Source organism: Microbacterium sp. NPDC056003 (genome assembly GCF_042274785.1).
GTDB lineage: Bacteria > Actinomycetota > Actinomycetes > Actinomycetales > Microbacteriaceae > Microbacterium.
Genome location: NZ_JBHJXQ010000001.1, coordinates 1706843 through 1764513, shown reverse-complemented (window position 1 = coordinate 1764513; position 57671 = coordinate 1706843). Strand labels below are relative to the sequence as shown.

Below are 57671 nucleotides of genomic sequence, written 5' to 3'. Positions count from 1 at the left end.
CTTGTACCGCACGCAGACGATGTCCAGTAGGCGTTACTCGTGTGTCCCGAGGCCGTCGCAGTCGTATAGCTCGTTCCAATAGATCGGCACACCGCACCGCTGGTCTTCTTGAGTGCCGCGTTTGATCCGAGATAGCCGCTCGCGACTGTCTTGGCGGTGTTGTAGATGCAGGCCGTGGTGGCCCTCACATTCGTCTGCGCTCGTTCCGGCGTGTCATTGTTACTGATGGTTTGCACCTTGGCGCAGTAATCGCCGTTATAGAAGCTGACGCTGTCACTCGTTTGCGTGGCATAAGCGGCGACGCCGCCACCCACCCCACCCGCGACAATGAAGCCGACTAGCGCCGCGATCGCCAGTCGACCGCCGTGACCAAGACGCATCGAGGATCTCCGTTCAGTCGAGTGGGGTGTTTATTTGCGTCACCGCATCCACCCCTTGAGGCATCGTCGCCCGTTTGAGACAGCAAATCTCAACGGGGCCGAAAGGTAAAGCGCTTTCTCGATTGTCTTCCGGTTCTGCTACCAGGGGCGCGCACGTCGCTCGAGCTGAGCCGGCCACCGACGTGCCCCCGCGACGGGCGGTGTTCGAAACCCCCGCCGCGGCGCCGCGGACGTTCGGTGACCGTAGCGGGGGAGCTGACATCCTCGCCGTCATCGCGTCGTAGCGTCGTAGCGTCGTAGCGGGTCTCGCAGGCGGCAAGGGTCGCGACGCGGGCCGCCTAAGCGATCCCTCTGCGTGCGCACCAAGTGCGAGTTGTCACCTGATGCGGGTGCTGCGGAAGGTGCTGGTGAGTCAGGACTGATTTGGTCAAGCACGATCCACCGCGCCCCGATGACGCGGGGTGGGTGACGGCTCGGTGCCGATGACCGATGGTGGCAGGTGGACGGTTACTCGCCAAAGCCCGTGCCCGTCGGAGCCAATGGTGGCTGATCCGCCGAGTTCCTCCGCTCGGGCGTGGATTGATGCAACGCCGATTCCCGGGCGGGCGGGCGCCGATGTGCTGCCGCCGGGTGCGCGCGCGTTGTCGCCGCGCGGGGTGTCCTCCGCGAACGGGTTCTGTACGACGAGGTGGAGGGCGCCGTCGGGGGTGAGGGTGGCGCTGACGTCGGTGGGCGAGCCGTGTCCGTGGCGGTCGGCGTTGGTCAGCGCTTCGCTTACGATGCGATACACCGCGACTTGGCCCGCCGCGGTGAGAACAGGAGGCGGGTCGGGCACATCGAGGTCGGCTCCGACGCGGTCGGCGCGTCGTGCCAACGCATCCCAGAGGCCGCGGTCCTGAAGTTCGATCGGCCGCAGCCCGTCGACCACGCGCCGCACTTCCTCGAGCGCGGTACGCAGGTCGGCCTGGACGACCTCGAGTTGGGCATCGACGGCGTCGGGGTGCGAGCGGAGTAGGTTGCGCGCGGCATCCGCGCGGAACGCCGCTCCTGTGAGGAGGGGTCCGAGTCCGTCGTGGAGATCGCGGTGAAGGGTCACGCGCTCCCACTCCCGTGATTCCACTGTGGCGGCGCGGGCGTCACGGAGCTGCTCCGACAGGTCTGCCTCGCGTGCCAGCAGCGCGAGCGGTAGCGCGACGAGTTCGAGCGCGGCGCGGTCGTCGGCGTGCAGCGCCCTCTCGCCGGGGCGAAGGACGACGCGCAATGCGAGCGAACCGTCGGTCGAGATGGGGACCTCGACTTCGCGGACGTCCGCTGCTGTGCGCCGCGCGATCGCGACCACCTTGCCATCGACGACCAGGGTCAGGCCAGGGAGACGCAGCAGCTCGGCCGTTTCGGCGACGGCAGCAGCGACCCCTGCTTCGGACCCGTCATGTCGTTGCCGGACACGTCGCGCGGTCCCGGCCGGATCGTCACGCCCTCCGTACAAGGTGCGACCTACGGTGCGGCGGAGCAGTCCGACGACCGGTTGGAAGAGCAGTGCGATCCCGATCGCGGCGACGGTCTGCACGGTCCGTTCCACGCCCGGGGGTACTAGCAGGGAGACGACGGCGACGGCTCCCGCGTAGATGGCGACGACGATGATGATCGCTGCCGAGTAGACGAGTACGGTCGACTGATCGACGAGGATGAGCGCGAATGCCGTCACGTTCAGGAGCGAGCCCAGAGCAGCGAAGACGACGGCGCCGGCGGGTACGACCTCGGCGGGGGCGAAGAACGCGGGCATTGCAGTCAGGATGCCGACCAGCTGCAGCACAGCAATTGTCAGGCACGCCCGCGAACCTCCCCGCCAAGCTGGGACAAGGAGAACGAGCGTCGCGACGGAGATCCCAATCGACAAAACCGCCGCCGCAATAGGCAGAACGATCGAGCCTGAGGAATCCGGTGCGATGTCAAGAGCAGGGGCGGTGCCCAGCACACTCAGGACCGTGGCGAGCACAAGGCCCACGCGTCGGGCGATCATCGGCCGAGCCCGCCCTCGCGGGCCATCACGATCGCTTCTGCCCGTGTCGCGATGCCGAGCTTGAGGAAGATCGCTGAGATGTGATTGCCGACGGTCTTCGCCGCAATCCCGAGCCGCTCCCCGATCGCATGATTGGGTGCACCACTCGCGATGAGGTCGAGTACTTCACGTTCCCGCGTCGTCAGCTGCGGGAACGGGTCGGCCGCGGACCGTCGCAGCGATCCGCCCAGCACGCGCGAGGCGACTTGAGGTGACAGCACAGCGCCCCCGGCAGCCACAGTGCGCACCGCGCGATCGATCTCGTCGGGTTGAGCGCCTTTGAGCAGATACCCCCGTGCTCCGGCCGCGAGAGCATCCGCGATCTCCTCGTCCTCGTCGAACATCGTGAGGATGATCACGGCGACGCCGGGGAGATCAGCCGTCAGGCGTCGCGTGGTCTCCACGCCATCCAGCACCGGCATCCGAAGGTCGACGATCGCGACATCGGGGCGCATAACCAGCGCCTCCCGGCACGCGGCAGCGCCATCGCCGGCCTCCGCCACCACCTCGACACCGTCGAGGGTGCTCAGCAGCGCAGCGAGCCCACCACGGACGACGGGGTGGTCGTCCGCGACCAGGACCCGGATCGCGGCGTCTGACATGGACACATTCTGCCGCTGACCGCGCCCCGCATCTGGGGTTCAGCCCCCAGACGTCCCGGGCACGATTTCCTGGACCGTTCCCGCGTCCCAGGGTCCGGACCCCGCGCCGCCGACGACGCGGGGACGAGATCGTGAGTCTCAGCCGGACATGCCGGCGCCCATCGAGAGGAGTTCGTCATGACCTCAATCACCGCATCCCCTCCGCTGCGCCGAGCCGTGCCGCTTCGCATCGGCCTCGTGCTCGCCACGCTGCTCGCCGTCGCCGGAGCCGTTCCCGCACTGATGGTCGGATTCGACGGCAGCGCGTGGGACCCGATCGTCATCGTCATCGCCGTGGTCTCAGGTGGCGTTGCCCTCGGAACCCTCGCGATGGTCGCGTTCGCCTGGAACGGCCGGCGCGGGCCCTGCATCGCGATCATCGCCCTGCAACTCGTTTCTATCCTGCCCGCGCTGCCCGCATTCCTCCTCCCCGCCGAGGAGACCGGCGCTGGCGCGATCATCGGTGCGGTGATCGGCATCGCGCTCGCCCTCGCTGCGTGCGCACTCATCATCGTCGGGATGCGCCGCGCCGAGTAGCCGACCCTGTGGTCGGGTCGTGCGCATAGCCGACCCGGCCACCGCCGCTCGCGGCGACTGCAACGCCCCAAATCCAGACACTCGGCGCGTCACAACTGATCGTTCAGCGGTCGTCGATGTCGACCAGCCACCCGGCGAGTGATCGAGCCCTCCGGTCGCCGGGGGCATCGTTGATGCTGTTGCTTTCTGGCTGTGGCGCGGGTTCAACTTCTTGCGAAGTCAGCCCCACGCCGCGGGCGGGCTCCAGCGTGGCGGTGCCGGGCCGAGGCACGATCTCGACAACGTAACGCGACGGGCGCGAGCCAGCGAACACCCCGCCGCCAAGCTCACGGCGTACCATCGGCCACTCCTCACCCTCGGGGGGCATGACCGCGTCCGGTGGAGCGCCGTGACCAGGACGACGCAACGACCGACGCTCCTCGACCTCGTGCATGACTGCGTGTACGTCTGTCACGCGGCCGTGCACTCGATCGGTGAGTTCTTCTTCGTGGTGCGACTCGACCGCGTCCACCGTGGCGATCAGTGCCGATCCGAGCAGTTCAGCCAATGATGGATCCGGAGTTCGCGTGGCGACGCCGAAGTCGACCTCGTCGCCGACCGCGAATGCGTCACCGCAGCACGCCCACTCCCAGTCCGTCAGCCACACGCGGGTCATGCAACCCAAGATAGTGAGTGATGCCGCGTCCAATCTGTACCGGCCCGAACATCGGTCCATGAGCGAACGCGTTCGCGCGTTGTTTCGGGGGTCAATCGGCGATGTGCGGGGAAGGGCTGGGCCGGGCCGCTGGCCGACGAAACGGGCCGGGGCCGTCGGCTCAGGGTTTCGTCTGGCGCTGCAGCTCGACTTCTTGTTTGCGCCGGGCGACGGCATCGGCGATCGCCTCGACCTTGAATGACGCTGGCCATCTTGTCGCGGAATCGAACTCGTAGATGTCATAGAACTGCTCTTGCTCGCCCTGCCGCACGAACCGCAAGTCCGCTCCGTTCAGGTTTGCATCCGTGAACACTGCAGCGCCGATCTCGGTTGAACCGAAGTCGACGTTGATCAGGTACGCCTCAGTGAGGTCGGTGTTGTGCAAGTTCGCCTTTCCGAGTCGCGCTCCAGTCAGGCTCGTGTAAGCGGGCATGCGGTCCCGTAACCAGATAGCGTGTTCCGAGCTACGGTCGCTCGTCAGCCGGGCGAGCGCGCGTATCGCGGCGTCTACATCGGCCGTGGGGCGAATGGGCGATTGTCCCCGCGCATGCCCCTCAATTCGGGGAGCCTGATCGCGCAGGAACCCCGACAAGACGTCGATGATGGTCTGCCAGTCGTCCTTCGAGTCCTTCGCGAGCCGCTCGAGTGCGTAAATGCCCGCTACCCTGGCGGACACAGCGCCATCACCCAACAGTTTGGCGGAGTCGGTGTAACGGTCCGTGCGGTTGGCGTCGCGGTCGAGATCGAGCTTGTCCGCAGCCGCCGCATCTCGAGTGGCGGTCAGGTAGAGCGTTAGAACGGCGAGCAGCCCGCCAGCGGCGAACAGAACCGCGGTTCGTGCAGACGTTACCGAGGCCACACGTTCGGCGGTACCCAGCGCGGTCGGTGACGGAGCCGGAGTTGCGGCGACTGGATCGTTGACGAGCCAATCCGGCAGCCAGACTAGAGCCGCTGAGCCGACGGCAACTACAACAAGTAGGCCAGCGAACCAGACCAAGCGCGCACGTGCTGCCCGTGATGACGGCCCCCACCTGCGCTTCACAGTCACTCCCGCGCCCCTCAGCTATCCCGCGATGTTATCGTGCGTCGCCTGCCGCCCGAGCGCCCGTGACATCCCGCTATGCGTAACCGTAGGAGGGAACGCAAGCCGGTCCGCTAGCGTCCAGACGCGCCCGTCCTTGAGACACCTCACGGCGCGGGCTCAGTCCGCCCACTCGCCCCGCCCGGTGAAGTGCCCGAGTGCGGCGCCTCAAGCGAACGCACGCCTGAGCAGGCCGCGGAGTGGTGTCGCGTGGTGAGGGACGCCGCCTGGGCGGGGTGGTGCACTGTTCAGCGCGATCTGGTCGCGGAATCGCGGGGATCAGCGCTCTACACGCGGTGCACCACCTCGACCCGCACGGCTAGGGTGATGCCTCTCCGCAGGCGCATATAGGGCATTTGCCCGATGCGGCTTCGTCCTCCCAGGACCACCATCGACTATATCCGGAACGCCATGCCCGGAATGAGTTGATGGAGGGATGCCATGACAATTCAAGCAGTCGACGAAACTACAGAGCTGGACCAGCAGCTGTTCATGCGCTGGCAGAAAGGGTTCAAGCTCGGCGGCGGATACGACTTCCTCGCAGACAAGCCCATGCAGTCTGCCTTGTCGGCGGTCGACAGTTCTCCGTCGACGCTCAGCGGGCGCAAGTTGTACGTACGCTACGTGCGCTCTCAGGAAGACTTCGAGCGGGAGGTCAAAGGCTCGTTGAAGGCCTCGGGCGAGGCGGACGGGGTGCAGATGAGCGCCAGCGTGAGCTTCCTGAGCAACGCGAAGTACTCGAGCACGCAGGAGACGCTCCTGATCTCGTGGTACAGCGATCAGGACGACTTCGATGAGGTCAAGAACCTCGCGCTCTCGACCGCAGCATCACAGCTGCTTGCCGGCGGCATCGACACATTCCGAGCCCAATACGGCGACTACTTCATCAGCGGAGGACTCCGGCACGCCGAGTTCCATGCGATGTATGTTCTCAGCGCGCAGAACTCGAGCAGCCTGCTCAAGGTGGAAGCCGCAGTGCAGGCCAAAGGCGGGGACATCTTCTCCGTGGACGGCAGTGCGGCTTTCACGCAGACGGCGGCGACGTCCGGGGTGAGCATCATGGTGTTCGCCGAGCACACGTCGGCGAAGGAAAGCGCAACCGCACCGAAGACGCTCCGCGGCAAGGACGTGCAGAGCAGCCTGACCCCCACAGCGGTGGGCGAGCTCTTCGAATGGTTCAAGCAGAACGCAGCAGGAGGATACGTCGTTGCCGAGATGACTCATCTCAGTGTTCTCGCGCCGACCTTCCCTCGCGAGATCAAGGTTCCGCCGACCACGCTGGTGAACCTCTCCGACCTCACGACGACGCTCGCGAACTGCCGGCGACTGCACACGTCCTTGCCCGCGCACTATCGAGCGCAGTTCGACAAGGAGCTCAACGGTATCGAAGCGCTGGCAGGCTCGGAGCGGCAGAAGCTCTGGCGGAATCCTGGGGCCCTGACCGGTCCCCTCGACAGCGCGGAAAAGCTTGAGGCGAAGATGCAGGCGATTGTGGACTTCTTCGATAACGTCGCGCACCTGCGAGGACACACCAACCAGCTCACGGGTCGTGACGGGGGCGCAATCGGGATCGGTGAGCACGGCGACACCACAAAGGTTCCCGAGGGTGTCGAGGTGCACACGACCACCCTGTCCGCGCGTGGGACGGCTGAATCCGGAAAGATCACGAGGGGTTGCGAGTGGAGTCAGCCCAACCTTCGAATCGTCCACGTGAGCATCTCATCCGGCTGGCCGCGTGATCAGCGGGGTACCTGCAAGCACGTCAACGGCGACGTTGGCACGGGCTACCTGGCGGCCGGCTTCGAGGCGGACTTCGACAGGGGCATGAGCTGGTCGGTCGAGATCAAGTACGTGGACTTCGACTGACGGCGGGAGCATCAGGAAAGGAAGCGGACATGGGACAGTACGTGCGCGGAGTGGCCATACAACAGATGCGCAACGGGGTTTGGACTCAGGTGGCCGCCGGCTTGTCCGGCGACGACGAGCTCACGCAGCTCTCACTGCAGTCGAACGGCGGCTGGCTGCCTGGGCTGTCGGTGAATCAGCAGTACCGGATCGACTTCGGCGGTGGCGTGACGAGAGTCATGACGTTCATCGATGGCACGGGTGGAACGCTGACGTTCCGCTGATCAGTCAGCGTCAGGGCGCGTCCACGAGGCCATGGCGGATTGCGAACGCCGTGGCCTCGGTGCGCCCCCGGACGCCGAGCTTGCGGTAGATCGCGACCGAGTGGTGCATCACGGTCTTCGCAGAGACGCTCAGCCGGCTCCCGATCTCCTTGTTCCGCAGGCCCGCCGCCAGGAGCGCCAGCACCTCCCTCTCTCGCGGTGTGATCGTCGGTGCAGCCTCTGCCGGCTGCGGCGCGGTCGAGGCGACCTTGGCGCTGAGCCAGGTGGTTGCCTGATTCGCGGCATCGACCATCGAGACTGTGCTCCCTTCGGCCAACAGCCGCAGGAACGTCTCCTCGCCGAGACCGGCGCGAAGTCTGTCGAGGATGCCCCGGAAGAACTGCTCCGTCGCGGGAGTCATCGAGCGGTCGAGGCGATCCTGGTCGGCCTGGACCACGCCGAGGATCCGTGCGGCGAACGGCTCGTCGCTGAGCATCGCGGCGATGAGAGCTGCGTGCAGGAGCGAAAGGCTCATGAGAATCGTCCACCCGCGCCGGGTGGACAGCGCGAGGCGCTCCAGGCACCACCGCGCGGCTTCAGCCGGCCGACCGGTGAGAATTGCTTCCCAGCTGAGCACCGCGAGAAGGAAGGTCTCGACGGTCAGGTCGTGCGCGACACGCGCGAGGTCGAGGGCTTGCTCCAGGCTCGGCACAGGCACACCAGGATCATGAGAACCGGCAGGAAGCGTGCGAAGGAGTCCGGTGGCTCCGGCGATCGCATGCGCGTCGCCGATCCGCTTGCCACGCTGCATGCCGCTGATAGCCAAGGCCGCGGCGTCGTCGATCCCACCTCTCGAGTACGCGATGATGCCGCCCCAGACCTCGAATCGGGCCAGCCATGCCTGCGCGCCGACGGACTGCGCGATCTGCACCCCCTCCTCTGCTGCCCGTGCCGCGATCGTCGGATCCGCAGTGGTCCCGATACTGCTGACAGCAATCAATCGCGCCTGCAGGCCCAGGAACGGCCAGGATGCATCATCCACCAGCTCGATACCGCGCCGCAGCCGCTCGTCCACCAGCTCGCGCTGCGCGCTCCCCTCCGGGGAACGTGCGAGGGAATTCGCCGCCCACAGCCACACGGCCGCCTGCTGTCGGCGTTCCAGATGGTCGACAGTCCCCGACGCGATGATGCGGTCGAGAACCGCCCCGACCGTCGAGCCTTCGGCGAAGTCTCCGATGACGGCAGCGGAATCCGTCGCGAACTCCGCTGCCGCATTGAGGTCTGCCGCCGCTTCGGACCGCAACGCGTCCGCCACGTCCGAGCGAAGCGCCCGAGCGTGGTCGGTAGCGGGAGAGGCGCTCGCCGATGAGGCCGCCTCCGCCGCCTCGTGCACCAGTTCGCGAAGATACGCGAGACGTCGCGCCTCGACCGCGTCCGAATCGGCGGAAACCTCCCGACCGAATGCGCGAACCATCGGCAGCATTCGGAAGATCAGCTCTCCCGGCTCCTCGTGCATCGGCTCGACCAGCCTCAACTCGACGAGCACGTCGAGATCGTCCAAAGTCTCAAGGAGCCGCTGGCCGGACACACGCGCGGCTGCTTCGAGCGGGAACGGACCCCGGAACCGAGAAAGGGCGAGCAGCAGCGCATCCTGCGATGTCGTGAGCATCGCCCGGTTCGCAGCCAGCGCCGCACGAATACCGACGACGCCGGCCGTTGCCCGCGGGCTCAGAATGTCGAGCGCCATACCCGATGAGGAATCCTCCGCCAGTCGGCGGACGAGTTCGCGAGGTGGCAGCAGTCGAGCGCGAGCTGCGGCAAGTTCGATCGCCAACGGCAGACCGCCAAGCTGGCGACAGATCTCCGCGACCGATGCCGCTGTGGCGTCATCCAGCGCGAACTGGGGGTCCGCCTGGCCGGCACGATCGGTGAACAGGCGCACGGCAGGACTACGAAGGATCTCGGCGAGCGGGGCGCCGACAGGAGGGACGGCAAGCGACTGCAGGGCGATGCGCTCCGCGGGCGCGCTCAGGGGCAGTGTCGAAGCCACGATCAGCGTGAGCTCGGAACACAACCGCAGCAACTCCAAGAGCGACGCGTCGACGGTGCAGGCATCGGCGTGATCCACAGCGAGAACCCGTGCACCTCCGCCCATGAGGCTAGCCAGAGCGCGCGGAATGGTCCGCTCAGCGCCACTCCGCGCCGCCTCCGCAGGCACACCGAGGGCACGGGCAACCTCATCCAGCAGGCGCGACGCGGGCGGGGCCTCGCTGAGATCCACCGTCCATACGTTCGCCTGCCTCGACTCGGTGGCCATCAGCTCCACGAGCAGTGCGCTCTTGCCCACGCCACCCGTACCGGACAACGACACGATTCGAGCGCCGCTTCGCGAGATCAACCCGCGAAGCTGCAGAAGCTCGGCGTCACGACCTACAAGTGCCACCATGTCACCTCCCCGGCGACGCATCCGGCGGCGGAGCGCGATAGGTGTCCCTCTCCGGCGAGGATGACGAGCGCTCACGCCCGATGCGCATCAGCGTAAAGGAAGCGCTCGGAATGAGGGGGCTGTACAGCTGTGCGGGTTCGAGCTGAGTATGCCCGAATCTGTGATGGGAGAGTTCGGTTGCGGTCACTCGCACTCGATGGTCAAGTCCCGCGGCGTGGCAGAAATGGCGAAAGTCGTTGCAGAAGCGAAGGAAGATGCACTTTGGCCAGGACTTTTCTCTGCGGAGACGGAGGGATTTGAAATCGCGCCGATGGCAACCGAATCCAGCTGAAACCGCATGATTCCGCGGATTCTGATGTCGCCGAGGGTCTCTTCGATCAGGTCAGCGGGATTCAATTCGTGGCAGAAACGTGGCGGAAGCTCCGCCGGACTCGATACGTCCGCTCTGATGCCGTTGGAGGCGCGTCAAGTCGATCGAGCGAGTATGCCGATAGAGCAGTCGTCGTCGGTGCCCTCTCTGATCTGCACGTCCATGATCCGCTTGAGTTCCTTCTTGTACGCGGGGTTGGACACGGCACGCGTCGGCGCGTCGGATACGATCCGAAAGAGAGCTCGGCAAGCCCTGGCAAGAGCACGATGTTCGTAGTTGTAGAGACTGTCCGCCGTCCCATCTGACATCAGGATGAACCCGGTGTAGCCCTCGATGTCACCGCCAACTACCTGCGCTGAGGAAGCCGCATTCCTCGACGTGACGAATGTGGTCAGGTTCGCGAACTCGCCGTTGTCAGGGAGGCTTACCATCTCGAGTTCCCCGCGACGTTGAGCCCCGATGACCCCATCGCCGATCTGGACCGCGACGAAAAAACTGTCAGTGACGACCACGCAGAGGAAAGTTGATGCCAGGTCTCTGAGCTCACATCCCAAGCGAGCTGCGGTATCGGCCAGCCGGGCCAGGAGGTACTCGTGAAGCGAGCTTGCATCGAGACTCTGGCGCGAAGCTCGTCCTGATCCGAAATGGGCAATGGCGAAATCACATCCCGCATCGACGACGGCCTGTGCACCATGCTCTGAGAACGTCGCCGATCCGGCGCCGTCTGCAAGGCACAGGACCTTGACACCATCGCGAGACACGTACCTGAACCGATCTTGGCCTGGCTTGCCGTCTAGCACGTGGCTCTTGCCCCGTACTTGGTAGGCGAACTCGCGCCACTTACCTCCCATCCGCGTCAGCCTTGGAACATCTCTTTGTAGTTCTTGTACTTGTCGAGCTTGTCGGTGGCAACGGTTTGCTTCAGCGTGTCGACGGGCACCATCTCCTCGATGTCTTCTGGCTCGATCTCCGGCCCCGCCTCGGATCCCTCAGATGCGGAGCGGGACATGGAGTCCGAGAGCACCTTGAAGAACTCCTTGAACGACGAAAGACCTTCGAGTTGAAGAGGAGGAATCTCGGGGCTGAAGTCGACGAGGGTTTCCCAATCAAGCTCGCCGTCGTCACCAATCGCGATGGTAATTACGGTCAACTTCTTCTGCGCGGCCAGTTCCTGAACTTGCCTGATGACGCGAGGCTCATTCTCGACCCCGACGTTGGAACCGCCGTCCGTCATCAGCACCAATGTCGGGCGCGCGGCACGGCGTCCGCGTGCCGCCTGCTTGTAGTACTCCCGCCTCTTCGCGAGCAAGTCAAGGGCGAGACTCACCGCGCCGCTGATGTTCGTGCCTGTCGTCTCCAATTCGAGATGAACATCCCGATCGACTGAGTCGATACTGGTGAATGGGTGCATCACGGCAGCCTCGCCACTGAACCCGATCAAGCACAGGTCGGCGCCGTACTTGGTGCGCGGATCGGCTCCGATGTCACCATAGAACTTCTTGAGAGCCGCCTCGAGGTCAGGCTTCTTCGTGCCATCGTTCATCGACCAACTCCGATCAACGCAGATCGCGATCGGGATGAGTTTCGAGCGATTGTTCGCCATGTCCTCATCAAGAATCTTGGTGCGCGCCATCGGCGTTCCTCCTTCTCGCAGCTTCTCCTGCGTCCGTTACGAACTCTTGAACCATCGCGCAATTCTCTGCCATAGAGACTCCACCTGCGGGGCCGAGCCCGGGTATGTAGCTGTCGCCGCTTCTGGCTTTGGAGTTGGGGCTGGACTCGTCATGCTCGAGGGCGGAGTGGGACTCGCCGATGCTAGGCACGTCGGGTCGGAGCGCTTGTGCACAGGCCTGATCGCGATCCCTCGTTGGTTGAGCCACTCGATCTCGCCGATCGTGATGTACGGCTTCCCGCACCTCTCACATATTCGGGTCGGATCCAGCGAATCGCGCCTGGCCCGTTCGGCTTCCCGCTCCGCTCGCTCGGCTTCCCTCCTCGCTCGCTCGGCTTCAGCTCTGACCCGCCGAGCCAATTCCGCATCACTCTTCTGGCACTGCCAGCAGACCCCCTCATCCAGAGACTCGGGCTCTCTAGGCTCGCCGCACGCCGCACACTTCGGCAGGCAGCCATTGCAGAGCGAGGGCGTCCTGAACTCCTTCTCGAGGTCGTCGCCAACACTGTACTGAGCAATGAGCTTCTCACCGCCACACTTTGGGCAGTCAAGCAGCCTCGCGCCGCCTTCTGCCTTTCTGCGGATTGGGAAGATCTCTAGGGACTGAGGGTCTACGTCCGGATAGGCAAGATTCCTCTTGAAGCCCTCGAAGGCTCGAATCCACTCGTCAACGGTGACCCGATCGGTAGGCCGATAGTGCGAGCCATCGCGATGGAAGGAGTTCCAGAAGAGTCGCTTCAACTCCCGGGACAGATGGCTCCAGACGTACAGCCATCGCTGGGGAGGCTGAAGTTCACGCTCCGATCGTCCGTCGAATCCGTACGGAAATAGTCCGGACTGGATGTTAAGGACGGTGTCGTCCGAGCCGCTGTTCTCGTAGGGGAACGTGCCAGTCATCATGATCATGAAGAGCAGCACTGCGACAGCGAAGTTCTCGTGTTCTATTGACCGCAGACCTTGGACTCCGCCCAAGATCTCCGGAGCGGTGAATTCGTCCCAGCCCACCGGGCACGGATAGCCCTCCACCTGTACGGAATCAATGTCGATGATCCACGCGTCCTTCTGGTTGCCCAGCATGACGTTGTTCGGGTTGATGTCGCCGATGAGGATGTTGAGGTCGTGCAGAGACTTGACCCGCTTGAGGAATGAAAGGCAGACGTCCACAAGGTCGCGGCGTGTCCATCCAGGGTGCAGGCGGTCGAGTTCCTGCGGAATGAAGATGGTGTCGTTGAGCACATGCGCGCCCTGCGCGCGACGCATCGTAAACCCCACGAACTCACCGTCGTAGCTCAACATCGATTCCGGGAAGCAAACGCCAGGCAACCAGACCTTGTGTTGAACCATTAGTTCAACCTTGTCCCGTCGGTGTGTGGTGACTTTTCCACGTTTGAAGACCTTCGCGACGAGGTGAGGCTCGTCTTCAATCGCGTACACGCTGCCTTCCTTGCCCCTCGAGATGCGCTCGCCGAGCACAAGGCGGCCTGCCGCTCCCGGCCGCTTGAATTCGACGTCGTCTCCCTCGCCAGGAAAGCTACTCACCGAAAGTACTTGGTCCGGTGGCTTGAGCTCGCTGGAGTCCGCGAAAGGCTCTGACGGCTGCTGGTTACGCCGACTCGGTGCCCTCTTTCGCGGGGCTGGGGCATTTGGCCGCTCTCGCAGACCGAAGGCGTCAGGCCACTCCCTGAGCGCAGCCGACAGCCGTTCGTATTCGTCACTCTTTCCGGCCCTGTCTGCCAGCGCCTTCCTCTTGGTGAAGCCCTTCTTGAGCAGGTGGCTCGGGTCCTCAACTTCCACCAAGCCGCCGGCAGTGGCCACGCCGGCGAGATGTGCTGCGCCCGCCTTCTTTCCGAGGAGCCGGACTTCGAGCTTCACGGTGATGTCTGCGGAGAGGAACAGAACATCCCAGCCGAGTTCGGTTGCGACTCTGGCGATAGTGCTGAACTCAGGGTCGGCGGCGAAATCTGTGCTGCCGCCAAACTCTGTAGTCGCGAGACCGTCGCTCACAAGGTCCTGCACTAGCGCTTTGGCGAGGCGTGCACGTTCTGCCAACGCGGGATCTCGCGCGGATCGCCTGCTGGATGTCTGGTTGGTTAGCTCATTGAGCACCGCCCTCGGAATGACCAACGGATTGTGCGCCAGTGCATCCGCGCTGTTCATGATCAACTGCGGTACTCCGCCGGCGTATCCGTCCCTGCCCTCGAGGAGAGCTGACGTATCCACGACGATTCTTCGATTGCCCCGGAGGTACTCGTTCGGGTCTAGAAGTGCTACGTCGGTTGCGGGATGGGTACTGTTCGCCATCAGTTAAGACTCAGTTAGCGCTTCCTGGTAGTGGCGTCATCCACGGCTCATTGGAAAGACCGGCGGCGCCCGGATCCGGCTGCGTTTCGGCGACGTTCTCCACGGCAGGCTCTCGCGCGGACAGCGGCTCAACAATTGGGGCGCTCACGCTCGGACGCTGCCTGGTGTTCCTCTGCATGACGGGAGCGACCGGTTGCTCAATCAATTCGCCAGTGGCGTCCCCAATCGCAGACTTGATCTGGTCGATCAAGTCCTTCTTCTTGCTGTCAATGGCAACGCCCGTGTCTTCCCCCAGGATGTAGTCCCGGTACTCCTTGATCAGGCTGCGGATAACGAGGTGCTTGAAGTTCGCTTCGTCCTTGCGATAGAGGAAGTCGTTGAAGAAGGAGATGCTTACCGACAGGTACTCGTGGAACCTGTCGTCGTGCTGAAGGAGCGATGCCCGAATGTTGTCGTTCGCTTCGGTGGCGATCCGGGTCAAGTAGTCGTTCAGCCTCGCGAGTTGGTGGTCGTAGTTTCCGACGACGCCAAGTACCTCTCGGATGTTCTCGGTACCGTCCTTCGGCGATCCGGGCACCTTCTCGAACAGCTCGCTCGGATTGGCAAGTTCTTTAAGGTGGCTAGAGATCTGGAGGAACACGTTGTTGCGGAAGCTGAACTTCACGTCTTTGAGGAGCTCTAGAGCTGAATCCAGGTCGTCGTCCTGGATCGTGCCGCCAAGCTCGGCGGCAATCTTGTCGATCGCGTCATCCGGTTCCTCTTCCGGCGAGACGCCGAGCTTTCGCGCGAGCTCGCCTGTGTCCTCGAGGAAGATGCGGATGATGTCTCTCTTGAATTGCGTGACCTGGTCGTCGTAGAACACATCAAGACCGCTGTACTGAGCGATGATCTCGCGACGCAGGCGTTGCGCCTCGTCGCGGTACCAGTTGTAGTAGTCCTTCTTGCCACGGGCGGCGGACTCCCACCGGTGGCGGCCCATGAAGAACCCGTCCTGGATCCATGAACCAGACTCACCATGGATTCGATCGACGTCCGCGTCGAAGGCCACGTACCAGTCGCTGTGCTCATCCGCTTCGTCATCCAGCTTCTTCTGGAACGCGTTGTAATCGTGGATGAGATCGCTGGCGATCCGGTCGATCTGCTTGAGAAGAGTCTTCTCAGGGATCGGAATCAAGCGGAGGAGTTGCGTGAGGGTGCGATTCAGCGCAATAAGCGTCTCGTGGACGTCGGCTTCGTTGGCTTCGCTCGCCAGCGCGTGCGCGAGGACCTCTTGGTCCATCGTGGGCAGGCGATCACTGATTCGTCGGAGAAGCCTGTCAAATAGTTCTGCAACCGATGAGTCGTCGATGGCCGTGTACTCGAGAACCCCGATGGGGTCAGAGCTAGCGCTATTGATCTTGCGCTCAAAGTCGGCGCGGAGGGTCTCGACGGTCTCGCTGAGTCCTTCGGTCACGTTGATGCCAGCGGTGATCAGGTCGCCGCGCCGCTTGATTCCAGGCTGGATACGTCGGAGGTGGTCAATGTTGCTGGCAATTCCTTGCTTCGCGTAACCTTCGGCGTCGGTCGGACGCATGATCGGGAAGATCTGGTCGACCCCGTCCTCGAGACCGTGCAGATGCATGTCTGCCACCGAAGCACCGATCTCGCCGAGCCCGGGCAAGTCAACGAGTCCGATCTTGAGGCCCTCAAGACGTGGGAAACGACAGAAGATCTTCACTGACCTGACCGCGATATAGGAGCGGTTCGGAGGCGCACCCGTTGCCTTCTCGGAGTCGAGCTCCGCTTTCGACGGGTACGCAACGTAGCTGCGCAGGTCTTCCAGCGCAACCTGCCTTGTGCCGCCGGTGAGGAGCGACGCGTAGGTATCGACGCTTCTCTGGGCATCGAGAAGCCTGCTCAGGCTGTCAGTACTGATCGAGTCGACGTTTGAGCCGAGCGTCTCGGGGAACACCGTGCCGCGCAGACCAGCCAAACTGGTGATCGCGAGCGGGACGTCCAGGTGTTTGTTCACGATGTCAAGCAGGGGACCGATGTACTCGGCAACGAACGACTTCTCGTCACGAAACACCACCTCGGCCCGCTCGTCGGTGCTGTTGAAGATCTCCGACCGAACGGCCGTAACCGGGAGCCCTTTGCCTGTTGGGATCTGCGTGTCGGTCAGGCCCGAGAACTTCTGCAGGGTTGTCGACTTGCCGACACGAGCTTCTCCAGAAACACCAATGTTCACGGTGTCTCGACTGAACCGAACTCGGAGGGCGTTCAGAGTGGCTTCTCGATCAGCGAACGAGGCGAGGAGTCGATCAAGCTCCTGAATAGCGCCTCCGATGCGCTGGAGCGCGTCCTGGTCCTTCTCGATCTCCCCGAGTTCCTGCAGCAAGGCGACGAGTCGCTCGACCTCGCTCCTCCGCCGTACGGCGTCGTCGAACTCCCGCTGCACGCTCGGGAGGAGTCCCCTCCGGGCAGTAAGGATACTGTCGACCCGTTCCACGAGCACCCGCAACTGGTCGCCGTCGATACTCAAGAAGCCTCCCGCAAATCATCCCCGGCCGACCACGGCAGCTGGTCCGACGGAGCCGTGGTGCGCTCCGAATGTGACCGCGCAATCGCGTCAGCGCGATGGACTGCGCTCCCCATGGACGCAATCTCCGTGGAGTCTAGCCGGTGGTCCGACGCTGCCACCTCCGAGGAAGCACGCCCGAACCGAGCTCGGAGAAGTCCGTTGAGTGATTCGCGACGCGACGTGAAGCGCAAGGTCATCGGGCGTTGACGACTCAGAAGCGCGACATCGACTTGTCGCGGACGTTCTCCGCCCTGGAGAACAAACTCCACCCAGGCCAACGCAACCACGCCCGGATTTGCCTCGACCGCGTCTGACTCGAGATAGACAGTAGCCAGATGCACCCGATTCCACGCTCGCACCTCCGCGCGCTCGCCGAACACCGGCAGCTCACGTGGCCGGCGGGACGTGTTGGTCATCGAGATCGCCGCGCGCCAGACCTGCTCGATCACCCGATCCTCGACGACGCATGCCGGATGCATCTCAACGCGCACATGGTCGATCACGTACACGCGCCGAGCGCGCCGCTTCCACCACACGCCCCCGGCAGCCAGCGCGGCAAGGCCGGCGAGAACCACCCAGATCCACACATCCACCGCGACCACCTCCTCGGACTGCACCCCAGGCATACCGCCGACCGCGGACACGCGAGCTGTCAGAACTCCCCGATCGCCATCCCGAGGCGCAGGTAGAGGTCGGTGACAGCCTCGTTGTTCACGCTGTATTTGACCCAGACACCCTTTCTGGATTCCCCCGGCACGGCCGGCGGGTCGGCGATCACGAGGCCGGCGGCCTCGAGTTCGTTGAGCCGTGGCTGGACGGTCGTGGGGCCGAGATCCAGGGCGTCGCAGATCGGACCTACGGTGACGTCGGGGTTCGAGCGCAGATAGCGGAGAATCGCGGCTTTGACGAGGTTGCCGAGCAGCGCGATCGGGTCCTGGGCGTCTTCCGAGCCCGCTGGTTGCGCGAGACGAGGCATGCGGCAATTCTGTCCCAGCAGGTGCAGCGAAGTCCAGGAAAGCATCCGATTTAGTTGTTTACTTCTCTCCTACACTGATATACGGTGTGGGCATGCCGATCGGCCGTCACCAGATCCCGCCCCTCGTAGATTCTGCAGGGCTTGCGTTGTCCCCCTCATGGGGGACAGACAACGGCCTGATCCGAGGTCTAATATCCGGGCGGCAACGGGGCCTCTCCTCCACAGACTTCCACCACACGACGGTTATCCACAACCTCGGAAACTGTCCTTTTCCGCTTTGCCATTGCGTGCCTAGGATGCCGTCACGGCGACCATCGCGCGAGCCGTTCCGTCCGTGCAAGGTCGCCGTCCTGGAAGATCAGGAGGGCTGACCGGTGATGATGAGCCAGAGTTCGGGGCGACGCGGGATCGCATGGGCGATCGTCGGCGGCCTCGTGCTGATCGCGGGCATCGTCGCCATCATCGTCAGCGCGATCCTGGCCCAGCCGGCCCCAACGCCGTCAGGCACACCGACCGCGTCGAGCACGCCTGAGCCCACGGCATCCGAGCAGCCCAACGGCGCGTTCGTCGATCCCACGGCTGCCGACCGCGGCTGGACGCCGGAGCCGATCACGACGGACGCCGACACCTACATCCGCGCTGCGCTGGCTGCGGCATCCACATTCGACACAACGAAGAGCACGCGCGAAGATTGGCTCGACTACCTCGACACGTGGTTCACGCTCGACACGCGCTTCACCTCCGAAGCGGACCAACTCGCGGCGATGACGGACTCGCAGACCGAACTGCGACAGGGCGTCGTGCTCCCGCAGGAGCAGTGGGACTCGCTCGCTGGAGAGGACGGTCGCGTGGTCGCCGTCGTCACCGGGGACATCGCCAACGTCCCGGTCACCGACGACCCCTCGGGCGACATGTCCATCGGCACGGCCGACGTGACGCTGACCTTCACTCGCTCGGACGGTTCCGGCGGTGAGACGTCCTACAGCGAGCAGGTGCGCGTGAGCGTGCAGGTGCTCTGCGGCGCAGCATCCGTGCCCACCCCCGACACCGACCAGCAGGCAAGCGACTGCAAGGTCGTCCGCTACTTCACGGAGCCGTTGGAGCCCTGACATGGCAGCCCACGGGATCGCCGCAGCAGCCCTCACCACGAGGACTGGCCGGAAGATCCTGGTGGGGGTCATCGTCGTCACGCTTCTTGCAGCCGCCTTCCTGGCCACCCCTCTTGTTGCCATCCCCTTCGCGATCGCAGGTGCGGCAGCGAGCGCACCAACGAACGCAAGCGGCACGGTTCCCACGGCCAGCGGAGCCTGGGGATACCCCCTTGCCGGCGGATACTCCAAGGGCCGCGGCTTCGGCTACAACCCGGTGACCGGCTGCGGCTACTGCTCGACCAATCACCAGGGCTACGACATGGCGCAGGGCTGCGGATCGACGATCTTCGCGGCCGGCCCTGGCGTCGTCATCACCGCCGGCTCATACCAGGGCTACGGCAACACAGTTCGAATCGACCACGGCGACGAGCTCGTGACGCTCTACGGCCACATGGAGTGGAGCTCGCTCCGAGTCAGCGTGGGCGAGCAGGTGACGGCGGGCACCGCCGTCGGGGCCGAGGGAAACACCGGCAACTCCTTTGGGTGCCACCTCCACTTCGAAGTCCGTCAGTCAGGTAACCCGATACCTCCCGAGCCCTTCATGGCCGCACGCGGCCTCCCCCTGAAGTAGCAATCGCGAAGGAGAACGATCATGCCTACCTACACCGCTCCGACGGAAGTCGACATCCCCGACATTCAGCCGGACTTCTCTGCCCCGTTCTTCCAGGGCTTCCAGGTCATCGCGTCATACATCCTCGCCGGAGCGATGCTCGTCGTGCTGATCATGCTGATCATCGCCGGCGCCGCCCTCGCCTTCCGCGGGCTCGCGTCCGACCGGGTGCGGACGTGGGCCGGCGAGAACATCCTCTGGATCTTCATCGCGGCCGCGGTGCTCGGCGCAGCATCCGGTCTCTTCGCCTGGTTCGTGAACTTCGACTTCGGCTTCTGATGAACGCCATGCGCGTGCTCCGCGCGGGTCTGGGGATCGGCGTCCTGCTCATTCTCGGCACGGGAACCCCCGCTCTCGCGACGACGACGGATGCCGCAACCGCCGTTTCGATGGCGGCCGTGAGCGGCGAGCCATGGTCCTCGCCGGCGTTCGACGTCGACTGCCAGAGCGCGGCCGATCAGGTGACGTGCACCCCCAACGACCCCAACAAGGTGACCGCGCAGGAGTGCTTCATCGGCGTCTCGGTAAACGGCGCCCGCGCCACGGTCTGCACGACCTACGAGGGACACGTCCAGGCGATCCAGGCCGACGGCGGTCGCGCCCTGCTCGTGAAATACGGCTGCAGTCTCGGCGACGCCGTCTGCCTCACTTTCGAGAACGCCGGTCGTGGCATGGCGCTCGCCGCAACCGGAATGATGTTCTCCGTCGCCGACAACATGCGGTTCGACACCTCCACGCTTCTGTGGACGGCCGCGCTCGATCAATGGTCGTTCTGGCAGTGGGCGATCCTCATCATCACCTTTGGCGCGATGGTCTGGGCGATTGCCGCCGCTGTCGTCTCTGGCGACCGCGAAGAGCTCGTCGGCGCGCTCGTCCGCTCCTTCATCGCGATCCCGGCCGTACCGATCACGCTGTGGCTGACGGGTCACCTGCTCAACGCTGTCGACGACATGACCTGGTACATCCTGACCGGCGACGGGCGCGATGCGCTGTACTCCACGCTCCAGTCAGTGATGTGGGCCGGCGGTCAAGCCAACTACTTCTTCGCCTTCCTCATTCACTTCATGTTGATGCTCGGGATGCTGCTCCTCATGCTCGTCTTCGCGTTCCGCAACATCGTCCTCGCGGCGTTGATCATGGTCGGGCCAGTCGCCTGGATGCTGTTCCCTGTGCGCGGGATCGGCCCGCAGTGGGTCGTCCGCTACGTATCCGCCGTCGTCGTCTTGCTTCTCACCGGTCCGCTGACGATCGGGTTCGTCACGCTGATCATCAACGGACTGGCATCCGTGAAGACGGTCTGGAACCCACAGTCATGGCCGTTGATCATCGGCCTCGTGCTCGTCGCCTTCGCGCCCTTCGCTCTCTTCGGACTCTTCAGCTTCGCCGGCTCTGTCGCAGCCGACGGCATCGGCTCCCGAGTCGGCAGCGGCGGAGGCCGAATGGCCGCGGGGGCGGCGCGCTCGGCAGCGCGCATCCCGACGCGACTCGGAGCTCACCCGTCCGGCGTGCGCCCGCCGGGAAGCCACCCAGCCTCGACCACCACTTCGCTGAAACCGGCGACCACGCGCCCGACAGCCGCGGCGGCTCCTCGCAGCGCATCCGCAACCCCGACCCGATCGACGAAATCAACGAGTACGGCGCCTCGCGCGGCGCAGGTGCCCACTCCCCCGGCATCCGCAGCTCCGCCGTCGTCGGCTCAGCCTCCCCAAACCTCCAAGCCTGATCGGAGCTCGTCATGACTGCTACCCCCGACTACGCACGTCCGGTGCGGTTGCCGCGTCGGTCGCGGCAGGGCGTCGTCATGGGCATGGACCCGTGGCAGCTCGCCTTCGTCTCGGCCGCGGCCACGGTGCTGCTCATCTTCGTGAACCGATTCGGCCCCCTCGGCCTGCTCTACGGTGCACCGCTGTATCTGGCGTTCGGCATCACAGCGCTCACCAGCATCCACGGGGTGTCGACGCCGCGGATGGCGGGGCTCTGGCTCATGAAGCAGCTGCGGCACGCGAGTGGCGCGACGACCGACAAGTTCCGGCCCGAGCGCCCGCGGCTGACGGGATTACTGAACCTCCCGGGGACGCGCGCGTCGATCCAGCTCTGGGACGTCAACAACGTCGCGGCCACGTACAACCCGCACGACCGGTCGGTGTCAGTGATCGCCGAGCTCGAGGTGCAGGGCTTCCTCATGCACGACCTGCCGGAGCGGTTCGATCTCGCCGAGCAGTTCGACCGCGTGCTCGGCCCGTTCACCCAGCGGCCCGGCGTCAAGCGCGTCACGCTGCAGGAACGCACGCTGCCAACCACGATCCGCGCGGCACGCGAGCACTACGACACCGTGCGGCGCGTGCGGAAGCTCAACCCCTCCTCCCCCGTCGCGCACAACTACCAGGACGTCATGGACCGCTCCGAGCGGTTCGAAGTCGCCCACCGCAACTACATCGTCCTCACCCTCGACCTCGTCTCGCTCGGCGGGCAACTGAAGGCCCTCGGCGGCGGGAAGGAGGCGATCGTCACGCTCGCGCAGATCGAGGCGAGCAACCTTGCCGACGCACTCACCGCCGCGAAGATCACGGTGCGCCGCTGGCTCTCGCCGCGCGATGTCGCCGCGCTCGGCCGTCTCGCGTTCGATCCCGAGTTCGCGCCGATCGTCCAGAACCGACCGGATGCCGTCGCCGGCGTCGATCCGGCGGCGATCGGCCCGATGTACCTCGAGGAGCCGAAGGGACGGAACGGGATCGTCGTCACGGACTCCGGCGTTCACACCACGATGTGGGTGCACGAGTGGCCGCGCTCGGACTCGCCGGTCGGCTTCCTTTCGCCGGTCGTCTTCGCCCGGCATCCCAACACCGGCGAAGCCATCACGCACATCTTCTCGATCGTGCTCACGCCGGTGCCGGTGTCGAAGGCGCTCAAGCGCATCCGCGACGAGAAGAAGGTGTGGCGCGGCAACGAGTCGCTCCGCGCGAAGCGGGGCGCCGACGGGTCGGCAGCGGATGCCGCGGACTGGCGCGCGCTCGAGCAGCGCGAGCAGGAGATCGCGCGCGGTCACGGCGAGTTCCAGTACGGCGCGTACCTCACGGTCACCGCGCCGGACGAGGAGCGACTCGACCAGGCGATCGCGGGGATGCGCAACGCGCTGTCGCGCGCGGGGATGGAGGCGCAGGTCCTCTACTGCCAGCAGGCCGAGGCGCTCATGGTCAACGCACTGCCGATCGGGATGGGGATGAAGTGATGGTGAAGCACGCGGCATCCTTCACCCCCGTCGAGCTCAGCAGACGGGAGAAGCGCGATCTGCAGCGCGAGATCAATCGCGCTCGGCAGGAGCAGAAGCCGGCCCGCACATCGCGTCGCGATCGCGGGCTTCCTGAGGCGGCGGTCCCCGGGCCGTTCGGTCCCGGGCTCATCAACGGCGGCTACTGGAACCTCGCGAAGGCGTGGATTCCGGCTCACCAGGCCACCTCGCAGCACATCGCCGGGATCTACCCGTTCGTCGCCGACTCCGGCCTTGGCCACCGCGGGCCGATCCTCGGCGTCGACCTCAACGCCGACGCATTGTGGCACTTCTCGCCGTGGGAGGCGTACGTCGACTCGTCCGAGCGCGGCACCTTTTCGACGAACATCCTCGTGCTCGGCGCATACCGGGGCGGCAAGTCCGCGACGGTGAAGACGCTCGTCACCCGATCGATCGCGTTCGGCCACCAGGTCGTCGTCCCGTCCGATCCGAAGGGCGAGTGGGTGAGCGTCGCCGAGGCGATCCCCGGCGGTCGCGTGATCCGCCTCGGCGGCGGCACCGGCACGCGTCTCAACCCGCTCGACCGGGGCCCGCGCCGCACCGACAGCACCGACGAGCAGCACGAGCAGATGGTCAAGCAGCGGCGCATCGGCACCCTGATCGCGCTCATCGAGATGACGCTCGGCGCACGACTCTCGGCGGTCGAGCACGCCGCGCTTCTGGATGCGCTCGATCGGTGCATCGCCCGCACCGGCGATCGACCGACTCTGCGGGGCGTCTTCGAGGACCTCGGCGCCATCGCAGCCGAGACGGATGCCGCGTTCCACGCAGCCGATGGCGCGATCCAGCCCCGCTTCGTGCTGCGCCGCTTCGTCGAGGGCGACCTCTCGGGCCTCTTCGAAGACGAGTCGACCGTCGAGTTCGATCAGGATGCCCCGATCGTCGTCACCGACACGTCCGAGCTGTTCGCCCGTGGGGACCTTGCGGCCCAGCTCACGCAGGTGTGCTCGACGGCATGGATCCAGGCCGTGATCTCGGACCGAGCCGCCAAGCGCACCCGATACGTCGTCCGCGAGGAGGGGTGGCGCGACATGACGTCGCTCTCGTCGCTGCAGATGTTCCAGCAATGGCTCAAGCTCTCGCGCCACTACGGCATCAGCAACATCGTCATCCTCCACAAGATGGGCGACCTCGACGCCGTCGGCGACGAAGGCTCGCTCGAGCGGTCGCTCGCGTACTCGATCGTCGGCGACATCGAGAACAAGTTCATCTTCCGCGTGAACAGCCAGGAGCAGGCCGCGCTGCGCGCACGACTCAACCTGCCGGCACCACACGTCGAGATGGCACGGCACCTGCGCAAAGGCGAATTCCTCGCCTACGTCGGCCAATACTCCTACCTCGTCGACTGCTTCGCCACGTCGACCGACTGGGAGTACGAGCTCTTCGCCACCGACGATGCGCTTGCGCCGGCAGACCGCGACGACGCGGAACTCCGCGCGATCGACGCCGCGACGCTCGATGCGCTCTGGCCAGAGGCGCGAGACATCGACACCGGAATCGAGGGCTGGCTCGCCGCCGACCCCCGCGAGAACACCGAGGAGCAGTGAACCATGAGCACGATCATCAGCCACCCTCGCGCATACGCGACCGTGACCGGCACACACGTCACCTTCGTCACACTCGACGGCCGCGCTGAGCCCATCCACGCCGTCGCCGATGAGGATGTGCGGCACGCGATCGTCCGCCGCGCGACCGACGAAGCGCGACGCTCAGGCGCGACCCTCGAACTCGTCACGTCGGGCGACCGCGGCGACCACCGCCTGCTCGTCACACCCGACGGGGCTCTCACGCACCTCGAGAGTCCGGCGGTGGCGGTGGCAGCCAACGCGCCTGAAGACGAACCCCTGCGAACCGAGACGTATGGAGAGGAGGTGAGCGAACAGGATCCGCAGCCGACCGCGACAGAGACCGCTGAAGCGCCGGCTGCGGAGTCGCCCGCCCGCCCCTCCTTCCTCAGCCCCGCGCCCGAGCCACTCCCTCGGCCGACCGGCTGGCGAGGGTTTGCCCGGCGACTCGGGATCATCGCCAAGCCCTCCGCAGCCGAACGACGACGCGCCGAATGGACCGCGATCGTCTCAAGGCAGTGGGCCGGATGCCGCACCATCGCGATCGCGAACGGCAAGGGCGGAGTCGGCAAGACGATGACCACCGCGATGCTCTCGGCGGTCTACGCACGCGAGGGCGGCGGCAACGTGCTCGCCTGGGACAACAACGACACCCGCGGCACGCTGGGCTGGCGCACCGAGCAGGGCATCTACGACACCACCCTCCGCGACCTTCTTCCCGAAGCATCCCGCCTGCTGGAACTCGGCGCTGGCGTCTCCGACATCACGCGGTTCGTGCACCACCAGGCCACAGACCGGTACGACGTGCTCCGCTCCAACCCCGAACTGCTCGCTACCGACCAGCGGATCGCGTCCGCCGACTTCGATCTGCTCATGCAGGTCGCCGCACGGTTCTACCGGCTCGTCGTCTTCGACTCGGGCAATGACGAGTCGGCCGAACGCTGGCTGCGCATGGTCGACAACTCGTACCAGCTCGTCCTCCCGACGCTGGCGACTCCCGAGTCGGCGGAGTCAGCGGCGCTGCTGCTCGACGCGCTGCGCGGGCGGGACGAGCGTTCGAGCATCCTCGCCGCCCGCGCCGTGGTCATCGTCACGCAGTCAGAGCCAGCGCCCGCGGTGGCGAGGCAGATCGCCGACGGCTTCCGCGATCACGTGCGCACGGTGCACATCATCCCCTTCGATCCCGCGCTCAAGGCGGGACCACTCCGGTTCGACGAGCTACGCCCTCGTACGCGCGACGCCTGGTTCGCCGCGGCCGCCGCTACCGCGGAAGGGCTGTAGGAGGCGAGCATCATGAACCAGGGCATGCTCGGGAAGGCGATCGCCGCCCTCATCGCTGCGGCAGTCATCCTGTCGCTCACGTTCGGATTCCTCGCCGAGTCCGTCACGCAGTTCGTGTGCGGCGCCCGCCCGGCGCCGGAGCACCTCTTCGCCGGCCTCGCCCTCGCGATCACCGGCGACCGATCCGGGTACGAACCGCCGGCAGGGTGCGCGATGCCCGTGGTCGCGATCCGGATCGTGGACATCGCAGCGGTCGTCATCATCGTCGCACTCACCGTGTGGGTGCTGATCGCGGTGCGCCGTTACCGCGAATCCGATCGCGCATTCATCTCCGATCTGCGCACACGGCCCGGATTCGCGACATCCGGTGAGATCCGCGACCACCTCTCCGCGAAGGCGGTCCTGCGTCGCGCCGCACAGCTGCGTCCCGACCTGTCCAAGCCCACGCCGACCGACGTCGGCTGGCGGGTCGGAAAGTCGCGCGGCCAGGACGTCTATGTCTCGATCGAAGACTCGGTCGCGCTCGAGGGCCCGCCCCGCTCGGGCAAGGGCTACCGCGTGCTGATCTCGGCGATCGTCGACTGGTCGGGTCCGCTCATCACGACGTCAACCACGAACGACAACCTCACGGCGACGATGCGGATGCGGCAGGCCCGCGGCGATGTCCACGTGTTCGACCCGCAGGGGATGTCGGGCGTGCGGCATCCGCTGCGCATCTCACCGATCGCCGGCTGCGAGGATCCGCTCGTCGCGATGCAGCGCGGCAACGCGATCATCACCGGCACCGCACTCGGGTCGTCGAATACCAATGGGGAGTGGGCGCAGGCATCCGGGGTCGTCCTCGGTCGCCTCCTTCACGCGGCCGCGGTCGGCGGCATGTCGATCGCGGAACTGTACGACTGGGGCACGAGCCCTGCGCAGACGCGTGACGCCGTTGAGATCCTCAAGGCCGACGGCGCTCCCGGCTGGGGAGACAGCCTCGACGCCACGATCGCCGGCGACGAGAAGCTGGTCTCGTCCATCTGGTTCGGTGTGAGCGGGGCGGTTGCTCCGCTCGCGGTGCCGCAGATCCGCGACGCACTGTCGCCTCGCCCCGGCGATCCCGTGTTCGATCCCTCCCGATTCCTCGACGCCGCGAATACGCTCTACCTGATCGGCTCATCCTCCGGCGCATCGGCGATGGGCGGGTGGCTTGGTGCGGTGCTCGACGACATCGTCGAAGTGGCCCGCAACAGAGCACTGGCATCGCCGGGCTCGCGGCTCGCGCATCCCCTCGGGCTCATCCTCGACGAGATCGCGAACATGTTCCGCTGGGGCAGCCTGCCGCGGATCATGGCCGACGGAGGTGGCCGCGGCATCTGCACATTCATCGTGCTGCAGGCGCTCTCGCAAGCCGAGACCTCGTGGTCGCGCGCCGAGGCCGACACGATCTGGGCAGCCGCGACCGCCAAGGTTCTGCTCGGCGGAGCGAGCCACGTCGACCACCTCCGCGACATCGAGTCGCTCCTCGGCACGCGCGACACCCGCCGAGAGCAGCGCTCCTGGTCGACCCGAGACGTCGGGCACTCGACGAGCGAGCACCACGAACGGCGGCCCCTGATGTCGGTCGACGAGATCCGCCGCCTGCCGCCGACCGCCGGGCTGCTCGCCTACCGCAACCGACGCAGCGTGCTGCTCGACCTCGCCGGATGGGACGCCCGACGCGACGCCCGCGCGATCCAGACCGGCAAGCGCGAGACCGAGCAGGAGCAGCGCGTCACCTTCGAGGATGCGCGCCGCGCGCCGGCCACTCCCCCGCCTGCGGCCGAGCCCGTCGAGGTGGTGAACGAGGAATGACCAACCGCCGCAAGCCGCTTCACGCGAAGGCGTATCGATCGTCGTTCCTCCGTTCGCGCGCGTGGTTCGCGCGCCGCGACGCGTGGTTCGCCACGCAGGCGATGTGCGCCCGTCCCCTCGTCTGCCTCGGATGCGGCCGACGAGCCACCAAGAAGGAACTCGAGCTGCACCACCTCGACTACTCCGGAGTCAGTCAGGCCGGCGACGGCCGGTGGGTGGCGCTGGAGGCGGACCGCGACCTTGTGCCGCTGCATCCGTACTGCCACGAGCTCCTTCATCGGCTGATCGACCGGGATGCCGTTCTCTCCCGGCATCGCGCGCGTCGTGCGGCATCCGAATTCGCGCTCGAAGTGCTCCGCCTCAAGCTCAATGCGTTCGAAGGGACCGCGCCATGACCGACTACGACGACCCTCCAGACCTGGACGACGTGCTCGCCCAGCAGCTGAGCGACTTCCATCCCGGTGAGCGCGCGGGTTCGTCCGCTCCAATCGGCGCACACGTCGTCGACTGGCGGACGCTCAAGGATGCCGATGCCCGCTCCGCCTGGGACTCGCTGCGTGCGTGGGTCGAGTGGTTCACCGTCAGGTACCAGATCTCGGAGTCTCTCGTGCCGGTGTGCTGGTTCAGGCACGGCGACCTCGTCGAGGAGCTCTCGGCCCTCCACACCGCGCACACGGTGGCCTTCGATGCATCGGATGCCGGCTTCGGGCCGATCGGATGGCACGAACGTCTCAGCCTGACACTGCCCCGCCTGCGCCACGCGTACGCCGGCGGATGCACGCGCGGGCACAACCACCGCAAGCCCCGCTCGTGGGCGAACGCCATCGACGAGCAGGAATGGGACGCGTGGGCCGACCGGACCCATGCCCGAGGAGGCGCTGCGGCGTCTCCGGAACGAGAGGAAGAACGATGACCACGAGAATCCCGGTCACCATCGAGGGCAACCTCACGGGTGACCCCGAGCACGGCGCCAGCGATTCGGGCAACGAGTACGCCCGCTTCACCGTCGCCGTCAACGACCGCCGTCTCAATGAGACGACGAACCGCTGGGAGGATGTCGGCACGGTGTTCCACCGCGTCGTCGTGTTCAACCAGCAGTCGAGGAACGTCGCGACCTCGCTCCGCAAGGGCGACAGCGTGATCGTCGCCGGCGACCTGCGCTTCGGCACCTACACCGACAAGGACACCGGCAACACCCGCGAGACGCGCGACATCGTCGCCGACAACATCGGCGCGTCGCTCAAGTTCGCGACCGTCTCGGTGGACCGCGCCCCAAAAGCTAGCGGCCCCGCTGCGGATCGTTCCGCCACGGGGCCAGTAGCCGAGCCGGTCTCGTCCGCCGGCGCCGGGGTTGTCCGCTGACCCATCGCAACAGGACTGCGGGGTGAGAGCGACTGTACCCTCACCCCGCTCTTGTTGTCCCTGTGTCGACACGGAAAGCTCCCACCGGTGCCGCAGTATCGTGATCATCGTGGGTCGCGGCGGCCGCGCTTCGAATGATTCCCGCCCGCGGCATGAGTGGGGGGATCGAGTCCAGTGGCGGAGAAGCCAATCTTGCTGTTCCTGCATGGCGTCGGAGACGGCGATCAGGACGACGCATGGAAGGGTGTGCTCGATAGGTCTCTCGCTGATGCGCAGTACCCGCGGTTGGATGCCGTCGAAGTCATCACCCCGAAGTATCCGAACGGCCTAAAAGGGGTCGATCCGGACAATCGCAAGGTTCCTGGTGTCTCTATCAAGCGCCCGCCTCGTGAGGAAGCGCGTCAGAACCGGCGGAATTTTGAACGTCGGGTCGGCGCGATCGAGTTCCGGATCGGTCGACACAACGCGGGGAAGGGGATCCCAGGAAGCCAGTTTGTCGCAGACTTCGCATTGGGTACCCCATGGCTCGTGCAGGCCCGCAATTACGCCACAAAGGCCGAGGTTCGCGCTTATGTGCTTCAGCGCGTGCTGAAGTTGCTCCCCGAGACAGGTCGCATTGTGATTGTCGGTCACAGTCTCGGCTCAGTCATCGCTGCTGACCTCATCCGACGCCTTCCGGCCGGCCTTGAGGTGACAGGGCTTGTGACCATCGGTAGTCCCTTGTCCAGCACCAGCTTCAATGTCGACGGACTCCGCGACGTGCTGGCGGAACCTCCGACGAATCTGTCCTGGTGGGTTAACTTCTGGAATCCTCTGGACCCCGTGGCCGCGCGCCGCGGGGCCTCGTCCGCCGTTCCCTGGCTCCTCGACTTCAAGATCCACACGAAGGCTGTCGGCCTCGCATCGCACTACGCGGTCGACTACCTCTCGTCCCCGCAGGTTGTCGAGGCAATTGGGTTCGCGCTCTTCGGCTCGAAGTCAAGAGAGCTCGCGACCGCCGAGCGTGGTTTCGACATCCCGTTGAACACGGCCGAGACATTCACACTGCTGGGTCTGCGATACGCGCATCTGATACGCGATCGTTTGAAGGGCGATGTGCAGGATCGATATTCGGGTGCACTCCGGCAGGTTCAGGCATCTGCAGTCGACAGTATCCGAGAGCAGAACGCGCGCGCTGGGCGTCCCATCCCGTGGGAGATCTCGCGGCTTGCGTTCGATCTGTCAGATCCGGAAGCGAAGCTCCCCACGCCGACCGTCGTGACATCCCTCTCCAGAGAGGAAGCGGTCGTCCCGTTGTCGGTCATCCCCGGCGAAAACGTCATCCGCCCCTTCGACATCACCGTCCCGAAAGACGTGCCGAAGGAGGCGCTGCTGGTGCTTTCGGCTGAGATGGGGCTCACCAGCCACTTCGGTTCCAACGTCCTCAGAGCGTCGAAAAGCGCACAGGACGCGCTGAAGGCTGGCGTCGGCTTCAGCCTGCTAAAGATGGGCGCGATCGGCGCTGGCGCCATCGCGATCGTCGTGGCGACTGGAGGACTTGCTCTTGCGGCAGGCGCGGGACTTGTCGGCGCCGCGGCGATCACCAGCGCGTTGGCCGCATTCGGCCCCGGTGGAATGATCGGCGGCCTGCTGACGGCTGGGTCGCTGGTCACCGCCGGTGGCGGTGGGATTGCTTTCGGGTTGGCCAGCCCCGGAACGCCAGCCGAGGCAGTGGAGGCTGTCGTCGCTCGTCAACTAACTGTTGTCATCCTCCGCCAGTATCAAGCCCTCGAGCAGGACCCCATGGTGTGGATCACGCTGACTGAGACCGAGATCGCATTGCGACGTGAACACGAGCGGCTCGACGAGTTCTCGGACGAGACGTCGCCCACACTCAAGGATCTGAAGCGCAAACTCGACGCGGTCGTCCGGGCGATGACATACATGCGAGAACACGGACTTGAGCCCGGAGAACCGACGCAGCTACCTGCCTGACCTCCAACTCTCTGTGCGCCGATGGTAGTGCGGTGCCCCGGGCCGGTTCTCTGAGCCGCTTGAGCGGCGAGGAGGATCGTCACGGGACCACCGCCCAGCACTCCCTTGCTCAGTCAGCATTAGCCAAGATCAACGGCCCACCGTTTGCGCCGCGCTTCGGGCCGAGGGCTAGGTTGAGACCGTGCCGAACCCGAAGATCGAGCAACCCGTTGACGGAGGTCGTCTGGCGCCCTGCGACATCGTCCGACGACGCATGGAGAACGCGTGGGACCTGGCTCTCGTTCAGAGAGATGAAGTGTGGAGGGAGGATCGAATGCGACTCCTGCTTGACTCGCTCATCATGGGGTATCCGGTGGGGTCGTTACTCTTCTGCCAAATTGATCGACCTGGGGCGGCATCGATCCCACTGGGTGGGGGCCAAGCGGCCGTGCGACTGGCCGAGACATCCAACCCGCAACTCGTCGACGGTCAGCAGCGCGTCTTTGCGATCTATTCGATCTTCACGGGACGCGGGTACGGCCGGTTCTACTTAAACGCGTTCCGCGAGCCATCGCGAGATGCGGGCTACATAGTCTGGCGCCTATTCGACCCCGCGCTCGACACGGACGTCGAAGGGTTCAACGAGCTGGAAGCCGAGCCGATCGCGGACCGTGAGCGCTACGTCGATCTCTCGAACTGGTCGTCCCTCGGCGAGCTGATCGACTCCGAGATCGACAGCTCGAGCGTCGCTGGCATGGTCTCTGTGCTCGACCCCCAGTTCCGCCTCCCACAAGACGCAACTGCGCGATCGGCGATCGCAGCCAACCTCGAGTTAGTGCGAGCGGCGTGGCTTCGGAAGAGCATCCCGATGATCTCGGCCTCGGTGCGAGACCCGGAAGATGTGCTCGAGGTCTTCAGCCGTGTCAATCGCGGCGGCGCGCCCGTTTCAGGCAATGATCTGTACTTCGCGGCAGTCAAGACCTTCTGGCACGATCCGGCATTGTCCGCGCCCGGGGAGACATCTGCGCACGCCGCGCTCAAAGGCATTGCCGATGCGACGGGCGGGTTGCTCGACGTCTACGGGGCTCTCAGCCTGCTGTCCCGGCTCGCCCTGGCAGGTATCGGGCTATCGGACATGGTTCCCGTGAACGTCGACCGGTTGAGCAAAGCGAACAAGCGCCCGATCCTGCGGTCGATGAAGTTGACTGCCCCGTTGGTGACGAGCGCACTCAGTCGCTTCACCGCAGTCCTGCACCAACACACGCGGCTCGGCTACGCGCTCAAGCTGACTCGAACTCAGTTGTGGGAAGACGTCTTCGCCTGGGTGGTGGCGAGCGACGCTGAGCGCGAGTGGTCGACTAGTGACATTTCGCAGGCCGAGGAGTACGTGCTCGGAGCGACTCTCTTTGGCTATCAGCAGGTTCTGGGCGACGCCTTTCGGCGCGATGCGTTCGCGGTGTCACTCAGGGCCGGATCCGCGGGAGGCGAGTTTCCCGTCGCGGAGATCATCGGGGTGGCGCACGGGAGATACCCCCGGTTGAAGCGGGGGCGTCAACAGGTTCGTGGTCTAGGCAGCGACGACGAACGGCTGGAAGTCGCCCGCAGCGCGGCGGATCTGCTCGTAGCGTTGGCCCAGCAACTCCCGCTCGCGATCGGATCGGTCGATTGGGACCACGTGGTGGCGGCCTATAACCAATCGAGGTTCCGCCTACCGCCCGGCTTCGGCCGCAGATACGCAGCGACTCACACCTACCTCAACTGGCCGGGCAACTTCTGGTTCCTCGACTCGAGCGCCAACAGGTCGGTGCAGGAGATGCCACCACGCGAGAAGTTCGTTCGCCTTCGAGAATGGGCGGTCAGCGATCCGCTAGGGAAGGGCCGCATTGGGCCGGACGGGTACGCGGGTATGTCGGACTCGCACTTGAAAGCCTTCGAAGCGCTCGGCGACGAGCTGGCCAGCCTGACCAAGGTCGCCGACGCCCCCGCCGAGGTCAGACATGCGCGCATCGAACAGGTTGGCGATGCGTTGGCGGAACTCGTCCGAGACCGGACTGCTTGGCTGCTGGATCAGGCGCTCGGACGCTTCCCGGGGCTGTCCGGTTTTGCGGCCAATGCCGACATAGTGGTTGCGGACGTCCCCGAGCGACCGGCTTCTTTGGCTGATCGACTGGGCATCGACGCGATGCTGCACGCATTCGGACTCGATGAAGAGTCGAGGGTGCTGGCCAGGAAACGAGCCGCCGACAAAATCTACGCCCGACGCGGCGCACTGCAATCGGCGATTGCGGAGCGAATTGAAGACGTAGTTGGAATCGAGGAACGGTGGATCTGGCCCAAGCGGCGGCCAACGGACCCAGTCAGCTGCGTTGCATTCCGGCTCCGCGGAGGAAACGCCATCGAGCTGGTTGCTGACTGGAATCCGGACTTCGGCTTCCGACTGCGGATCAAGGCCTATGAGAAGCGCGAGAGCAAGAGGTACTCAGACTTCGACCACATCCCGCTGAGCGAGACATGGGAGGAAGCCACTGACCAGGAGATCGCTGAGGCGTTCGCCCGCCACGCCGTCGAGCTCCAGCGCGTTCATCCGCGCCAGTAAGGGGTGGGGGAAGTAGCGCAGCGGTAATCGGCGTCCAGCGCGAACGTCGGCGGCGCACCCTGTCTTCGGGACGCCGGCCATGGGCGTCTTCCGTCTCGACGCGCCAATCGAGTGCCGCAGCGAATGTCTCTGACGGCGTGGCTCGCACCGCGACTCCACCGGATGTCGGTGCCGCGCAGCAGAATCCTGGGTGCACGGACTTGGTGGGCCGTGTGGAACTCGGAGACGCTCATGATCACGCGTACGGACCTCAATTGGTGGCTCGACCTAGAGCCAGAGCTCGATTGGCAGTTCGCGACCACCTACGCGGATGGAGCTCCCCACGAGTATGTGGCTTCGCCGCGCACCGAAGGGTTGGACGCCGCCGACTACGCGCGCGCGGCGCACGTCATCCAGACATACGGCGAGCCGATGAAGTTCTACAAGTGGACCCGCATCTACCTGCGCACGCCAATGGGGTGGAAACACTGGACGATGGACGCCGACCTCGACGACACGAACCTCGTGAACCGCGGGCGAGTCGAGCACGTCTACGGCATTCAGAACATGCCCGTGACACGATCGAACACCGCTTCCGCGTACGACGCCCTCGCGTCCAGTTGGGACAAGAACCACCCGCTGACGGAGCGCGAGCGGGCCCAGACCACAGCATTCATCACGGCTGTGTTCGGCGAGCAACTATGGCGGACCCTGGACGTAGGTTGCGGAACTGGATGGCCAGTGACGAGTGGGCTCGTCGACCCCGTCCGGTACGTCGGAATCGACCCGTCAACCGCGATGCTGAATGCTCTCGTCGCGAAGCACCCAGTCGTCGCGGGAATTCATCCGATGAGCTGGGCCACCGCCCAGGAGAATCGCGTGCTTTGCGGGACCCGTTTCGACAGCGTCCTGTCGCTCGGCGGCTCCGCATCGTATCTCTCCCCTGCTGAGCTGCGTGCGCTGGCCGCTCGCGGAAAGCGGGGAGCAGTCGCCATGCACTTCGGGGAGGATGAGACACCTATAACCGGTGATCTGGACCCGCAGCTCGCCGCGGCGTCGCTCGCCGCGGCGACTGAGATCGCTGAGAGGCAACTGCGCATCGGACGGTTCGTCGTCTCGCACCTGCCCGCAGGCTGAGTGCGGGCCGACGTGCCGGCCCCGTCAATCAGTGCACGACGGGATAGTGCACAGGCCCCCAGTCCTGTGCCGGGTGATCCATGAGCGTGGCGATGATCAGCGGGACGAAGCGACCGAGGATGCTGGCGCAGTCGCGCACCTGATCGCGGTTCACGTCACCGTTCCACGTCGCGCCACCGTGCACGAGCTGGTTTCGGAGCGTGTAGAGCCGGTGCAACACGATCTGGAGGACGACGTTCGTGTCGCCGGCGCCGAGCGCGCGCTCGACAGCCCTGCGAGCACCGTCGAACTGCCGCTGATACTCGGCCTCGCTGATCCGCCCGTTCTGCCAGTCCCAGAAGGGCTGGAAGACGTATCGGTTCTCGAGCAGAACCCGCACGCTGCCCGAGAACTCATGCCAAAGCAGCGCCTCGAACCGCTTCTCATCGACTCGGCACAGCTGGCCGAGGAACGCGTGAAGCCGCTCACGCTCCGACTGCGAACTCTCCACGCCGAGGTCCTGAGCGTACGCGGCGTTGAACGCGACCCAGAGCAGGATGAACTGCACGTCCTTGTCGTCCGCGGACTGCTCCGCTCGCCCGAGCCAGCTCAGCGCGCGGTGCACGCGAAGCGACAGCGCCGGCGGGTGGCCGTCGCGCTCCTGCCTGTGGCGACTCTTGAGCGCGGCGTAGTCGATCGGCCGCTCCTTCTCGTTCAGCATGGAACCTCCCCAGATCCATCACCCCGGATGAATCGGAGCGACTCGACCATCCTGACCCAACATCAGCGCGGCTACGCACGCGACCCACTGAGCCCGATGGGACGCGTGAGCTATTCGCCCGAGTCCAGGTGCACCGAGAGCTCTGACATGACGCGCTCCACGTTCTCGCGCTTGTCGAACGGCCCCGGCATCCGGAACACTCGCGCTCCCCACGACGTCCGCTTGGCCTGCATCCCCGGCACGCCCTCGGTCCCGAGCAGGACCTTCACGGGATGCCGGAACACGCACACGATCAACTGCACTCCGCGGGACTGGAGGTTGTCCGCGAGCTGCGCACTTCCGAAGCGGATCTCGTCTGCGCCAACATCGCCTTCCCCGCGGCTCGGCCGCTTGACGATGTCGGTGAAGCCGACCCCTGCGGAGAGCGCAGCATCCTCGAAGTGCCGGTCGGACGGCGCACGGAACAACCCCGCGGCGGCAAGCTTGCGCAACTGCCCCTGGCCCACCTGGCCCTGGTAGTAGTGGCCCGCCTCGACGCTCGACGGTGCGGGGTTGAGCCCCACGATCATCGCGCGCGGCTCGGCGGGCCACACGTCTGCAAGTGTGAGGACCTCGTGCCCCATCCATTTCCTCGCGAGCCTGGTAGCCAATCAGTTCGGTCATGAGGAGATCTCTATCAGGTACTTCACCCATCGATCGACTGCTCTGCCACCATCGGTCAAGATCAGCGACCGAGCAACGAGCGGGTCCGAACCTCGGGCGCAGCAACCGGAGCCGCGACGTCCTCAGCGTGACCCCGAGCAACCGCGCCGCGTTCAGTCTCGAGGTACTGCCGCAGAAGCTCCTCGTGTCGCTGCCAGGCCGACTCGTACCGAGCGCGCAGCGCGCTGCGGACGTCGGCCAGATCACCGCCCGAAGCATCACCACCTGCTCGACCATGAGCCCCTGCATCCTGCGCCGCGACCTGGCTGTCGAGGCTGAGCAACGTCCGCCGTGCAGTGCGCATCCACTCGTTCAGTTGCCGCAGATCGTCGCCGACCGCACGCTCGGCTGGACGGGCGGCCCGCCCGAGTTCGCTCCGCGCCGCGCGCACCGAGTCGTCGATGCTGACCTCGGGGATGCCGCGCATCATGCTCTCCGCTATCTGATCCGTCGCCGCGGCATCCGTTCGCGCGATCGCGATCGCCTCGTTGTGCACGCGCCCGCGCGTCATGCCGACATACAGGCCCGAGGCATCCACACCTGGGCCGACGATCGAGGCATCCGTCGTCTCACCCTGGATGCCGTGCACGGTCGACGCGTAGGCGAGGTGCACGTGGTCGGCGGCGTACTCGTGTCTGACCACGCGGGTGTCGACGGCGTCGCTCACACTCGCCAACTCGAGCCCGGCCGGCGTGATGCGACGCACAACCCAGACCGCGCGGTTCTCCACACCCGTCGCGCGATCGTTGCGCCGGGTCTGCACGACGTCGCCCTCGAGCAACCGCTGCTCGCCCTGACCCACAGCGATGCGAGCGAGCGGCAACTCCCCGTGCTCGACCCGCCGCTGCTGGATGGCCTCGTTGATCGCGTCCGCCTCTTCGTTGGTGCTCGTCACCAGGGCAACGCGGCGGTGACCGGCGGCCCAGCGGAAGTACGACTCCACCATCACGTCGCGCGCCTGAACGTGATCGGACACGCGGTGCACCAGCCCGCGGTCGGCAAGATCCGTCGCGACGGCGAGCGCAGCATCCTTGGATGCCGGTTCCCGCATGCGAAGCGTGAGGGTCGCGTACTTGGGATCTGTGAAGCGGTGCACAGCCGTCAACTCGACCACGGCCGTCGCACGTCGGGTCATTGTGGCCATGGCACCCGAGTGTCCGACCGGGCGCGCTTGGAGGTGGTCACCGACCATCGCGATGCCCGCGCCCGACTCGGCGGCGATCGCGGCGAGCGCATTGGCCGCGTGGAGGTCGACCATGCCGGCCTCGTCGACGACGATTCGGTCGCCCGCGACGAGCGCATACCGCTTCGGGCCCTCGTACGCGATCCCGGTCACCGAGTCGATCTCACCAACCTGCAGCCGCGTCCAGATCTCCGCGCCCGCGGCGTCTCGTCCCCACCGGAACCCGTGGTCGCCGAGCAGCGCGTGCAGGCTCGATGCCGACGCGCCGATCTCACGCCCAGCAACGGATGCCGCCTTCTTGGTGGGCGCGACCACGACCATGCAGCGTCCGCGGTGTGCGAGCGCCGCTCTCGCGACCCGCAGCATCGTCGTCTTTCCCGCCCCGGCGGGGCCGGTCACAGACACCAACCGATCTGTTCCGGCGATCGCCGCCGCAGCCTCAACCTGGCGTCCCTCGAGCTTGATACCGTCGCTCAGCACCGTGGCCGCGGCATCCGCGATCTCGCCCTCGGAAGCACGAACGCCGGCGAGGGCGAGCGCGCCGAATCGTGCAGCGAGTTCCACCTTCGCCACCGCCGTGGCCGACGCCATGTAGCCCTTGATGTGCGCGGGGCGCTCGGGCTCACCATCGAGCAGATCGACCGTCTGCTCAAGCGCGCGATCGATGACATCGTCGATGACGCCTTGCAGTTCGCCGCGCGGCGCGACGACTCCGGATGCCGCGACCGCACGCGTCGCGCCGGCCCGGATGGCGAACAGGCTGAAGCGTCCGCCACAGCTCGCCGATCGCGCGTCTGCTTCGACGACCGCGCGCGCAGCCAGCAGTTCCAGATCCAGCTCACCGAGCTCCGCAGAAGGCAGTGGGACCTCACCACGCTCGCGCAGGATCGTGGAATCGATCGCGACGAGTTCGTCGGCGATGAGCTGCTCCCACGCGGCTTCGTCGACTTTGCCGGGCTTGTTCGGGCGGGCCTTCGCCCACGCCAGCCGGTCGATGCGGTGGAGCTCGTCGGGGCTCGGCTCCAGTCCCGGGTGCTCGCTGCGCCAGGCAGCCAGGAGCACCGCCCGGTTGGATTCGATCTGAGTCGACCGACGTGAGAGCGGGCGCACGGCGTGCGCGAGTTCCGCGATCTCGCCGTCAGCGTCGATCGTGAACCCGTGTCGTGCGAGCGCGCTGACCCATTGCGGGTCCGTCCGCGCCGCGAGTTCCCCCTCGGCGTTGATGACCGTCTGCATCTTCATGGCGACTCGGGAGTCGGCGTTCGACCACTTGCGGTCTTCGCCGAGCACCTTGACGTTCAGCCACAGGTGACGGTGGATGTGCGGGTCGAGCGCGCGCGAGCGACGGTGCTGCAGCTCGACGACCTCGATGCGGTGGAGTGATTCCCGGATGCGGCCGCCGGCGCCGCGGCGCGCGTTCAGTTCGCTCTGCCAGGTCATGACGATGCGGTCGCGCAGCCTGTCTTGCAGTGCTTCGAACTCGCGCGCGAGTTCGAAGTTAATCATCGCCGCGATGCTGTAAGACTTCGGGGCGTTGATCGTGCCGTCGAGAATCAGGTCGGCATCGGGAGACGTGAGGTCGCGGCCTCGGCGTTCATCCGTGTCTGGATCGCGGCCGTCGACCCAGCGGCGGAGTTGCTGCTCGTCGAGGGCGTCGGTGCCGATGCTCCCACCCTCGACGACGTACCGCGTGACGCCCGCGCTACCGGCATCGCCGTATGCCGCGAGCGCCTCGACGCCCACCGTCGTCCGCAGATGCGAGTCACACGACCCCTGGAAGGCGTACGCGAGAGCCTGTCGGACCCCTTGCGATCCGACACCCCTCTTCCAGCGCTCCAGGCCTCCGCGCATGGGTCCAGCGTACGCGTATTTTGCGATGTTCGGAACGAGTTAAACAGAAAGTGCCTGCGTGCATTCTGTCTTTCCTCGAGGTCGGGGCTCGGCTTCTCGCTCTTGGTCGTCTATGCCTATGTGGTTGAGGTGAGTGGCGCTGTCGAGGGACATGGGCGGCTGTGCGTGAGCGGCGGCTTTGGGTGAGCCGCTGCTTCGTGCTCGCGAGGAGTTGCCTTGTCGAGTCCGCCAGCCACCAGCGCTCCAGCTATCGGTCTGCTCCCACGAGCTTGGCGAAAGCACTCAACTCCTTGAGCCCGGCAACGCTTGTCGGCAGGTGCTCGCATAGTCCCGGCGAGTAGATGATCGTCGATGCCCATTGGGCGCGGGAGATCGCCACGTTGAGGCGGTTGCGATTGATGAGGAACTCCATGCCTCGCGGCACATCCGCGGCCGAAGACGCTGACAGGGTGAGGATCGCGATGACTGCCTGACGCCCCTGGAACTTGTCTACCGTCCCAACCTCGACGCCGTGGAACCCCGCTTGCGCAAGCTGGGTGAGGACTAGCTCGCGCTGCGCGTTGTACGGCGTCACCACGATGATGTCCTCGGCGCGAAGGGGGTCCGACTCGCGGCCGACGCGGAGATCCGTCCACGGAGTACCCAACAGCGAACGCACTCGGTCGACGACTGCGTTCGCCTCCTCGGCCGAGGACACGGAGTTCCCGTGATGAGCGACCCGCTCAATGTGAAGACCTGGCTCAACTCCGGAAAGGTGTCGCGCAGCGTTCCCCTCGTGCGCGTGCAGCGCGCCACGATATGACAGGCACGAGACGTGCGCCGTGAGCGCCGCGTCCATCCTTCGGGTGAGCGGCAGGAAGTATCCGAACTGCGCGGGAAGCACCGGCTCTCCTCCCGCGATCCATCCGAGCGCAGACTCGTCGATCGGCTGCGTGTGCACCCCTTGCGACACTTGGGGTAGCTGTTGCGGGTCGCCAAGGAGAAGTAGCCGCTGGGCGGCGACCGATACCGCAATCGTGTTCGCGAGGGAGAACTGTCCGGCTTCGTCGATGACCAGGAGGTCCAGGTCGCCGCGCGGGACTTGATTGGCGTTCGAGAAGACCCACGAGGTTCCGCCGATGACGAACCCGGCAGGCTGGTCGGCCGCCCACGCCGAGATCTTGCCCGACTCCACCGACGGGTAGGCGGTCGGCTTGTCGCCGCCCACGTGGGCGACGGATTCGGCATCCAGCCCGGCCTCGACGACCGCGTCGAGGAAGTTGTCGATCACCGCGTGCGACTGCGCCGTGACACCGACTCGCCATCCCGACTGCACGAGTTGCGTGATCGCGTGGGCGCCGAGATGCGTCTTCCCCGTTCCGGGCGGCCCCTGCACTGCCAGGTAGGAGCGGTCGACGCTTCGCAGCGCCGTCGCGAGTGTCGCGGCATCAAGAACGTCCGCTTGCGGAAGGGCCTCCGACGTTGTCCGCGGCGGCACTCGACGAAGGAGGTCGGATGCCGCATCCGCCGGCCAATCGGGCAGATCGCTCGCGACTGCGCGGCACCACTCGGCGATCGCCTGGCGCTGGGCTGTGGTGTCGATCGGCGGACCGGGCGTCAGCGCGATGGGGAGATCCGAGAAGGGCTCATCGTCCTTGCCCAGCACCTCGGTCACGGTCAGCCAATCGTCACCGACCTCGTCGATCGCGACCTTCCGGGCGACCCTGGCGCCCGGGTCGTCGTGGTCGGTTCGCGGCGCGTCGGAATCTACGTCGTACAGGAAGTACGAGTTGGGCTGAGTCGACGCCTTCAACAGAGACCCGGGCGCCGCTTGGCCCGTCAGCCGCAACCGACGGCGCAGGTTCCGTTGCCGACCTTCTTTGTACCAGTCGCGTTCAACTTCCGTGCGCTGCACGTCGAACACGCCGCGCTGATCGATCCATTCGTCGACGGGGGCGAGGAGCCGACCGAAGTGCTCCCACCACGTCTTCTTGTCTTCCCGGGCGTGGTAGCCGACGGCAGCTGCGGCGAGCGCGATCGGCATCCGCTCAGGGTCCTGCTGCGCCGTCACGGGGTCGCCCGCGAGTGCGAGAAGCTCATCCGCCAGCTCGATCGCCTCGCGGGCTTGGTCCGAAAGCACTCGCAGCTCGGGGGCAGGCGACGGCTGCGTGTGATCGCCGATAGGCGTCAGCGCGAGAAGCCAGGCACGCAACCGCAGCGTCGACCGGCAGTCGTACGCGTTGTAGTCCTCGATGCTGCGGAGCGTCTGTGCGTAGGCGTCCAGGTCGCCCGCATCCCGAAGCTCGACGGCGTGCGCGTATTCGACGATCGAGTCCCCGGCGTTCGTGACGCCATCGTCGTCGCGCAGATCGTCACCCATGTAGAGCGGCTCGAGCTTCTTGATCGAGTACGACGGCGACCCCACCCTCACCGACGAGCGGACGACCGGGTACAGGTCGACCAGCACGTGCTGCCGAAAGAGGTCGTCGACGATCTCTTCGCCGTAGCCGTGGCGAATGGCGAGCTCCGCGAGGTGCGTCCGCTCGTAGGACGCGTAGTGGTAGACGTGCATCTGGGGGTGCCGCCCGCGCCGCTCAGTCAGGTACTCGAGAAACTCACGGAGCGCTTGCCCCTCTTCGGCGAAGGTGTGTGCCCAGAACGACCGGAACTTCCCATCCGCCTCAACGAGGCCGAAGAGGTAGTCGAGTCCCCATGCTGCGCCTCCGCCCTCGGTATAGAGGGGGTCGCCTTCGAAGTCGAAGAAGATGTCCCCCTCATTGGGGGCGGGCAGCGAGTTGATCGAAGAGGCGTCGACGAGAGAGAAGGGAGGAGGTTCACCCTCGATCGAATGCAGTTGGAGCGAGGCCTGAGCTCGCAAGGTCGCGAGGGTGCGCTCGCCGATCCCGTCGACTGGCCCGGAGCTCGCCGCGAGGTCGTCGATCGTGCGGATGCCGGCGGCCAGGAGCCGCTCGCGTTGCCCGCGTCGAAGATTGGCCACCAGAAGAACGTCACGATTCGTCGCGATCTCCGCGGCGCAGTGGTCACAGGCGCCGCAGATGGAGAATCTGGCGTCTGCCCAGGTCACCGGCGCACCGTCGCTGCCGGTAGCCTCGCGGTCGCGGAGCCGGATGAGCTCGAGCAGCCGTCGACGGCGCAGCCGGTACACCGGCAGCAGGTCATCGACGCGGTGCTCCGACGGGGTACCGTCGCCGAGCAGGAGAGAGACCGTCTCGTCGACGCGCACGCCGCAACGACTCAACTGGTCCGCATAGGCTGCGAGTTGCAGGACCGCCGTCACCTTGGGCGACCGGGCGAGCTTCGTGTCTTCGATCCGATAGGTTCCGTCTGGCTGGCGCACGATGAAGTCCGCGAATCCGACGAAGGCTATGTTCGCGGCAGGGTCGAGATCGAACATTGTCGCTTGGAAGACGACGTCCTTCCCGCTGGCGAACGCGCCTAGGCTCGCGGATGCGGCTTCCGACATCGAGTCGAGGGTCAGCGGATCCGGTCGCTCGATTTCTGCAACCCCGTCACCGAACTGCGCGCGGTACGCCTCGAGTACGCGCATCTCGTGTGCGTCGCCGAGCGCCGCCGTGCGGTCCAGGAGGGCGTCAACCTTTGCATCGATTCGCTCGATGCGGCCCCGGAGTTGATCGAGTCTGCGTAGGAACGCGAACTCGCAGTTCGACGCCAGCGTCAGGTCGCTCGCGCTTGTCACGAGGGTGCCGTCAGGCAGGAGAAACATCGCCATCCTTCGGTCGGGCTACAGGAACGAGCACGGCTGCCGCCGAGCCCCAATCTGCCAACTTCTTTCCGATTGCATGAGATCGTCTGTTCTGAGAGCATAGATGCATGCCTTCTGACAGCCCCGAACCGCGCGCCACAGGTTCCTCCCCACGCACGGGAGATCTCGCGCTCGGCAAACGCATCGCGGCGCGGCGCGAGGAGCTCGGAATGAGCCGCAAGGAGCTGGCGGAGGCCACCGACCTCTCGTACCCGTACGTCGCGCAGATCGAGACCGGATACCGACTCCCATCCGCGAAGCACCAAGTGACGTTGTCCCGTGTGCTCGGGATGTCACTCGACGACTTGTTCGACACCGCGGAGAGCCTGCCCATCGTTCGCTCTGCCATGGCCGCCGCCCGCCCAGCTCCTCTTTCCCTCGACGATGCGATCGAGGGGGCGGTCCACGCGCTGGAGTCATTACCCGCCTCCGTGCGGATGGAGGCGCTCAACAAGGTGCAGACCCGGGTGATGCAGGGCGTCGTCGAAGACCGCAGCCGCACACAGCGCTGAGGCAGTCGGCTCACCCGGCGACCGACCTGTCGGTATCGGTCGCATCCGTGCGACCACGCTTGCGGTTCATCTGGTGGTACGACGACCGGCTGAGCTTCGACATGTACTGCGTCGACTGCTCGGCTGCCATCTCAGTCATGCGGTCGACCGACGAGATCTCATCCCTGATGCCCAGCGCGGATTCCGCCGGCGCCAGCTCCAGGGCGCGACTGAGGTGGGACTTCGCCTCGACGAGGTGCGCACGGGCTGACGCGACCTGGTCGCGCTCGAATGCCTCGGAGGCGAGCTTCTTCGCCTGCTGCGCATCCTGAAAGAGCTTCTCGGACTCGACCACGGGGTGAGCAAGTCGCTTCGCAGCCTCGTCGCCGGGGACGACATTGACCACGACCGGCAGTTTCGCGGTGTACTCGACCATGGCGGAAAGATCGACATACGCGACCTCCAGCGCCGCAATCTTCGCCACTCCGAGTTCGGACCTGCCGGGCACCTTGAGCTTGATCAGGAGACGACGCTTCTCCTCCGCGTACAGGTCGCCGATCTCGATCATGATGCGACCATCCGCAAGCGCCTGGCTCGGAAGGTCGTTGTACAGCCGCACCATCGCCACCGCAGGCTCGAGAACGAGGGTGAGCGTCACGGCCTGCGCAACCTTGGCCAGCAGGCCGTCGACCTCGCCGGCGATGGCAGCTCCCGCCGCGTCCGGGTCACTTGCGAACACGTGATTGCCCGCACCGGAGCGCGCGAGGGCCGAAAGCAGTGTCTCGTCGTAGTGCTCGCCGTAGCCCAGCGTCGAGATCACGACGCCAGCCTCCCGCGCATGCTCGGCGACCCGCGCGAAGTCGTCGACCTCGCGGAGCCCGGCGTTCACGTGCCCATCCGAGATGACCAGCAGTGTGCCACCGTCGCGGGCGACTCGCTTGAGATCGCGCAAGCCCCTAAGCAGCCCCGACCCGAGGTCGGTCGAGCCACCGGGAGATACGCTGCGGATGCGCGCGATCGCGTCTTCCTTGTCGAGGAGCGGTCCCGCGGCAACGACGATCTGCGCTTCGTTGTCGAATGCGACCAGACCGAAGTTGTCCGACGGCTCCAGCCGCCGAACCAAGGCGATCAGCGCGTCCTTGGCTCCCTGCAACGGCGCACCCGACATCGAACCGCTCCGGTCGAGAACGACCTGGAGCGAGGCGACGGGGCGGGAGCGCTGCACATCGAGGGCCGGGGCATCGATGTCGAGCATAATGGTGACTTCGTCCTCGACGTCGAGCGCGACGGCGTTGACATCGAGCTGGGTGTTGATCTTCATGAGTCCTCGCATCGCAATAGGGAAGTTATGCGATCAGCATAGCCAAATGTTCCGCGATGCGCAAGCATCATCCTATGCTTTGCGAATAAGACCGCTCCAGGCGCTGAGTGCCGACAGACCGCCCCCGCGCGTCTACTCGGGCAGACTGCGGTAGACCGCGGAGAGCCGCGCCTTCACCAGAGCACCCAAGCGGACGATCCCGAAGACCTCCGCGGTTCGGCGAAGGACTCCTTCTTCGTCCAGCGTCGGTGCGAGCTGCCGGACTGCGATCATCGCGTTCCTGATCTCTTCAGGGGCGACTTCATCCAGAGACCGTGAGCCGTCCTTGTCGGAGCTCCGGTAGCCCTCCCACGTTTGCGGGTCGAGCCCTTCGGGCCATGCGAATGCCCCGAGACGGCTCTTCTTCAGGCGGTCGCGCGGTACGAGCCGCGCAATCTCCTCGGCACGCGCGGCGCGAACCGCATTGAGTCCGAACCGTCGAGCGACGATGCGCGTCAGACGAGCGAGCTCAACCGGTCCCTCGGAGTCGATCACGTCGAGGATCTGCTCCCGAACTGCCGCGGCGGAGGAACGCCGGGGCAACTCATCGAGAACGTCGCGTGAACCGACGACGTTCGCGTGCGCGGGGACGAACACCCCGTCCCGACTCGCTCGAACTGATTCACCTGATCCGCCACTCGAGTATTCATCCGCGACCGCTGGCTCGGCTACGTCGGGAGCCGGCTCGTCTGCGACCGGCTTGGCGGGACGCACGCGGTCAACTCCCGGCACGCCGACATCCATCGACCTGAACTGCGTGGGCTCCAACGCCGTCTCGTCGACAGACACGCCCGCCGCCGGCTCCGGAGTCGGCGCAACGGGCGGAGCGGCGCTCGGATCGACCCCCACATCCTCGACGGGATCCGGCGTAACGGCCTCTTCGGCAGCATCCATCTGCTCGAGCATCTGTGCGACCACGGTCTCGCGGTTCTGCATCCACATGGGCCACCAGATACGCGCAACGGCCGGCCACCCCATGAGGCCGCGCAGGACTTCCAGCGGCAGAACGTCGCGATCCGACACGGTGGAGCGACGCGTCCAGCTCTCCCCGTCGAGGAGCACCGGGAGAACCGGCCGGTCGGGTGCCTCGGGCCGGGCGAGCACAAGGTCGAGTCGGAAGTTCGACATTCCGACATCGGTCATGACATGAAGTCCCGCCGCGCGAAGCGCCTCCGCGATGTCGTCGCGGTGACGATCGCGAATCGCAACCCGACCAGGAGTCGCCACAGCGGCGCCTCCGGAGCGGGCCGCGTCGATCAGGAAGTCTTTGAAGTGCTTCGGACCGTCGTATGCAGAACCTTCCACGTCGAGATCCGCAGGGTCGAAGCTGCAGAAGACAAGGTTCTTCCGTCGCGCTCGCGTCACCGCGACGTTGAGGCGACGCTCACCCCCGCTGTTCGAGAGCGGGCCGAAGTTGGTCGGAATCTTGCCATTGGCCTGCTTCGAGAACGCGACCGAGAAGATGATGATGTCGCGCTCATCGCCCTGCACCTGTTCGAGCGCCTTCACAAATAGGACGTCGTTGCGCCCCATCTTCTGCTCGTCCATCGCCGCGCGGATGCCGCGGTCGTTGCTCTGGATGAGCAGGTCTTCGATCAGTTCACGCTGGCGCTCGTTGAAGGTGACGATCCCGATCGACGGCTTGCGCTCGCCGGCCGCGGCGATCAGTCCGCGGACGGCGTCGACCACGGCGAACGCCTCTGCCGGGTTGGTGTTCGCTCCTGCCCGGACGCCGCCGGCGAGTTCGATCGTCTTGCTGCCCGCGCGCAGGTATCGACCGTCTTCGTAGCCGGCCGGCACATTGGCATAGCCGCGTGCTTCGGCATGGGAGTCCGGGCCGGGCATCGCCACGCGGCGAAACTCGATCCCTGTCTCGGATGACAGCAGCGTCGGCGTCGGGAAACTCGACAGATCGCCCTTGTAGTACTTCCTATTGCTGAACGCGATGAGCTGCTCGTCCTGGCTGCGGTAGTGCCAGCTGAGGCTCAGCGTCGGGACGCGGGCGAGCTCGCACTCCGACAGAATCGATTCCTGATCCTCGAGGATGTCGTCGTCGTCAGCGTCCTCGATCTCTTCGTCACTCACGCCGCCACCCACCCGACGCGTGGGCGGCATCTGCTTGCTATCACCGACGATGATGGCCGCGCGCGCTCGGCCGAGCGCGCCGATCGCTTCGGGTACCGTGATCTGGGAAGCCTCGTCGAAGATGACGAGGTCGAACTCCATCAGCTGGGGGTCGATCAGGTCGACCACCGACGCGGGGCTGGCGAGCACGAGCGGGGTGAGCTGCTGCACTGCGTCGCCGAACTTGCGAAGAATCGCCCGCGTCCCGAGCCGGCGAGTGGTCTTCTCAAGCTCTCGCTCCAGACCACCGGTGTGTGCGCCGCGACCGCCGCCACCGCGGCGCTCGAGCATCGCATTCGGGGCGTCAGTGACCCACTGGGCACGCACCTCCGTCTGCGCGGCGGCATATGCCTCGACTCGATCGTCATGCGCAACGGCGTCGAAGCGATCCAGCCCCGAGGCACGCGTACGTTCCGCGAGCGATGCGGCCGCGATGCCGCGCGCGAGCGCGTCTTCGACCCCATCGGCAGGCATATTTCCGTTGAGCAACTCCGCTCGGGCGTCCTGCAGCCTCGCGGCTCGCATGCACTCCAAGCTCCTCACAAGCGCGCACCACTGCTGCAGTCCCAGGAGCCGCTCGTAGTCGGCGTCGCGCTTCCACTCGTCGGCGTGGCGGCGTGTGGCCGCACTCAGCGGCCCGCTGGATAGCCACTCCGCGAGGTCATCTTCTTGGACGACGAGCTCGCGCATGAGCGTCGTCCACGCGCCTGCAAATGCCCGCAGATGCTCGAGTTGACCGTCGAGCTGGCCGGCCTCAGCGAGCGCGCGGACGCGCAGCGTCCAACCGTCCGATCCGCGAAGGCCGGAGGTCGCAGCAGTGAGCTCCGCGAGGCGCGCACGCGCGCCGCCGAATGCACCGGGGGCGAAGGGGTTCGACGGCACCACGCCTGCGAATCCGGGGATCGCCGCGAGCGAGGCACGGATCTGGGCCGCGGTATCACGCGCGGCAATGAGGCTCTTGAGCAGGTCAGGCGCCGACACAGCGGTAACTTCGAGCCCGAGGGGTGCGATTGCAGCCAGCGGCGCGAGGGCGGCGGTTTGACGCGCCTTCCGCCCCATGAATCCTGAGGCGGTTGCCGCATCGAACGCTGATGCGATCGCGGGAAGGTCGAGATCGATCACTCCGTGCGGGAACCCTCGCAGGCTGGCGCTCCAGCCTGCAGCTGCCTGTTCGCAGCCCGAGAGGGTGGACGGGGCGCCATCGACCCACTGAGGGTCGAGCACCCAGCCAAGCTCCACCCCGCGCGGGAGCGCAGGGTCCGCGGCAAGCGCGAGAGTCTCGAACTGACGCGGGTGCGTGATCTCCTCCAGCGCCGCTCGAAGTTCACCCTGGGCAGTCTCGGCCCACCGAACACCGGCGAGGAGCTGCTCGAGCGCACCGCGAACCAGATCGACATCGAACGGATCGCCCGCGCCCACTCCCGCGAATCGCCAGGGGTGGTGGGGCCGCACCCGCGCCGCGCTTGTCCATCGCTGCACGTCGTGGAACGTCTCGCGCACAGCCTCGAGGCTCTCCGCATGATGCGCGACCGACTCGACGGGCACGGGGATCACCGTGCCTTCGCCGAGGACGAGCAGCTCGTCACGAGCACTGTATGCGGAGTGACCCGCCGCGTTGCGCGTATGCAGTGCCGCCGGGTACTGCGTGAGTTCGAATCGAGCGTTGCGGAGTCGCCGCCGCGCGCTCTCCATCGCCAGCGCGTCGGGGTTCGCGCTCGCGTTGAGCGCGCGCTGCAGAGACGCGCGCACTTCAACCGAGTTCGAACCCTCATGGTGAAGATTCAGCGTGAAAGGACTCAGCCCGATCTGATCGAGGCGACGCTGCACGACTGCAAGGGCCGTGCCCTTCTCGGCGACGAAGAGCACCCGCATGCCGGCGAGCACACACTCAGCGACGATGTTCGTGATCGTCTGCGACTTGCCTGTGCCGGGAGGCCCCTGCAACACGAATGTCCGCGCCTGCTTGGCCCAGAGCACGGCGCGTTTCTGCGTCGAGTCCGCGGGAATGGGGGTCTCGAGCTGCTCCACCTCCTCGACCGACGGCTCTGCGGATGCCGCGGCCGCGGCATCCTGGAACAACTCCGTGGGCGTTTCGACGAGGTGACGGATCATCGGTCGCTCGAGGTAGCGGTCCGCGTGGGCGTTTAGGTCTTGCCACATACGGAATGCGGAAAGGTCGAGAGTCGCGAGCCGCGCTTCGGCGAGTACCTGTGCCTGGAGCGTGCCACGATGCCCGAGCAGCGCATCGCGAACGTCGGCGATGACCGCATCCACGTCGATGCCCGCTCGGTCGGCGATCGGCTCTGCGAGCCCAGAAATCGTCAGGCCGTGCTCGCGCCGGAGCCATTCGATGAGCGCCGCGTTCGTCGTCGTCTGCTGTGTTGCGTCGAGCGAGAGCGTGAACTCTTGACCACCGCGGGAGCCCACCATGTTCACGGGCACGAGGATGAGTGGAGCGTCGGCGGTCTTGCCGGCGGAGTGCTGCCAGCGCAGGATGCCGAGGCAGAGGTAGAGCGGATTCATACCCCGCTCTTCACGGGCTGTCTTCGCGTTGTGTGCCATCGTGCGCAGCTCGCGGATCGTCACCGTCTGCGACACCGCTCGCAGCTCATCGCTCGAGCGGCCGAACCGTTGGATGAAAAGGTTGCGATCGCGCATCGCGGAATGGAGGTCGCGGAGATCCTCCGCTTCCTGCGAGTCGAGCATCTGCATGGCGTTGATGCGTCTACGCGCTGCCCAGACCTCCGGCACGCTGTACGCGCTGCGCACAACGAACGACTTGTCCTGGTTGAGCATGTCTTCGAGCTCCCCCAAGCTCGACGGCGGGAGCACGACCGGCTGCACCCTCGCGTTGTTCCCGAGACTGAGGAGTGCGTTCGTCGCATTCAGGCTGAAGAGCGATGACTTCCACGTCCGGTATCGGGGCGGATGCAAGTCCACACGACGTTCGCGAACGGCAGTCTCGGGCGCATCGGAGTCAACGAACGTGACCGCTGCGGGAGCGTCGACGCGGTACTCGAATATCTCGGTGTTGCCGTCTGAACGCTCGATCACGGCCGGGAGTGGAGAGACGCCCAGTCGTCGCGCCGCCGCGACATCGATCAGCGTCACGTCGTCATCGGACATTCCGCTTGCGAGTCTTCCGCGCAGCGCCTCGAAGCGGGCATCGTCGGCGCTGCGATCCTTGGTGACTGTCAGCGCCGTTGTCTCGATGACTCCCAAGTACCCGGCGTCGACGAGGTTCGACACAACCGAGACGTCATCGACGATCACTCGGCGGGGGTACCAATCCGGCGTGCCGTCGCGTCCGCTCAGGTCGGGGTTGTGTCGCCAATAGCCGACGAAGATGTGCCCGGGGATGAGTACCAGCAAGGGCCGAAGCCCGACGTCTTCGATCACCGCAGCGGTGAGCACCGTCGTGTCCATACAGGTGGCGAGCCCACCGTTCGCGACCTCGCCATGATCCCGGATGCGCTGGCCCACGTGCGCGTAATCCCAACCTGCGGGCGGTTCGGAGTAAGCGATCTTGCGGGAGCGAAGGCTCTCGTAGATCGCAGTGATCGATGCTTCGACTCCATCAGCAACGACTCGTCGCTGCTCTGGGCTCCGCTCCGGGAGTTGAAACACATGGAACGACGACTCACCGGCAAGCTCCCCGCGCAATCTGGCCGCATCGCGGGCGATAGCCGCGACCGCCGGGTGATTGGGGCGGACGAACGCCGCGAGCAGGGACCCTGACAGTGCGTCGAGCGCGTCGATCTCTCGCTGGATGTCGGTCATCGCCTGGAGGATCTGGAGCCGGTCAGGGTGCTGCGGCTCTTCGTCGAGGATCCGCCTCAGGCGAGACGCTTGCCCCCTGAGGTGGACGTAGCGGCCGCTGTTCTTTGCATCGCCGTCGTGGTTCCAGAGGTCGCGTGGCTGCAGGTCGACGGCCTCATCGATACGCGCTACGACCGTGGAGTCCACTTCAAGGACGATCTCGCAGGTGGCGCCGAGCCGCTCGTCCACCTGCGACATCACTCGTGTCGAGAGCGGCACATGTACTGCGCCGAACTCTGATGGACCCGCCGACATCGCTCCGTCGTGCACGACCTTGGTTCCGAAGATGATGTCAGCATCGCGGAGGGTTACGGAAAGGCGCGCGTGCTCGGCGGCTTCCCCCAACTCGATGACGACATCGGCGATCTGCGGGATACGAGCATTCGCCGAAGCCCACGACCACTCGGGACTGATGTCCGCACGCAGTCGCGCGATCGTGGCAGTCTCCGGAGCCGGAGCGGCCTCGACATCCGACGCTGTCGAGGCCGTGACCACCTCAACGGCACCAGGCATCGTCGAGGGGGCGTCGACCTTGGGGGCCGCAGAAGGTGGTGACGGTACGACTGTCCGACACCAGTGCTCGCGGGCGCTTTCCAGGCATTCATCGATGAACCGCGCGCTCTCGAGTTCGGTCGCCGCGGCGCCGTGGATCACGATCTCGTAGGAACCGTCGAGCCAGGAGTCATCGATCGACTGAACGAAGGGCAACGCGCGGGTCGCATCGACGTCGCCGAGGAACGGCAGGATCCGCAGCTCGTCCCCCTCAACTTCAGCGAAAGCGAAGGTACTCTGTGACTCTTCGAGTGCCAACCAGCCGCGCGCCTCATCGCTGACGACCTCGACCTGACCAGGCCGCGACGCACCGAACTCGAACACGCGGAGCGCGAGGTCCGGGTTCAGACCGCCGATGACACGCTCCGCCTCTGTCACTGCTCCCCCTTGCCGTTGCCGGTGACCGCCATCCATGCGATCAGCCGGATGTCGTCCGGGTCGATGACGGGCAACGGCTCGACCTTCGCGGCCGGCTGGATGCCGAACTCATCGAGCACACTGATGATTCGGTCGATCTGCTCGACGGGCTTCCCGCCTGCCTGAAGCGCACCCCTCATCCGGTTTTTCGCCTTCGTGGTGGGAACGGACTTCAGGCGTCGCAGCACCTCGCCCTGCTTCGGTCCACCCAGGTGCTGCCCGTGCTGGAGCACGATTCCCGCGGCGTCGCGGAACGCCCTCGGCACCGCGCCGGCCATCTCGTTGGGATCAGTGCTGCGCATCCACTCCCGGTGAGCGTGATCTCGCGCGACCGCCCACGCCTCGTAGGCCCCTCGGAACGCCTGATCGGTGAGCTCGCGCTCCCGGTCCGGCTTACCCGGGTCTGCTGCCACGAGCGAGTCGAGGGTGTCGTCCTCGACTTTCAGCCGGCCATCCTCTTCGACCACCACGTTCCATGCGGTATCGGCGTAGACGTTACGGAACCACACGCGAGAACTGTCTCCCTCGCCCATCCGCATACAGAAAACGTAGAGGTTCTCCGCGACCTTTGAATTGACGAAACCGCTTCCCGCTCCGTGCGGAAGCTCCTCCAGCTGTGCACGGAGCAGCGGTTCCTTGGCCAGCGCGTTCGCTAGCCGGCGGCGGTACTCCTCGCCTGACCCTGCCGCGGATCCGCCGCTCTCGTTGACTAGGTCTTCGATCTCCTGAGCGATGGTGTCGGCGTCGTAGTGGTCCCTCGGCGGCATCGCAGACACCCCGGGAAGCACCGTCCCCGTTCCCACAGCGGCGTCGGCTTGCCGGAGCTTGCGGATCAGGGTCTGCTCAAGGTTGAGGAACTGATCCAGGTGTTCGGCGGGGAAGAACACGCCAAGGTGGATCTCGGGATGCTGGCTGCCGATGCGATCGACGCGGCCATGCCGTTGCACGATCCGCATCGGGTTCCACGGCAGGTCGTAGTTGATGATCTGAGCCGCTTGCTGCAGGTTCACGCCCTCGGCGAGCACGTCCGTGGTCAGCAGGATGTCGAACCGGTCGCGATCCAGTGGGTTGCCCTCGTCGTCGAGCCGACCCGCCGTTCGCGGCGCGAACCCCGAGATAGCGTCGGCGCGAGCGGTCTGGCTGACGCCGCCGATCTTGCCCGACGCATACTCGCCGATGATGGCTGGCGCGAGGCGGTTGTTGTACGCGGCGAGGGGATCCGACGGGTCGGTGACGGCGAGCGCGTCGGTCAGACGCTCGTGCAGGTCGCGAATGGTGTCTGCATAGGTGGAGAAGATGATCACCTTCCGCCGATCCTCCGAGGAGATGCCCTGAGGGCTGATCGGCGCGGCCTTGGCAGCGATGTCACCCAGCTGCTCAATAAGCCGCATCGACTTGGGCTCGGCGGCATGGGCGGCCGCGATCGCGAGTCGCTGCAGGTCGCGGATGAGCACGAGATCCTGCTCAACGTCACCGCGAAGAAGCTCGAGATGGTAGCCGTCGACTGCGGCGGCTTGGTGGGCGCTGTCCTCGTCAAGTCCTTCGACCACCTCATCGAGATCCTCGGATTCCGAGTTGACATAGTCCCGAAGTGCGCCGCCGATCAGCACATACCCGTTGTCGAGGCCCTTCAGAAAGGACTCGTGGGTCATCGTGAGCACGCCGAGGGTACTCGCGAGCGCCCGCGGTGAGGACTCCAACCGCTTCAGCAGCGCCGACCGAAGCAGACCCATGTTGGTAACCTGCGTGCCGTCAAGTCTCTCCGTCTTCAGGTACGCGCTCGGCGCATAGCGAGACAGCAGCAGGCGTTTCTCGTCATCTCTGCGGACCGTGAAGGATGCCGCGTGCTTCTCCTCGTCGGGGATGTCGAGTGCGTACGTGACTGCACTGACGAGGTCACGTCCGGCGTCGTCGAGGTCGTAGTCGACACGGCGAACGCGAGCGTCGGGGAACTCGACCGGGATCTTCTTCCCGCCGGGTCCGGGAACGAACTCGCCTGTGTAGTTCTCCTTCACGAACTTGCGGGTGCGGCGCACGGCGACCTGGTCCATGAGGTCGAAAAGGTGTCCGGGGGTGAGCGCCTCAGGGTCGACCTTCTGCGCCTCGCGGATATAGGCGCGGATCGACGGGATGCCGATGCCAGCGAAGCGCGCGTCGTCACGAATGAAGTATTTGACGAGCGTCTCGAGGTCGATCAGCGAGTTGTTGACCGGAGTCGCAGTGAGAAGCACAACCTTCTTGGGATGCTTGCCCGCGAGGATGATCCGGTCAAGCGCCTCGGAACGCGCAGCGCTGGCGTTGCGCAGATTATGCGCTTCGTCGACGATGATGAGCGCCGCGTCCTCCGCCCGGTCGTAGAACTCGCGGTGCCTCGGGCTTTCGGGATCCATCCGGTTGCGGATCTCTTCGTACGAGTACGCCTTCACTCGGCGGCTCATGTCGTAGCGCTCGAGAATCGGGTCCCACACACTCGATTTCAGCGCGGCGGGGGCCGCGATGATCACACGCTGGCGCTGTTCCTCCGTTGCCGCCGCGATCACCTCGAGGGCAAGGAACGTCTTGCCAAGACCGACTTCGTCGGCCACGAGCACCCCGCCGACCTCGTCGAGGAGGCGCTTCATGCGCCTGACGCCATCGGCCTGGAACCGGGTCAGCTCGAACCGTGTCGGCCCTGGCTTCTCGTCCTCGAGGTTGGCGCCATACCGCTCCCAGAGCATGCGGAGGAACACCGTCCACGGAGTGTGCGGCGCCCAGAGGCTTTCGTATAGCGCTGCGAGGTCGTAGTCCTCAGAGTCGGCCCAGCACTCCTCGAACCAGTCGATGACCTGCGGGGTTGATCCGTGCGTGCCCGAGGCACCGACGTTCAGCTCCGTGTTACGCGTGAGGCCAGCGAGCGTGAGGTTGCTGGAACCAGCAAGGAAGGCTGGATGCGTCGGATGCTGGCTGATGAACGCCTTGCCGTGGAGAAACCCGCCCGTGAAGCGACGGATCTCGACGATGGGCTCGCCCCGCTCATCCGCAGCACGCAACCATGACACCAGACGTTGCGCGGATGTCGTGGACTTAAGGTCGAATCCCAGCGCATCTCTTTCAGCTTTGAGCCAGCTGTCGTGATCGATGAGCGCGGCCTGCAACCGTTGGGTCGCGGTCCTATCGGCTTCAAGCCGTATCTGCGGGTCGGGAATCGGCTCTGCACCGAGCAGGATCCGGATGCGGGGCAGTTTCTCCAGCTCATCCGCCAGCAGCAGGAACCCCGCCGGGTTCAGGTATGCGGTGGCGATCGCGGCACCCGGGGGCACCGCGAGCGCGTCACGGTTGACGCGGAAGAGCCTGTTGATCTCGTCGCCGACGGACATCGGCGGTGCGATCCGGTTCGTCGCGAAGACGGGGAGCTGCTCTGTCACTCGGTCAGCCTTTCTCTGCCCGTGCACGTTCGTACTCGTGCGCCTGGATGGCGGTGTCTGGGCCTGGCCAGATCGCGATGATGTCGTCGGTGAGCGACCGAGAGCGACGAATGATGTCGTCCTCGGTCCACCCCGTTTCATGGTCATCGACGATCCCCTTGTTGAGCACAAGCAGACTGAACGATTGGAGCAGGGCGCGCTTGCCCTTGCCGGTCTGCCCGCCTTGACTCATGCCCGCCGCGGCGGCATCGGTCCAAGGGCGGTTGGACAGGGAGCTATTGAGCGATTGCGTCGTCAACGTCAGATTGCCGAGGCGGTTGACGAGGTGATCGCGTTTCTGGGCGGCATCCTGGTCGAGCTTCGGATCAGCGTCCCAGTGCGACCGCCACTCCTGCGGCATCACATGCTCGATCGACAGACCACTGGGCACCGGGACGCTCTCATGCATCGGGGTCTTGGATCGGCGATGCTGCTCGATCTCGCCGAGGACCGCCCGCAGACGAGACTGCTTGATCTGGCCGTAGATCTTCAGCGAGGGCAGCGACTGCGCTACCGCCTCGTCAGAGGGCCAGTAGCGCGAATCTGCGGTCTGCGATGACAGATAAGTGTGAAGCGCGTCGCCGGATTCCGCGGGATCGACCTTGGCAAGTTCCTTGAGGATCGCGATCATCAGGCGGTTGACGTCCTTGGAGGTCAGCCGCAGCAGTGTGCGCCTGATCGCCCAGCTCGACAGCGCCTCCAGTCCACGGGAGACTTGGGCTCCAGGGATGCCGTGGTTCTCCGAGATGAACCAGAGAAAGACCGGCAGTGTCGCGGCGAGTTCCATCGCCTCGACCACCTGGACCCGAAACCGGCCGGCAGCAGTCGTCGCCTCCAGCGTCGCGAGATTCCGGTACGTATCGGCGTCGGAGCGAAGCTCCCGGAGAAACGCCTCCGCACCCTCGACGTCCTTCATGCGGCTCGACGCGTAGTCCGTGAAGAGGCGGAAGACCAGGTCAGACTTTACTTCGTCGAGTGTGCGCATCGTCAGCCAGTACTGAAGGAAGATGTCGACGCGAGAGCGAACGAGCCGCCCCTGGGCGATTTCAGCCCGCCACCACTCAGTGTCGAAGTCGTCCCAGATGTTCGACGCCCAGAAGTCGACATCGGCGCCGATCTTCTTTCCCTCTCGGAACACCCAGTTCTTGATGAGGTCGGCCTTGAGCAGCGGCGTGCCGCGATCGTTCAACGTCTCGAAGATGAGCTGGGAGTCGTCTTCCTCACTCAAGTCGATCGTGATGAACATCAACCGCCGAGAGAGCGTCTCGCAGAGTTGGGCCGCGCGTGTGGACTCATCGCCTGGGGGACGTTCGCCCATCTCGTCCGGCGCACCCGACACCCAGCGCTCAATCTCGGCCGCGAAGAACTGATGTGCCTTCACGATCTGATGAGAGCTATCAGCAGACCCACCGATGGGGTCCATGACGCTCTCGAACGCAGACCGATCGGCCCGGGACGGCCAGAGCTTGAACCGCTCTGGCGTGCCTTTGTATCGCGGCTGGCTGTTGAGCACGAGATCGCTCAGCACCTCGGACTCGTCGTCCAGTCCGCGCTTCGCCATGACCTGCTCGGCGGCGTCGAGCACGATCTGCAGGGTCGTCAGCCTCTGCTGCCCGTCGATGACATCGAAGCGATCGATGCCAGCAGAGTGAGCTTCGGTCAGCTCGAAGACGACCGCTCCGAGAAAGTGGGATGCCGTAGGTTGGCGCTCACCTTCGCCCAGGCGGACGTGGCTCTCCGCCACCCGAACGATGTCATCCCAGAGCGGCGCCCACTGCTCTTCCTCGTTCCACACGTAAGGACGCTGGTAGGGCGGGATCTCATAGTGGACCCTGCTGTCGAAGAGGTCCTTCGCACTGGCCTTGTCGGGCTTCACCATGTCATCGGTCCTTCCACGCGGCGTAGTGGGCAAGCACCGCGTCGAGCCGGGGCTGGTAGTTCCAGCCGCGGTGGAAAGTCTTGAAGATGTGCGCCACCTGGTCTTCACTGAGGCCGTACAACAGCGATACGAGCGCATCGAGCTCTGCGACGAGGTCGGACTTCGTGGGCTCGTCGTTCGCTGTTCCGACCTCGATTCCCAGCTCATCGGCCCAGGCTTGGTAGCGCTGATCAACCGCTGCGAGGCGCCCGGCGACCTGCACCACCCGGTCTGGGATAGGGGTTCCGGAATCGTAGACAGGTACCGGTAGCGCGTTGAGGATGTTGTATTTGAGGTGCATCTCCACCCACCGGCGGCTTGCCCAGTCAAACGGGATGCTCGCCATCACCGCCAGCAAGAAGGCCTCTGCATCGACGCCGCCGCGCCTCCTGACGATTAGTGGCGCCATCTCAGTAAAAGCAACTCCCGGCGGCATGAGAGCGACAATGGTGGTGCGGGTATCGGTCGCCCGGGCAATGTCACGGAACGCCAGCCGCGCGCTGTCCATCGGCAACTCGCCTTCTTGGAAGGTCATGCCGAGATGGGCAGATCGACTCGAACGGATCGCCTTCGCGAGCTTGGCGCCCAGATACTCACGAAGTGCAGGTGCATCGGCGAGGGCGTATGGCGCGGTAGCAAAGTCAGGCGTCCAGAGGTTGAAGGCTGCGCCAGCTAGGACTTTGATCTGACCCGGTCGGGACGCTGTGACGTCGAAGTTGTAGAAGCGCTTATCTGCTGTGGAATGAAGTTCCGTGGTCGGCCGG

General features: G+C 65.7%; 38 protein-coding genes (1 of these 38 cut by a window edge). 18 read left to right on the top strand and 20 right to left on the bottom strand.

What is annotated here, in order from left to right; all coding sequences use genetic code 11:
* Positions 1–807 precede the first annotated feature (807 nt).
* Positions 808–2193, bottom strand: coding sequence for a sensor histidine kinase (locus ACFC1W_RS08035; protein ID WP_375990757.1), 1386 nt, complete (start codon positions 2191–2193; stop codon positions 808–810).
* A gap of 203 nt (positions 2194–2396) precedes the next feature.
* Positions 2397–3041, bottom strand: coding sequence for a response regulator transcription factor (locus ACFC1W_RS08030; RefSeq protein WP_239279551.1), 645 nt, complete (start codon positions 3039–3041; stop codon positions 2397–2399).
* Positions 3042–3218: 177 nt separating this feature from the next.
* Here ACFC1W_RS08030 and ACFC1W_RS08025 point away from each other — a divergent pair, with 177 nt between their 5' ends.
* Positions 3219–3617: a hypothetical protein gene (locus ACFC1W_RS08025; protein ID WP_239279550.1), complete on the top strand. Its 399-nt coding sequence runs from the start codon at positions 3219–3221 to the stop codon at positions 3615–3617.
* A 103-nt stretch (positions 3618–3720) separates the two neighbouring features.
* On the opposite strand, the gene ACFC1W_RS08020 is transcribed toward ACFC1W_RS08025, so the two are convergent.
* Both ACFC1W_RS08020 and ACFC1W_RS08015 read right to left on the bottom strand, forming a co-directional pair.
* Entirely contained in the window at positions 3721–4272 is a 552-nt protein-coding gene (locus tag ACFC1W_RS08020) for a DUF6578 domain-containing protein (RefSeq protein WP_375990753.1), read from the bottom strand.
* A gap of 160 nt (positions 4273–4432) precedes the next feature.
* Positions 4433–5170: a pentapeptide repeat-containing protein gene (locus ACFC1W_RS08015; RefSeq protein ID WP_375990750.1), complete on the bottom strand. Its 738-nt coding sequence runs from the start codon at positions 5168–5170 to the stop codon at positions 4433–4435.
* Between the two features lie 663 nt (positions 5171–5833).
* On the opposite strand from ACFC1W_RS08015, the gene ACFC1W_RS08010 reads away from it, so the two are divergent.
* Positions 5834–7258 carry a hypothetical protein gene (locus ACFC1W_RS08010; RefSeq protein ID WP_375990747.1) on the top strand — a complete coding sequence of 475 codons (1425 nt, stop codon included), beginning with the start codon at positions 5834–5836 and terminating at the stop codon, positions 7256–7258.
* A 29-nt stretch (positions 7259–7287) separates the two neighbouring features.
* On the top strand, positions 7288–7521 hold the full coding sequence (locus tag ACFC1W_RS08005) for a hypothetical protein (protein ID WP_241112509.1): 234 nt from the start codon (positions 7288–7290) through the stop codon (positions 7519–7521).
* 10 nt (positions 7522–7531) lie between these two features.
* On the opposite strand, the gene ACFC1W_RS08000 is transcribed toward ACFC1W_RS08005, so the two are convergent.
* The 7 genes from ACFC1W_RS08000 to ACFC1W_RS07970 form a co-directional block, all read right to left on the bottom strand.
* Positions 7532–9946, bottom strand: a complete 2415-nt coding sequence (locus ACFC1W_RS08000) for a LuxR C-terminal-related transcriptional regulator (protein WP_375991461.1) — start codon at positions 9944–9946, stop codon at positions 7532–7534.
* Between the two features lie 465 nt (positions 9947–10411).
* Positions 10412–11167, bottom strand: a complete 756-nt coding sequence (locus tag ACFC1W_RS07995) for a PP2C family serine/threonine-protein phosphatase (protein WP_375990744.1) — start codon at positions 11165–11167, stop codon at positions 10412–10414.
* A gap of 5 nt (positions 11168–11172) precedes the next feature.
* Positions 11173–11949 (bottom strand): VWA domain-containing protein, encoded by a 777-nt coding sequence (locus ACFC1W_RS07990; RefSeq protein WP_375990742.1) that lies wholly within the window; start codon positions 11947–11949, stop codon positions 11173–11175.
* A 36-nt stretch (positions 11950–11985) separates the two neighbouring features.
* Positions 11986–14289: a hypothetical protein gene (locus ACFC1W_RS07985; RefSeq protein WP_375990739.1), complete on the bottom strand. Its 2304-nt coding sequence runs from the start codon at positions 14287–14289 to the stop codon at positions 11986–11988.
* A gap of 10 nt (positions 14290–14299) precedes the next feature.
* Positions 14300–16810 (bottom strand): hypothetical protein, encoded by a 2511-nt coding sequence (locus ACFC1W_RS07980; protein ID WP_375990737.1) that lies wholly within the window; start codon positions 16808–16810, stop codon positions 14300–14302.
* Complete coding sequence (locus ACFC1W_RS07975; protein ID WP_375990734.1) at positions 16807–17442, bottom strand: hypothetical protein; 636 nt, start codon at positions 17440–17442, stop codon at positions 16807–16809. The genes ACFC1W_RS07980 and ACFC1W_RS07975 overlap by 4 nt, the downstream gene beginning before the upstream one ends.
* Positions 17443–17501: 59 nt before the next feature.
* Positions 17502–17825: a winged helix-turn-helix domain-containing protein gene (locus ACFC1W_RS07970; RefSeq protein WP_375990731.1), complete on the bottom strand. Its 324-nt coding sequence runs from the start codon at positions 17823–17825 to the stop codon at positions 17502–17504.
* Positions 17826–18202: 377 nt separating this feature from the next.
* Here ACFC1W_RS07970 and ACFC1W_RS07965 point away from each other — a divergent pair, with 377 nt between their 5' ends.
* From ACFC1W_RS07965 to ACFC1W_RS07900, 14 genes are all read left to right on the top strand, one after another.
* The gene (locus ACFC1W_RS07965; protein WP_375990729.1) at positions 18203–18934 is read left to right on the top strand and encodes a hypothetical protein; all 732 of its coding nucleotides are present in this window, start codon (positions 18203–18205) and stop codon (positions 18932–18934) included.
* 1 nt (position 18935) lies between these two features.
* Positions 18936–19547 (top strand): M23 family metallopeptidase, encoded by a 612-nt coding sequence (locus tag ACFC1W_RS07960; protein WP_375990726.1) that lies wholly within the window; start codon positions 18936–18938, stop codon positions 19545–19547.
* A gap of 21 nt (positions 19548–19568) precedes the next feature.
* Positions 19569–19865 (top strand): hypothetical protein, encoded by a 297-nt coding sequence (locus ACFC1W_RS07955; RefSeq protein WP_375990724.1) that lies wholly within the window; start codon positions 19569–19571, stop codon positions 19863–19865.
* Positions 19865–21325: a hypothetical protein gene (locus tag ACFC1W_RS07950; RefSeq protein WP_375990721.1), complete on the top strand. Its 1461-nt coding sequence runs from the start codon at positions 19865–19867 to the stop codon at positions 21323–21325. The genes ACFC1W_RS07955 and ACFC1W_RS07950 overlap by 1 nt, the downstream gene beginning before the upstream one ends.
* Positions 21322–22815, top strand: a complete 1494-nt coding sequence (locus tag ACFC1W_RS07945) for an SCO6880 family protein (RefSeq protein ID WP_375990719.1) — start codon at positions 21322–21324, stop codon at positions 22813–22815. The genes ACFC1W_RS07950 and ACFC1W_RS07945 overlap by 4 nt, the downstream gene beginning before the upstream one ends.
* A complete protein-coding gene (locus ACFC1W_RS07940) occupies positions 22815–24422 on the top strand; it encodes a hypothetical protein (RefSeq protein WP_375990718.1) in 1608 nt (535 codons plus the stop codon). Before ACFC1W_RS07945 ends, ACFC1W_RS07940 begins: the two co-directional genes overlap by 1 nt.
* A 3-nt stretch (positions 24423–24425) precedes the next feature.
* Entirely contained in the window at positions 24426–25721 is a 1296-nt protein-coding gene (locus ACFC1W_RS07935; protein ID WP_375990716.1) for an AAA family ATPase, read from the top strand.
* A 12-nt stretch (positions 25722–25733) separates the two neighbouring features.
* On the top strand, positions 25734–27557 hold the full coding sequence (locus ACFC1W_RS07930; protein ID WP_375990713.1) for a type IV secretory system conjugative DNA transfer family protein: 1824 nt from the start codon (positions 25734–25736) through the stop codon (positions 27555–27557).
* Positions 27554–27952, top strand: a complete 399-nt coding sequence (locus ACFC1W_RS07925; RefSeq protein ID WP_375990711.1) for a hypothetical protein — start codon at positions 27554–27556, stop codon at positions 27950–27952. Before ACFC1W_RS07930 ends, ACFC1W_RS07925 begins: the two co-directional genes overlap by 4 nt.
* Positions 27949–28470 carry a hypothetical protein gene (locus ACFC1W_RS07920; protein ID WP_375990708.1) on the top strand — a complete coding sequence of 174 codons (522 nt, stop codon included), beginning with the start codon at positions 27949–27951 and terminating at the stop codon, positions 28468–28470. Before ACFC1W_RS07925 ends, ACFC1W_RS07920 begins: the two co-directional genes overlap by 4 nt.
* Entirely contained in the window at positions 28467–28919 is a 453-nt protein-coding gene (locus ACFC1W_RS07915; RefSeq protein WP_375990706.1) for a single-stranded DNA-binding protein, read from the top strand. The genes ACFC1W_RS07920 and ACFC1W_RS07915 overlap by 4 nt, the downstream gene beginning before the upstream one ends.
* Before the next feature lie 192 nt (positions 28920–29111).
* Positions 29112–30893 carry a hypothetical protein gene (locus ACFC1W_RS07910; RefSeq protein WP_375990704.1) on the top strand — a complete coding sequence of 594 codons (1782 nt, stop codon included), beginning with the start codon at positions 29112–29114 and terminating at the stop codon, positions 30891–30893.
* Positions 30894–31074: 181 nt separating this feature from the next.
* Positions 31075–33468, top strand: a complete 2394-nt coding sequence (locus tag ACFC1W_RS07905; protein ID WP_375990701.1) for a DUF262 domain-containing protein — start codon at positions 31075–31077, stop codon at positions 33466–33468.
* Positions 33469–33630: 162 nt separating this feature from the next.
* Complete coding sequence (locus tag ACFC1W_RS07900; protein ID WP_375990699.1) at positions 33631–34584, top strand: hypothetical protein; 954 nt, start codon at positions 33631–33633, stop codon at positions 34582–34584.
* 28 nt (positions 34585–34612) lie between these two features.
* On the opposite strand, the gene ACFC1W_RS07895 is transcribed toward ACFC1W_RS07900, so the two are convergent.
* The 4 genes from ACFC1W_RS07895 to ACFC1W_RS07880 all read right to left on the bottom strand — a co-directional run bounded on the left by ACFC1W_RS07895 (position 34613) and on the right by ACFC1W_RS07880 (position 42744).
* Positions 34613–35284 carry a hypothetical protein gene (locus ACFC1W_RS07895; protein ID WP_375990696.1) on the bottom strand — a complete coding sequence of 224 codons (672 nt, stop codon included), beginning with the start codon at positions 35282–35284 and terminating at the stop codon, positions 34613–34615.
* Between the two features lie 110 nt (positions 35285–35394).
* Positions 35395–35907 carry a uracil-DNA glycosylase family protein gene (locus ACFC1W_RS07890; protein ID WP_375990694.1) on the bottom strand — a complete coding sequence of 171 codons (513 nt, stop codon included), beginning with the start codon at positions 35905–35907 and terminating at the stop codon, positions 35395–35397.
* A gap of 101 nt (positions 35908–36008) precedes the next feature.
* Entirely contained in the window at positions 36009–39020 is a 3012-nt protein-coding gene (locus tag ACFC1W_RS07885) for an AAA family ATPase (RefSeq protein WP_375990692.1), read from the bottom strand.
* A 247-nt stretch (positions 39021–39267) separates the two neighbouring features.
* Entirely contained in the window at positions 39268–42744 is a 3477-nt protein-coding gene (locus tag ACFC1W_RS07880; protein ID WP_375990689.1) for a TM0106 family RecB-like putative nuclease, read from the bottom strand.
* Positions 42745–42851: 107 nt separating this feature from the next.
* On the opposite strand from ACFC1W_RS07880, the gene ACFC1W_RS07875 reads away from it, so the two are divergent.
* Positions 42852–43295: a helix-turn-helix domain-containing protein gene (locus tag ACFC1W_RS07875; RefSeq protein ID WP_375990687.1), complete on the top strand. Its 444-nt coding sequence runs from the start codon at positions 42852–42854 to the stop codon at positions 43293–43295.
* A 10-nt stretch (positions 43296–43305) separates the two neighbouring features.
* Here ACFC1W_RS07875 and ACFC1W_RS07870 read toward each other — a convergent pair whose 3' ends face one another.
* The 5 genes from ACFC1W_RS07870 to ACFC1W_RS07850 form a co-directional block, all read right to left on the bottom strand.
* Entirely contained in the window at positions 43306–44595 is a 1290-nt protein-coding gene (locus ACFC1W_RS07870; RefSeq protein ID WP_375990684.1) for a VWA domain-containing protein, read from the bottom strand.
* Positions 44596–44727: 132 nt separating this feature from the next.
* Positions 44728–51507 (bottom strand): DUF4011 domain-containing protein, encoded by a 6780-nt coding sequence (locus tag ACFC1W_RS07865; RefSeq protein ID WP_375990682.1) that lies wholly within the window; start codon positions 51505–51507, stop codon positions 44728–44730.
* On the bottom strand, positions 51504–54950 hold the full coding sequence (locus ACFC1W_RS07860; protein ID WP_375990680.1) for an SNF2-related protein: 3447 nt from the start codon (positions 54948–54950) through the stop codon (positions 51504–51506). Before ACFC1W_RS07860 ends, ACFC1W_RS07865 begins: the two co-directional genes overlap by 4 nt.
* Before the next feature lie 4 nt (positions 54951–54954).
* A complete protein-coding gene (locus ACFC1W_RS07855) occupies positions 54955–56868 on the bottom strand; it encodes a DUF262 domain-containing protein (protein WP_375990678.1) in 1914 nt (637 codons plus the stop codon).
* Position 56869: 1 nt separating this feature from the next.
* Positions 56870–57671: the final stretch of an Eco57I restriction-modification methylase domain-containing protein gene (locus tag ACFC1W_RS07850; protein WP_375990675.1), read on the bottom strand. It continues 3167 nt past the right edge of the window; the window shows 802 of its 3969 coding nt (coding positions 3168–3969); its start codon lies beyond the right edge, outside the window; the stop codon is at positions 56870–56872.

Bases quoted from the DNA above. Each gene is read 5' to 3' on its own strand.
- ACFC1W_RS08030 (WP_239279551.1), bottom strand. From the start codon at position 3,041: ATGTCAGACGCCGCGATCCGGGTCCTGGTCGCGGACGACCACCCCGTC.
- ACFC1W_RS08025 (WP_239279550.1), top strand. From the start codon at position 3,219: ATGACCTCAATCACCGCATCCCCTCCGCTGCGCCGAGCCGTGCCGCTT.
- ACFC1W_RS08020 (WP_375990753.1), bottom strand. From the start codon at position 4,272: ATGACCCGCGTGTGGCTGACGGACTGGGAGTGGGCGTGCTGCGGTGAC.
- ACFC1W_RS08010 (WP_375990747.1), top strand. From the start codon at position 5,834: ATGACAATTCAAGCAGTCGACGAAACTACAGAGCTGGACCAGCAGCTG.
- ACFC1W_RS08005 (WP_241112509.1), top strand. From the start codon at position 7,288: ATGGGACAGTACGTGCGCGGAGTGGCCATACAACAGATGCGCAACGGG.
- ACFC1W_RS08000 (WP_375991461.1), bottom strand. From the start codon at position 9,946: ATGGTGGCACTTGTAGGTCGTGACGCCGAGCTTCTGCAGCTTCGCGGG.
- ACFC1W_RS07995 (WP_375990744.1), bottom strand. From the start codon at position 11,167: ATGGGAGGTAAGTGGCGCGAGTTCGCCTACCAAGTACGGGGCAAGAGC.
- ACFC1W_RS07990 (WP_375990742.1), bottom strand. From the start codon at position 11,949: ATGGCGCGCACCAAGATTCTTGATGAGGACATGGCGAACAATCGCTCG.
- ACFC1W_RS07985 (WP_375990739.1), bottom strand. From the start codon at position 14,289: ATGGCGAACAGTACCCATCCCGCAACCGACGTAGCACTTCTAGACCCG.
- ACFC1W_RS07970 (WP_375990731.1), bottom strand. From the start codon at position 17,825: ATGCCTCGTCTCGCGCAACCAGCGGGCTCGGAAGACGCCCAGGACCCG.
- ACFC1W_RS07965 (WP_375990729.1), top strand. From the start codon at position 18,203: ATGATGAGCCAGAGTTCGGGGCGACGCGGGATCGCATGGGCGATCGTC.
- ACFC1W_RS07960 (WP_375990726.1), top strand. From the start codon at position 18,936: ATGGCAGCCCACGGGATCGCCGCAGCAGCCCTCACCACGAGGACTGGC.
- ACFC1W_RS07955 (WP_375990724.1), top strand. From the start codon at position 19,569: ATGCCTACCTACACCGCTCCGACGGAAGTCGACATCCCCGACATTCAG.
- ACFC1W_RS07950 (WP_375990721.1), top strand. From the start codon at position 19,865: ATGAACGCCATGCGCGTGCTCCGCGCGGGTCTGGGGATCGGCGTCCTG.
- ACFC1W_RS07945 (WP_375990719.1), top strand. From the start codon at position 21,322: ATGACTGCTACCCCCGACTACGCACGTCCGGTGCGGTTGCCGCGTCGG.
- ACFC1W_RS07940 (WP_375990718.1), top strand. From the start codon at position 22,815: ATGGTGAAGCACGCGGCATCCTTCACCCCCGTCGAGCTCAGCAGACGG.
- ACFC1W_RS07935 (WP_375990716.1), top strand. From the start codon at position 24,426: ATGAGCACGATCATCAGCCACCCTCGCGCATACGCGACCGTGACCGGC.
- ACFC1W_RS07930 (WP_375990713.1), top strand. From the start codon at position 25,734: ATGAACCAGGGCATGCTCGGGAAGGCGATCGCCGCCCTCATCGCTGCG.
- ACFC1W_RS07925 (WP_375990711.1), top strand. From the start codon at position 27,554: ATGACCAACCGCCGCAAGCCGCTTCACGCGAAGGCGTATCGATCGTCG.
- ACFC1W_RS07920 (WP_375990708.1), top strand. From the start codon at position 27,949: ATGACCGACTACGACGACCCTCCAGACCTGGACGACGTGCTCGCCCAG.
- ACFC1W_RS07915 (WP_375990706.1), top strand. From the start codon at position 28,467: ATGACCACGAGAATCCCGGTCACCATCGAGGGCAACCTCACGGGTGAC.
- ACFC1W_RS07900 (WP_375990699.1), top strand. From the start codon at position 33,631: ATGTCGGTGCCGCGCAGCAGAATCCTGGGTGCACGGACTTGGTGGGCC.
- ACFC1W_RS07895 (WP_375990696.1), bottom strand. From the start codon at position 35,284: ATGCTGAACGAGAAGGAGCGGCCGATCGACTACGCCGCGCTCAAGAGT.
- ACFC1W_RS07890 (WP_375990694.1), bottom strand. From the start codon at position 35,907: ATGGGGCACGAGGTCCTCACACTTGCAGACGTGTGGCCCGCCGAGCCG.
- ACFC1W_RS07885 (WP_375990692.1), bottom strand. From the start codon at position 39,020: ATGCGCGGAGGCCTGGAGCGCTGGAAGAGGGGTGTCGGATCGCAAGGG.
- ACFC1W_RS07880 (WP_375990689.1), bottom strand. From the start codon at position 42,744: ATGTTTCTCCTGCCTGACGGCACCCTCGTGACAAGCGCGAGCGACCTG.
- ACFC1W_RS07875 (WP_375990687.1), top strand. From the start codon at position 42,852: ATGCCTTCTGACAGCCCCGAACCGCGCGCCACAGGTTCCTCCCCACGC.
- ACFC1W_RS07870 (WP_375990684.1), bottom strand. From the start codon at position 44,595: ATGAAGATCAACACCCAGCTCGATGTCAACGCCGTCGCGCTCGACGTC.
- ACFC1W_RS07855 (WP_375990678.1), bottom strand. From the start codon at position 56,868: ATGGTGAAGCCCGACAAGGCCAGTGCGAAGGACCTCTTCGACAGCAGG.